This is a genomic window from Haloferax marisrubri, from assembly GCF_001469875.2.
Classification (GTDB): Archaea; Halobacteriota; Halobacteria; order Halobacteriales; family Haloferacaceae; genus Haloferax; species Haloferax marisrubri.
In genome coordinates, this window is record NZ_LOPW02000001.1 from 166313 (window position 1) to 214311 (window position 47999).

The 47999-nt window shown below is 68.8% G+C and carries 52 protein-coding genes, 1 tRNA gene and 1 pseudogene (1 of these 54 cut by a window edge); 26 read left to right on the forward strand and 28 right to left on the reverse strand.

Annotated features, from left to right (window positions below):
* On the reverse strand, window positions 1–712 hold the 5' portion of the coding sequence (dph5, locus tag AUR65_RS00820) for a diphthine synthase (protein ID WP_058565915.1). 95 nt of this gene lie to the left of the window's left edge; 712 of the gene's 807 nt are visible here — the first part of the coding sequence; it begins with the start codon at window positions 710–712; its stop codon lies off the left edge, out of view.
* Between the two features lie 150 nt (window positions 713–862).
* Here dph5 and AUR65_RS00825 point away from each other — a divergent pair, with 150 nt between their 5' ends.
* The 3 genes from AUR65_RS00825 to AUR65_RS00835 all read left to right on the forward strand — a co-directional run bounded on the left by AUR65_RS00825 (window position 863) and on the right by AUR65_RS00835 (window position 2448).
* Window positions 863–1405, forward strand: a complete 543-nt coding sequence (locus AUR65_RS00825) for a DoxX family protein (protein ID WP_084816375.1) — start codon at window positions 863–865, stop codon at window positions 1403–1405.
* 86 nt (window positions 1406–1491) lie between these two features.
* On the forward strand, window positions 1492–1701 hold the full coding sequence (locus AUR65_RS00830; protein ID WP_058565917.1) for a DUF7542 family protein: 210 nt from the start codon (window positions 1492–1494) through the stop codon (window positions 1699–1701).
* A 309-nt stretch (window positions 1702–2010) separates the two neighbouring features.
* Entirely contained in the window at window positions 2011–2448 is a 438-nt protein-coding gene (locus AUR65_RS00835; RefSeq protein WP_058565918.1) for a Rieske (2Fe-2S) protein, read from the forward strand.
* Between the two features lie 460 nt (window positions 2449–2908).
* On the opposite strand, the gene AUR65_RS00840 is transcribed toward AUR65_RS00835, so the two are convergent.
* Together AUR65_RS00840 and AUR65_RS00845 are read right to left on the reverse strand one after the other, a co-directional pair.
* Window positions 2909–2981, reverse strand: a tRNA-Thr gene (locus AUR65_RS00840).
* Between the two features lie 92 nt (window positions 2982–3073).
* Window positions 3074–4060, reverse strand: a complete 987-nt coding sequence (locus tag AUR65_RS00845) for a class I SAM-dependent methyltransferase (RefSeq protein WP_058565919.1) — start codon at window positions 4058–4060, stop codon at window positions 3074–3076.
* Between the two features lie 248 nt (window positions 4061–4308).
* On the opposite strand from AUR65_RS00845, the gene AUR65_RS00850 reads away from it, so the two are divergent.
* Window positions 4309–4971, forward strand: coding sequence for a helix-turn-helix domain-containing protein (locus tag AUR65_RS00850; protein ID WP_058565920.1), 663 nt, complete (start codon window positions 4309–4311; stop codon window positions 4969–4971).
* A gap of 43 nt (window positions 4972–5014) precedes the next feature.
* Here the strand turns inward: AUR65_RS00850 and AUR65_RS00855 are convergent, their stop codons facing one another.
* Window positions 5015–5485 carry an HTH domain-containing protein gene (locus tag AUR65_RS00855; protein WP_058565921.1) on the reverse strand — a complete coding sequence of 157 codons (471 nt, stop codon included), beginning with the start codon at window positions 5483–5485 and terminating at the stop codon, window positions 5015–5017.
* Window positions 5486–5709: 224 nt separating this feature from the next.
* Here AUR65_RS00855 and AUR65_RS00860 point away from each other — a divergent pair, with 224 nt between their 5' ends.
* On the forward strand, window positions 5710–6135 hold the full coding sequence (locus AUR65_RS00860) for a universal stress protein (RefSeq protein WP_058565922.1): 426 nt from the start codon (window positions 5710–5712) through the stop codon (window positions 6133–6135).
* Between the two features lie 55 nt (window positions 6136–6190).
* Here the strand turns inward: AUR65_RS00860 and AUR65_RS00865 are convergent, their stop codons facing one another.
* Entirely contained in the window at window positions 6191–6631 is a 441-nt protein-coding gene (locus AUR65_RS00865) for a universal stress protein (protein WP_084816376.1), read from the reverse strand.
* Window positions 6632–6709: 78 nt separating this feature from the next.
* Between AUR65_RS00865 and AUR65_RS00870 the strand changes: the two genes are divergently transcribed.
* Window positions 6710–7426: a TVP38/TMEM64 family protein gene (locus tag AUR65_RS00870; RefSeq protein WP_058565924.1), complete on the forward strand. Its 717-nt coding sequence runs from the start codon at window positions 6710–6712 to the stop codon at window positions 7424–7426.
* Here the strand turns inward: AUR65_RS00870 and AUR65_RS00875 are convergent.
* Window positions 7401–10214 carry a cation-translocating P-type ATPase gene (locus AUR65_RS00875; RefSeq protein ID WP_058565925.1) on the reverse strand — a complete coding sequence of 938 codons (2814 nt, stop codon included), beginning with the start codon at window positions 10212–10214 and terminating at the stop codon, window positions 7401–7403. The two genes, AUR65_RS00870 and AUR65_RS00875, sit on opposite strands and share 26 nt — an antisense overlap.
* An 83-nt stretch (window positions 10215–10297) precedes the next feature.
* Here AUR65_RS00875 and fdhF point away from each other — a divergent pair, with 83 nt between their 5' ends.
* Together fdhF and yqeC are read left to right on the forward strand one after the other, a co-directional pair.
* Complete coding sequence (gene fdhF / locus AUR65_RS00880; protein WP_058565926.1) at window positions 10298–12352, forward strand: formate dehydrogenase subunit alpha; 2055 nt, start codon at window positions 10298–10300, stop codon at window positions 12350–12352.
* Entirely contained in the window at window positions 12345–13091 is a 747-nt protein-coding gene (gene yqeC, locus AUR65_RS00885) for a selenium cofactor biosynthesis protein YqeC (RefSeq protein ID WP_058565927.1), read from the forward strand. The genes fdhF and yqeC overlap by 8 nt, the downstream gene beginning before the upstream one ends.
* Before the next feature lie 31 nt (window positions 13092–13122).
* Here the strand turns inward: yqeC and AUR65_RS00890 are convergent, their stop codons facing one another.
* The 6 genes from AUR65_RS00890 to AUR65_RS00915 all read right to left on the reverse strand — a co-directional run bounded on the left by AUR65_RS00890 (window position 13123) and on the right by AUR65_RS00915 (window position 17994).
* Window positions 13123–13563 (reverse strand): pyridoxamine 5'-phosphate oxidase family protein, encoded by a 441-nt coding sequence (locus AUR65_RS00890; protein ID WP_058565928.1) that lies wholly within the window; start codon window positions 13561–13563, stop codon window positions 13123–13125.
* A 69-nt stretch (window positions 13564–13632) separates the two neighbouring features.
* Window positions 13633–14109 (reverse strand): universal stress protein, encoded by a 477-nt coding sequence (locus AUR65_RS00895; protein WP_058565929.1) that lies wholly within the window; start codon window positions 14107–14109, stop codon window positions 13633–13635.
* 30 nt (window positions 14110–14139) lie between these two features.
* Window positions 14140–14460, reverse strand: coding sequence for a hypothetical protein (locus tag AUR65_RS00900; RefSeq protein WP_058565930.1), 321 nt, complete (start codon window positions 14458–14460; stop codon window positions 14140–14142).
* A gap of 66 nt (window positions 14461–14526) precedes the next feature.
* The gene (locus AUR65_RS00905; protein WP_199180543.1) at window positions 14527–16983 is read right to left on the reverse strand and encodes a heavy metal translocating P-type ATPase; all 2457 of its coding nucleotides are present in this window, start codon (window positions 16981–16983) and stop codon (window positions 14527–14529) included.
* Complete coding sequence (locus tag AUR65_RS00910) at window positions 16980–17774, reverse strand: sulfite exporter TauE/SafE family protein (RefSeq protein WP_058565932.1); 795 nt, start codon at window positions 17772–17774, stop codon at window positions 16980–16982. Before AUR65_RS00910 ends, AUR65_RS00905 begins: the two co-directional genes overlap by 4 nt.
* A 1-nt stretch (window position 17775) precedes the next feature.
* Window positions 17776–17994, reverse strand: a complete 219-nt coding sequence (locus tag AUR65_RS00915) for a hypothetical protein (protein WP_058565933.1) — start codon at window positions 17992–17994, stop codon at window positions 17776–17778.
* Between the two features lie 165 nt (window positions 17995–18159).
* Here AUR65_RS00915 and AUR65_RS00920 point away from each other — a divergent pair, with 165 nt between their 5' ends.
* The 6 genes from AUR65_RS00920 (at window position 18160) to AUR65_RS00945 (ending at window position 21858) form a co-directional block, all read left to right on the forward strand.
* A complete protein-coding gene (locus tag AUR65_RS00920) occupies window positions 18160–18387 on the forward strand; it encodes a hypothetical protein (protein ID WP_058565934.1) in 228 nt (75 codons plus the stop codon).
* Window positions 18388–18927, forward strand: a complete 540-nt coding sequence (locus AUR65_RS00925) for a cytochrome c oxidase subunit II (protein WP_058565935.1) — start codon at window positions 18388–18390, stop codon at window positions 18925–18927.
* The gene (locus tag AUR65_RS00930) at window positions 18927–20696 is read left to right on the forward strand and encodes a b(o/a)3-type cytochrome-c oxidase subunit 1 (protein WP_058565936.1); all 1770 of its coding nucleotides are present in this window, start codon (window positions 18927–18929) and stop codon (window positions 20694–20696) included. The genes AUR65_RS00925 and AUR65_RS00930 overlap by 1 nt, the downstream gene beginning before the upstream one ends.
* The gene (locus tag AUR65_RS00935) at window positions 20693–20887 is read left to right on the forward strand and encodes a hypothetical protein (protein ID WP_007274787.1); all 195 of its coding nucleotides are present in this window, start codon (window positions 20693–20695) and stop codon (window positions 20885–20887) included. Before AUR65_RS00930 ends, AUR65_RS00935 begins: the two co-directional genes overlap by 4 nt.
* A 184-nt stretch (window positions 20888–21071) precedes the next feature.
* Entirely contained in the window at window positions 21072–21293 is a 222-nt protein-coding gene (locus tag AUR65_RS00940; RefSeq protein ID WP_058565937.1) for a hypothetical protein, read from the forward strand.
* Window positions 21294–21426: 133 nt separating this feature from the next.
* Window positions 21427–21858, forward strand: a complete 432-nt coding sequence (locus tag AUR65_RS00945) for a universal stress protein (RefSeq protein WP_058565938.1) — start codon at window positions 21427–21429, stop codon at window positions 21856–21858.
* 29 nt (window positions 21859–21887) lie between these two features.
* Here AUR65_RS00945 and AUR65_RS00950 read toward each other — a convergent pair whose 3' ends face one another.
* The gene (locus tag AUR65_RS00950; protein WP_058565939.1) at window positions 21888–22289 is read right to left on the reverse strand and encodes a hypothetical protein; all 402 of its coding nucleotides are present in this window, start codon (window positions 22287–22289) and stop codon (window positions 21888–21890) included.
* 58 nt (window positions 22290–22347) lie between these two features.
* On the reverse strand, window positions 22348–23397 hold the full coding sequence (locus tag AUR65_RS00955; RefSeq protein ID WP_058565940.1) for a S1C family serine protease: 1050 nt from the start codon (window positions 23395–23397) through the stop codon (window positions 22348–22350).
* 204 nt (window positions 23398–23601) lie between these two features.
* Here AUR65_RS00955 and AUR65_RS00960 point away from each other — a divergent pair, with 204 nt between their 5' ends.
* Window positions 23602–24261, forward strand: coding sequence for a bifunctional 4-hydroxy-2-oxoglutarate aldolase/2-dehydro-3-deoxy-phosphogluconate aldolase (locus AUR65_RS00960; RefSeq protein ID WP_058565941.1), 660 nt, complete (start codon window positions 23602–23604; stop codon window positions 24259–24261).
* A 46-nt stretch (window positions 24262–24307) separates the two neighbouring features.
* Here AUR65_RS00960 and AUR65_RS00965 read toward each other — a convergent pair whose 3' ends face one another.
* The 8 genes from AUR65_RS00965 to AUR65_RS00995 all read right to left on the reverse strand — a co-directional run bounded on the left by AUR65_RS00965 (window position 24308) and on the right by AUR65_RS00995 (window position 30721).
* Entirely contained in the window at window positions 24308–25003 is a 696-nt protein-coding gene (locus AUR65_RS00965; protein ID WP_058565942.1) for a carbonic anhydrase, read from the reverse strand.
* A gap of 23 nt (window positions 25004–25026) precedes the next feature.
* Window positions 25027–26898: a PH domain-containing protein gene (locus AUR65_RS00970; RefSeq protein WP_058565943.1), complete on the reverse strand. Its 1872-nt coding sequence runs from the start codon at window positions 26896–26898 to the stop codon at window positions 25027–25029.
* Complete coding sequence (locus AUR65_RS00975; RefSeq protein WP_058565944.1) at window positions 26895–27359, reverse strand: PH domain-containing protein; 465 nt, start codon at window positions 27357–27359, stop codon at window positions 26895–26897. Before AUR65_RS00975 ends, AUR65_RS00970 begins: the two co-directional genes overlap by 4 nt.
* A gap of 81 nt (window positions 27360–27440) precedes the next feature.
* Window positions 27441–28217, reverse strand: coding sequence for a DUF7260 family protein (locus tag AUR65_RS00980; RefSeq protein ID WP_058565945.1), 777 nt, complete (start codon window positions 28215–28217; stop codon window positions 27441–27443).
* Window positions 28208–29245, reverse strand: coding sequence for a metallophosphoesterase family protein (locus tag AUR65_RS00985; protein WP_058565946.1), 1038 nt, complete (start codon window positions 29243–29245; stop codon window positions 28208–28210). The genes AUR65_RS00980 and AUR65_RS00985 overlap by 10 nt, the downstream gene beginning before the upstream one ends.
* A complete protein-coding gene (locus tag AUR65_RS20420) occupies window positions 29242–29367 on the reverse strand; it encodes a hypothetical protein (protein ID WP_269844084.1) in 126 nt (41 codons plus the stop codon). The genes AUR65_RS00985 and AUR65_RS20420 overlap by 4 nt, the downstream gene beginning before the upstream one ends.
* Window positions 29368–29473: 106 nt before the next feature.
* Window positions 29474–29920 carry a hypothetical protein gene (locus AUR65_RS00990; RefSeq protein WP_058565947.1) on the reverse strand — a complete coding sequence of 149 codons (447 nt, stop codon included), beginning with the start codon at window positions 29918–29920 and terminating at the stop codon, window positions 29474–29476.
* Between the two features lie 114 nt (window positions 29921–30034).
* A complete protein-coding gene (locus AUR65_RS00995; protein WP_058565948.1) occupies window positions 30035–30721 on the reverse strand; it encodes a YqjF family protein in 687 nt (228 codons plus the stop codon).
* Between the two features lie 113 nt (window positions 30722–30834).
* Here AUR65_RS00995 and AUR65_RS01000 point away from each other — a divergent pair, with 113 nt between their 5' ends.
* From AUR65_RS01000 to AUR65_RS01010, 3 genes are read left to right on the forward strand one after another with little or no spacing between them, the layout of a single operon-like run.
* Window positions 30835–31680, forward strand: a complete 846-nt coding sequence (locus AUR65_RS01000; protein WP_058565966.1) for an aldo/keto reductase — start codon at window positions 30835–30837, stop codon at window positions 31678–31680.
* Window position 31681: 1 nt separating this feature from the next.
* Window positions 31682–32206: a macro domain-containing protein gene (locus AUR65_RS01005; RefSeq protein ID WP_058565949.1), complete on the forward strand. Its 525-nt coding sequence runs from the start codon at window positions 31682–31684 to the stop codon at window positions 32204–32206.
* Complete coding sequence (locus tag AUR65_RS01010) at window positions 32203–32433, forward strand: hypothetical protein (protein ID WP_058565950.1); 231 nt, start codon at window positions 32203–32205, stop codon at window positions 32431–32433. Before AUR65_RS01005 ends, AUR65_RS01010 begins: the two co-directional genes overlap by 4 nt.
* Before the next feature lie 39 nt (window positions 32434–32472).
* Here the strand turns inward: AUR65_RS01010 and AUR65_RS01015 are convergent, their stop codons facing one another.
* A complete protein-coding gene (locus AUR65_RS01015) occupies window positions 32473–33501 on the reverse strand; it encodes a succinylglutamate desuccinylase/aspartoacylase family protein (protein WP_058565951.1) in 1029 nt (342 codons plus the stop codon).
* A 125-nt stretch (window positions 33502–33626) separates the two neighbouring features.
* On the opposite strand from AUR65_RS01015, the gene AUR65_RS19650 reads away from it, so the two are divergent.
* The 7 genes from AUR65_RS19650 to AUR65_RS01045 all read left to right on the forward strand — a co-directional run bounded on the left by AUR65_RS19650 (window position 33627) and on the right by AUR65_RS01045 (window position 39080).
* Window positions 33627–33779, forward strand: coding sequence for a hypothetical protein (locus AUR65_RS19650; RefSeq protein WP_158250814.1), 153 nt, complete (start codon window positions 33627–33629; stop codon window positions 33777–33779).
* Window positions 33780–33838: 59 nt separating this feature from the next.
* Window positions 33839–35185 (forward strand): oxidoreductase, encoded by a 1347-nt coding sequence (locus tag AUR65_RS01020; protein WP_058565952.1) that lies wholly within the window; start codon window positions 33839–33841, stop codon window positions 35183–35185.
* A 27-nt stretch (window positions 35186–35212) separates the two neighbouring features.
* Window positions 35213–35587, forward strand: coding sequence for a helix-turn-helix domain-containing protein (locus AUR65_RS01025; protein WP_004971053.1), 375 nt, complete (start codon window positions 35213–35215; stop codon window positions 35585–35587).
* Entirely contained in the window at window positions 35587–35880 is a 294-nt protein-coding gene (locus AUR65_RS01030) for a DUF7521 family protein (RefSeq protein ID WP_004064151.1), read from the forward strand. The genes AUR65_RS01025 and AUR65_RS01030 overlap by 1 nt, the downstream gene beginning before the upstream one ends.
* Window positions 35881–36112: 232 nt before the next feature.
* Window positions 36113–36538 (forward strand): thioredoxin, encoded by a 426-nt coding sequence (trxA, locus tag AUR65_RS01035; RefSeq protein WP_058565953.1) that lies wholly within the window; start codon window positions 36113–36115, stop codon window positions 36536–36538.
* 60 nt (window positions 36539–36598) lie between these two features.
* A complete protein-coding gene (locus AUR65_RS01040) occupies window positions 36599–38077 on the forward strand; it encodes an AMP phosphorylase (RefSeq protein WP_058565954.1) in 1479 nt (492 codons plus the stop codon).
* Window positions 38078–38126: 49 nt separating this feature from the next.
* Window positions 38127–39080 (forward strand): ribose 1,5-bisphosphate isomerase, encoded by a 954-nt coding sequence (locus AUR65_RS01045; RefSeq protein ID WP_058565955.1) that lies wholly within the window; start codon window positions 38127–38129, stop codon window positions 39078–39080.
* Here the strand turns inward: AUR65_RS01045 and AUR65_RS01050 are convergent, their stop codons facing one another.
* Window positions 39081–39743: a helix-turn-helix domain-containing protein gene (locus AUR65_RS01050; protein WP_058565956.1), complete on the reverse strand. Its 663-nt coding sequence runs from the start codon at window positions 39741–39743 to the stop codon at window positions 39081–39083.
* Between the two features lie 97 nt (window positions 39744–39840).
* On the opposite strand from AUR65_RS01050, the gene AUR65_RS01055 reads away from it, so the two are divergent.
* Window positions 39841–41535 (forward strand): NADH-quinone oxidoreductase subunit D, encoded by a 1695-nt coding sequence (locus AUR65_RS01055; protein ID WP_058565957.1) that lies wholly within the window; start codon window positions 39841–39843, stop codon window positions 41533–41535.
* A gap of 36 nt (window positions 41536–41571) precedes the next feature.
* Here the strand turns inward: AUR65_RS01055 and AUR65_RS20525 are convergent, their stop codons facing one another.
* The 4 genes and pseudogenes from AUR65_RS20525 to AUR65_RS01070 form a co-directional block, all read right to left on the reverse strand.
* Window positions 41572–42777 carry a methyl-accepting chemotaxis protein gene (locus tag AUR65_RS20525; RefSeq protein WP_394337332.1) on the reverse strand — a complete coding sequence of 402 codons (1206 nt, stop codon included), beginning with the start codon at window positions 42775–42777 and terminating at the stop codon, window positions 41572–41574.
* Window positions 42769–44502 (reverse strand): annotated as a pseudogene (locus tag AUR65_RS20530) (cache domain-containing protein); the annotation flags it as partial. The gene AUR65_RS20525 and the pseudogene AUR65_RS20530, both read right to left, overlap by 9 nt.
* A gap of 279 nt (window positions 44503–44781) precedes the next feature.
* Window positions 44782–46026, reverse strand: coding sequence for a type III ribulose-bisphosphate carboxylase (gene rbcL, locus AUR65_RS01065; protein ID WP_058565958.1), 1245 nt, complete (start codon window positions 46024–46026; stop codon window positions 44782–44784).
* 126 nt (window positions 46027–46152) lie between these two features.
* On the reverse strand, window positions 46153–47999 hold a 1847-nt coding region (locus AUR65_RS01070; protein ID WP_058565959.1), incomplete at its 5' end, for a DEAD/DEAH box helicase.

The window sequence follows — 47999 nt, forward strand, 5'->3', positions numbered from 1 at the left end:
GGAGCGGGTCGCCGAAGTCGCGCTCTGCGAGCGCCGACAGGCGGTCCGCGGCGACGACCGGGTCCGGACTGCCCGCCCGGCAGACTGCCACGCCGAGGGCGTCGCCGTCCCAGTGTTCGGCGAAGAGTTCCGCGGCGTAGTCGGCGGTCATGTACTGGTCGCCGTCGACCTCGACGCCGCGGCGACCCTCCCAGTCGACCTTGATGTCGAGGTAGACGAGCGTATGCAAGCCGAGTTCGCGGTTCGCTTCGAGGGAGTCCACGACGCTTTTCGGCACCGGGTCGCCGCCATGGACGTACGGAAACGGGAGCGTGACGGCCTTCCCGAAGCGGTAGTTCTGGAGTCCGGTCAGGCCGCTGGCCGCGGACTGAGCGGTCACGCCGTGGATGAGTCGCGTCTCGATACCGCGGTCTTCGGCGCGGAGACGAAGGTCGACGTGCGTGGTCGAAATCATCGTGTCGCCGGCGGTGAGGAACGCGACGTGTTCGTCTTCCGCGGCGTCGAGTATCGCCCCGGGGTCCTGTTCGACGCCGGCCCGGTCCCGGACCTCGATGTCGATGTCGTGGTAGGCTTCGAGCTCCTCGACGGTCGCGCCGACGAGGTGGCTCGTGTAGAACTCCGCGAAGGCACGGTCGGCGTCAGCGAGCGCCTCCCGGCCTTCGACGGTGACGGAGCGCTCGTCGTACAGACCGAGTCCGATGAAAGTGAGCATGTCCGTGTTCTGTCGCGGGCGGTGATAAGCGGTGTGACCTCCGGTGAGACGGCCGATACCCATTGTGTGGGATTACCCAGCACACTTTATTGTAGTGGAGGAAAATATTACCTCCGTATGTCAACCGATAGTCGTACGCTGGAGACGGAGATGTTCGGACGCGCGGTGCGGTTCGACTACTCAGAGCGGTGGGTCGGCTACTCGCTGTTCCTCCTCAGAGTGGTGATGGGATGGACGCTGTTCCAAGGCGGTATCACGAAGCTCGTAACCTATCTGGATTCGGACCCCTCCAACAACTGGACTGCGGCGGGCTACCTCGCTAACGCGATTCCCGAGGGCAACCCCCTCATGGGGCTGTGGAGTTCGATGGCGGGGAGCCCCCTCATCGACATGTTGAACATGTGGGGGTTGACGCTGGCCGGACTGGCGCTCATCCTCGGCGCGTTCGTTCGCTTCAGCGCCTTCTGGGGGGCGGTCATGATGCTGTTCTACTGGGCGGCGGCACTTGAGGGCGGCATCCTCGCGGGGCTTCCGCTGGCTCACGGCTGGGTCGTTGACGACCACATCGTCTACGCGGTGTTGCTGTTCGGCCTCGGCGCGTTCGGCGCGGGCCGCATCCTCGGCGTCGACGCCTACCTCGAAAACATGGAGTTCGTGCGGCGTAACCGGTGGATGAGCCTCGTTATGGGCTGACTTCCACACGGCGGCGACCGCTTTTTTGAACGTCTCTCGCGGCGGACCCGACGGAACTATCTCGACTGCCGTGTTCCCTTCGAGTGATGTCGACTCCTCGTGCGACGGTTTCCTGTCCGACGTGCGGACTCGAAGAGCGCTTCTCGAAGCTCGCTGACGCGCGTCTCCGAATCGAAGAACACCGCGCGGAGACCGGACACGACCCCACGTGGGAGTTGGGTCGGTTCGCGCCCGGCGTGGAGAAGATGGGTGACGAGGCGGGCGTCTGCGGCGTGAACCTCGACGAGAACCGCTGATCCGGCGGCCCGCCGACTCGAATTCCGTCTCCGAACCCGCCGAGCGTCGAGTCAGCGCCTATGAGCTTCATAACAATACGATATTCTCCCCAACGAGTGGGTATGTGGTGTGAACGATGCGGGCGAGATACGACGGTTCGGAGACACGCGGTAGACGAGTTCACGGGATTCCTCTGTAGCGACTGTCACGCGGTGTGGGACCGGCTCACCTCGGCGTGACCGGCAAGACTCGGTTCGGGCCTCTCCGCCCCATTCGAGGGCGTGGTGTCGCCGGTAGCTACTTTTCCGCTCGGTCGGTAGCTCTGTCCGATGGTCGACGGAACACGAGTCGCGGCCGTGGACGACGTCCCCGAAAACGGGTCGTACCTGTTCACCGCGGCGGACGCGTATTCGCGGACGAAAGAGCTCATCCTCGTTCGATGCGACGACGAGCCGGGTATCGAAGCCTGGCCGAACACCTGTACGCACGAGAACCAGCGGTTCGACCGGGGGTCCGGTGCGGCGATGCGCGACGGCGAGCTTATCTGCCCGAAGCACGGGTCGATGTTCGACGCCTGTTCCGGCGCGTGCGAAAACGGCGAGGCGGCGGGCACCACTCTCCCGGACGTGGATATCGCGGTCGCTGACGGCGGCGTCTTCCTGACCGACGACGAGTACACCTATCTCTACGAGGGCGCGGCGCGCGACGACGAGGACGACGACGAAGACGACGATATCCCGAGTTCGACGTCGCACATCGGATTTTGAGCCGCTCCCGGGACGGTCTGGTCGCCGCCGCACCGTCGCGAACGGCGGTATACTGGTCGCCTACTGGTCACCGTGATACGAGCAAACGAACTCGTCGCGGATGAGCTGTGTGTCGACGCGTGGAGACACAAGAGCGGTTGGTGAGGACGAAGAACGGGGTTTCGGCGGAAGCGTGGTACTCCAGACGTCAATGAGCATCCCGTCGAACACGCTGCAAAAGGGGTGACAAAGGGAACCTCTGCGACGGTGGCTCATCCATGGGAACCCCACCAATCGACGGTCACGCGAGACCACCCCCGAACCGGAGACCTTCGTCTCCGGGGTTGAGTTGTTGGATGGTGAAGGAATCAGTAGAAGCCGGTGGAGGGGATTGTGAACCTCACTCGCAACGCTTCGCGTTGCTCGCTGGCTCAAATCCCTCCACGCAGGGCTCTTCAATCGTACTGTGTTCGGTAGAAAGAGCCGGTGGAGGGATTTGAACCCTCGGCCTATTCCTTACGAAGGAATCGCTCTGCCAGCTGAGCTACACCGGCGCGGTGGGCTTTCGAACGCATTCTTCCGTACCCCGGTTACGTAATTAAGACTTGCGAATCAACCCGGTGTCTGCCGTTCGGCACCAGCCCCCTCACGCCCGCTTCGTCAGGCGAACGTCGAGACAGACGTTGTACTCGTGAGGGGCGTACGACCGGACGACGTGCTCGTTCACGACGTCGACCTCGTAGGTCGGTTCGGCGGCGGCACGGACGGCGGCGAGTCCCGGCCCGAACGGGTCGTCCTCGTGTTGGATGTCGTAGAGGTGAACCACGCACTCGTCGCTCGCGAGGCGGACCGCCGTGTCGAGGAAGTCGCCCGCGCTGTGCGGGAGGTTCATGATGAGTCGGTCGGCCCAGCCTTTGTAGTCGGCGGCGACCTCGCGCACGTCGCCGTGAATCGCGGTGATTCGGTCGGCCAGGTCGTTCCGCTCGGCGTTCTCGCGGAGATACGAAACGGCAACCTCGTTGAGGTCGCAGGCGACGACCTCCGCGCCCGCGGCGGCGGCCGGGACGGCGAAGGGGCCCACGCCGGCGAACATGTCGAACACGCGCTCGCCCTCGCGAACCGCCTCGACGACGCGGTGGCGCTCGGTCGCGAGGCGAGGGGAGAAGTAGACCGCGTCGATGTCGAGGCGGAACTCGTGGCCGTACTCGCGGTGGACCGTCTCGGTCGAGTCGCCGACGAGCACGTCCCAGTCGCGGACGCGGAGTTCGCCTTTGACCTTCGAGGCGCGGTTGACAACCGTCTCGGCCTTGAGGTCCGAGGCGACGATGGCGTCGGCGATTTCGCGGGCGCGGTCGGGGTCGTCCTCGTCGAGGATGACGATGTCGCCGAGGCGCTCGTAGGAGGGTTCGAAGCCGAGGAGGTCGGCGGGCGTGGTCTGCGTCTCGCGGGTCGGGGGTTCGAAGTCGACGACAGCCAAGTCGTCGGGGACGGCGTCGGCGTCGACGACGGGAATGTAGAGAGTCCCCTCGGCGACGGTAATCTCGTGGTCGTGGTCGAGCAGGCCGGCGTCGGCGAGGCGTCGGCGCGCCGCTTCGCCCGACTCGCGGGGCACGCGGACGCAGGGGACGTTCATATCCCCACCACTACACGGTCCCGAGTAAGCGTGACGCTTCGCGGCGGGTATATAATCCCCTGATGTGTCAGGGACCACGTATAGGTGGGTGGCGAGGAAACGATGATTCGCCCACACTCTCGACGACAATCGTCGTTCGAGTGGGCGTGCCTCTGACACATTGGGCCTTGCCCGGGCCCACTTTCGGTCCCCTGATTCGCGGGCTAATTAACGGGGTTTTACGACGCCGAAGCCGTAGCCGTCGGTGGATGAGTTGTATCGCTGAGTTCGTCGTTCGGAGTCCCGCCCTCCCGCTCACCCCGGCCATCGAACGCGTGCCTGCAATGCGACTCGACGTCGAACAGTCCGTGGCGACCGACCCCGACCGCCCGGTGTTCTTTCTGTGGGCCAGCGGCGGCGACTTCGACGCGTTCGAAGCCGCGATGCGAGACGACGACACCGTCGGCGACCCGACGCTGATGGAGGCGCTTTCGGACCGGCGGCTCTACAGAGTGCAGGTCTCGGCGGCTCCCGAAGTCGTCGTCGCCCCGAGCGGCGGCGAAGTCGGCGCGTCCCGGCTCGACGCCCGGTTCACCGTCGCCGGCCTCCACGCGCGGATGCGCTTTTCCGGTCGGGAGGGACTCCTCCGATACCGAGAGCTGTGTCGCCAGTCGGGGCTCGAAGTCACTGTCAGGCGACTCTCCCGCGGCGACGACCCGTCGGCGGAGCGCTACGGACTCAGCGAAAAACAGCGTCGCGCCCTCGAACTCGCCGCGGCCCGCGGCTACTTCGAGGTCCCCCGCGGGGTGGCCCTGTCGGACCTCGCCGACGAACTCGGAATCTCACCGCAATCGACCTCGGAGCGGCTTCGCCGGGGGCTCGGCCAACTCGTCTCGGCGACCGTGACCTCGGAGGAACCGAGCGGTCGCTGAGAGGCGGCGGGCGGCCGAAGGGCGGCGACCCCGACGCTCCGACTCACACTTCGACGTGCTCGTGGTCGATGCCGAGGAACGACTCCGCGGTCTCGACCCAGTCGGCGAGCGTTCGGCGCCCCTCGGTTCGCTCGTGGGGATAGACGGCCTCGATTTCGTCGTCGCGGAAGACGATTCCCAGCGTCGGCGGAAGGACGACCGCGTCGTGTTCGGGACCCATCCGGCCCGACCCGACGGTCGCCCGCTCGTCGAGCGTCGGGAGCGCGACCCCCTCGTTTCGCGCCCACAGCCGACACTCGGCCAGTCGCTCGCGGACGACCGCGTCGCGCTTCGTCGGCGCGGTGTCGGACTCAACGTCCACGTCGCGGTCCCACGTTCGGACGCACACGTCGTCGACGAGCCCCTCGTCAGCGAGCCGCTCCAGTCGGACGACAAGCGCCTGGTGTTCCTCGCCGAAGCCGTCCCGAATCGGACGAATCCACAGTTCTACCCGCCGTTCACTATCGGTCTGCATGCTCCTCACCACCAGTAACAGATACGCTCGGGGGGTGAATAAGCCGAACTCATCCTTCCCGCCGACCGGGAATCGGAAACGCGCGGGCGACGCGTGACGCGGTCGAATCCGAGGGCGTGGGTGTCCGGACGGTGCGGTTGGGGTCGTCCGGACGGTGTGGTCGGGGGCGTCCGGACGGCGCGGCCGGGTTCGGTTTTATTCGCTCGGCGCGCGTCTGTGAGGGCATGTTCGACCACATTCTCGTCCCCACCGATGGCAGCGACCACGCGGTCCGCGCCGCCGAGTACGCGGTCGACCTCGCGGCGACCTACGGGGCCGCCCTGCACGTCCTCTACGTCGTCGACGTCCGAACCGGCCACGCGGACGCGCCCGTCGACGACGATTCCCAGACGCGCGGAGAGGCGGCGGTCGGCGTCGTCGCCGACCGCGCGGCCGACCGCGACGTGCCCGTCGAGACGGAGATTCGGGTCGGCCTGCCGCACGAAACCATCATCGACTACGGCGAGGAACGCGACATCGACCTCGTGGTGATGGGCACCCACGGGACGAGCGGGCTGGAGCGATATCTGCTCGGAAGCGTCGCTGAGCGGGTCGTCAGGCTCTCTGACGTTCCGGTGCTGTGCGTGCCGCCGGCTGACGACGACGAGTGAGGTGCGTCGCTCGGGACCGACAGACGAGCCGTGAGACGAGCGCGAGTGGCGACCCTCAGCGGACGACCATCACGCTCATCGGCGCACGGCCGGAGACCAACTCGGCGACGCTGCCGAACAGCAGGTCCGTCTCGCCGGCGCGGCCGTGGCCGCCGAGGTAGACGGCGTCGACGCCCTCCCGGCGCGCGAAGTCGACGATAGTCCGTGCGGGGTCGCCGCGGAGGGTCTCGGTCCGGAGTTCCACGCCGCTCCCGTCGGCCAGCGCCGCGAGTTCGTCGAAGATATCCTCTGCGAGTTCGTCTGCGCGCTCGTACCACTCCTCGGAGCCGTGGAGCGGTTCCGTGCTGATATCTACGTCGAGCGGTGCGCTGTAGCCGGGGTCGGTCGGGTCGATGACGTGCAGGGCGACGACCGTCGATTCGGCGTGCGCGAGGGCCTGTTCGAACGCTCGCTTCGACAGCGGCGAGCCGTCGACGGCGACGAGAATCGTATCCATCATGATTATTACTACGTCGTCTCGACACAAAAGCGCTCCCGCGCCGGGTTTTTCTCCGCGGCGTGTGAGTAGCCACCCGTGTTATCCGTCCCCGAACTGTTCGAATCGCCGCGCGACCGGTGGCGGACGCTCGCGCTCGCAGTCGTCGTCGTCGCCGTCGTCGCCGTCGTCGGGACGACGCTCGTCGACCGCTTCCCGTTTCTCGCCAACCCGACGGCGTTGCGGGCGTGGCTCCTCGGGTTCGGCGCGCTCGCGCCTCTCGCGTTCGTCGGCGTGCAAGTCGCGCAGGTCCTCGTCGCACCCATCCCCGGACAGGCGCTCGGGTTCGCCAGCGGCTACCTGTTCGGCGCGCTCTGGGGAACGGTCTACAGCATGGTCGGCATCGTCCTCGGCACGGCGCTCGCGGTGGGTCTCGCGCGGGCGCTCGGCCGTCCATACGTCGAGCGTGTCGTCACCGCCGACGCACTCTCGGTGTTCGACGACGCGATGGAGACCCACGGTTTGGCCGTCCTCTTTCTCGTCTTCCTCGTACCGGGGCTCCCGGACGACGCCATCTGCTTCGCCGCCGGCCTCACCGACATCCCGGTTCGCAGGGTCGTCCTCGTCGCGGCGGTGGGTCGGCTCCCCGGCTTCCTGCTCGTGAACCTCGCGGGCGCGGCCGCCGCCGACGGCAACGCCGAACTCACCGCGGTCTTCGTCGGCGCGTTGCTCGCGGCGTCGGTCCTCGGCTACCTCTACCGCGACCGACTCATGGGCGCGCTCGGCTCGCTCACGAGTCGAACAGCCGGTCGTTGAGCCACACCAGACACAGGTTCGCGGCGAGGAACGGGACGAACGCGCCCGCGACCCAGCCCCACTCAGTAAGCCCCAGCGGGACGACGCCGAAGAGGTCCGCGGCCGGCGTGTAGAGCAACACGAGGTGGAGCGCGAGCGACAGGCCGACCGCGCCGAGGAGCCACGGGTTCGAAAGCGGCGACAGCCGGTAGCGGAGCCGAACCGACTGCGTGCGGACCAACTCGGCGGTGACGAGGAAGGTAAACAGCACCGTCTGGGCGACGACGAGGTCGCCGGAGCGAGACAGCGCGTAGAAGAACACGCCGAGTCCGGCCCCGGTGAGCGCGACGCCGATACCGAGAATCGAGGCGACGGTCCGGCGGTCGAGGACGCCCTCGTCGCGGGGACGCGGCGGCCTGCGCATCACGTCGTTCGACTTGGGGTCCGCGCCGAGCGCGAGCGCGGGGAAGCCGTCGGTGACGAGGTTGAGCCACAGGAGCGCGACGGGCGTGATGACGAGCGCCGACTCGGACGCGAACACCGCGGGGAACAGCGCCGCGCCGAGGAGCGTCCCGAGGAAGACGACGAACACCTCGCCGGCGTTCGCCGACAGCAGGTAGTTGACGAACTTGCGGATGTTGTCGAAGATGCCGCGGCCCTCCGCGATGGCGTCGCGGATGGTGACGAAGTTGTCGTCGCGGAGCACCACGTCCGACGCGCCCTGTGCGACCTGCGTCCCGCGGTCGCCCATGGCGATGCCCACGTCGGCATTACCGAGCGCCGGCGCGTCGTTGACGCCGTCGCCGGTCATCGCCACCGTGTAGCCCGCGTCCTGGAGCGCCCGGAGGATGCGGACCTTGTGTTCGGGCGCGACGCGGGCGAACACGTTGGTCTCCTCGACGACCTGGCCGAGTTCCTCGTCGTCCATGGCGGCCACCTCGGTGCCCGTGACGACCGAGTCGGCGTCGATGCCGACCTCGCGGGCGATGGCGCGGGCCGTCCGCGGGGTGTCGCCGGTCGCCATCGTCACCTGCACCCCGGCGTCGCGGCAGTCGGCGACCGCCTCGGCGACGCCCTCGCGCGCCGGGTCGGTCATGCCCTGTAATCCAAGGAAGACCAGTCCCGATTCGAGCGTCTCGTCGTCGGCGTCGGGGTCCGCCTCGGGGGCGTACGCGAATCCGAGCACGCGGAGCGCGTCGTCGGCGAAGGCGGTCACGGTCGCCTCGACGCGTTCGCGGCGCTCGTCGTCGAACGACTCGATTTCCCCGTCGACGAGGACGCGGTCGCACCGCGCGACGATTTCCTCGGGCGCGCCCTTCACGAGCGCGACGGGGCCGTCGCCGGGCGCGTCGAACGCGTCCACGACGACCGACATGCGCTTTCGCTCGGAGGTGAAGGGGACTTCGCGGAGCCTGTCGTCGGGGTCGCGCGAGCCGTCGAGGCCCGCGTCGGCGGCGGCGTTCACGAGCGCGACTTCGGTGGGGTCCCCGCGGTGGGCCCCGTCGTCGAGTTCCTTGGTGTCGTTACAGCGAGCCCCGCAGGACAGGAGCGCCGCGAGCGCCGGGTCCGGGTCCGACACGGCCCCTGCGTCGGGGGTCGCGTCGCCGTCTCCCGACGCGGCGGCAGTCGAGTCCGAACCACCGTCCAGTTCGACCGTCCGGTCGTCGGGGAGCCACGCGCGGGTGACGGTCATGCGGTTTTCGGTCAGCGTCCCCGTCTTGTCGGTGACGATGTAGTCCACCGCGCCGAGGCTCTCGACGACCGCGAGGTTGCGGACGAGCGCGTTGCGCTCCATGAGCGTCCGCGACCCGAGCGCGAGGGTGAGCGTGACGACCGCCGGAAGGCCCTCGGGGACGGCCGCGACGGCGAGCGTGACGGCGACGAGGAGCACGACCACCGGGTCGGTCGCGGTGAGGAACAGCTGGACCGCCGCGATGAGCAGGATGAGCGCGACGATGCCGACGCCGATGCGGCGGCCGAGGCGGTCGACCTCGATTTCGAACGGCGTCTCGCGCTGGCGGGCCTGTCCGAGTTGGTCGGCGATGGCCCCGAGTTCGGTGTCCATCGCGGTGGCGACGACGACGGCCTCCGCGCGACCTCTGACGACGGTGGTCCCGGCGTGGAGGACGCTTCTCCGGTCGGCCAGCGCCGCGTCGGCCTCGACGGAGTCGGCCGCCTTGTCTACCGGGGCGCTCTCGCCGGTCAGCGTCGACTCGTCGGCGCGGCAGTCGGCCGCCGTGAGAATACGGGCGTCGGCGGGGACGGCGTCGCCCGCTTCGAGGACGACCACGTCGCCCGGGACGACCTCGGTCGCCGGGACCGCCCGAATCGAGCCGTCGCGTCGGACCGTCGCGTCGGGGGTCGCCATCTCCCGGAGCGCCGCGAGCGCCTGCTCGGCGCGGTAGTTCTGCACGAACCCGAACAGGCCGTTTCCGAGCAGGATGAGCAGGATGAGCGCGGCGTCGGTGTAACCCGGGTCGCGGCCGGGTAGGAGGCCGACGACGAGCGAGAGGCCGGCGGCGAAGAAAAGCAGGAGGATGAGCGGCCCGGTGAACTGCGAGACGAGGAGCGAAAGCGTCGAGACGCCGTCTTCGTCGGCGAGTTCGTTCGGCCCCTCCTCGTCGAGTCGGCGGGCCGCGTCGTCGGCGTCGAGGCCGTCGCGGCTCGACTCGAGGCGCTCCAGCGCCGCCTCGCGTTCGAGCGCGTGCCACGGGACGTCTTCGCGTCCGCTCGCGTCCTCGGCCTCTCGATGCGCGGTTGCCTGCTCGTGCACAGTTCGACCGAACGACACGAGCGGACGTATGTCCACCGGCGATTTTTACCCCGCCGCAGCCGGCGGTACGATGAATATCGTTCGGGTCACACGTTCGACTATGTGTGTGGTGTGTCAGCGTGCCTGAGCGGGTAGCGGCATCGAGCGAGAGCGTCTGTCCGTACTGCGGCGTCGGCTGCGGCATCCGCTACGACGCCGGCCGCGGGAGCGCCGTCGGGTGGAACGGCCCGGTCAACACGCGGGGTGAACTCTGTCCCAAGGGGGCCGCGGCGTGGGACGTGGTCGAACACGACGAGCGCCTGACCACCCCGCTGGTGCGAGTGAACGGTCGGCTCGTCGAGGCGACGTGGGACGAGGCGTTCGACCGCATCGAACGCGAGTTCTCCCGAATCGTCGCCGACCACGGGCCGGACTCGGCGTTCTTCTTCTCGTCGTCGAACTGCACGAACGAGGAGAACTACCTGCTCCAGAAGACGGCGCGGGCGCTCGGGACGAACAACGTCGACAACTGCGCGCGGCTCTGTCACGCCTCGACGGTGGCGGCGATGGGCGACCGCTTCGGCGCGGGGGCGATGACGAACTCGCTTTCGGACCTCGGCGAGGCCGACGTGTTCCTCGTGACCGGCGCGAACCCCGCCGAACAGCATCCGGTCATCTTCCGGTCGTACCTGCTTCCGGCGCTCAAGTCGGGGACGACGATGATTCACGTCGACCCCCGCGAGAACCAGACGACGAAGGCGGCGGACATCCATCTCCCGGTCGAACCGGGCTTCGACATCCCGCTTCTCAACGCGATGGCCGCCGTCGTCGTCGAGGAGGGGCTGGTCGACGAGGCGTTCGTCGCCGAGCGGACCACGGGGTTCGAGGCGCTCCGCGAGCATCTCTCAGGGCTCGATATCGACGCGGAAGCCGAGCGCGCCGGCGTCGACCCCGCCGACCTCCGCGCCGCCGCGCGAGCCTACGGCGAGGCCGGCCGCGCGGCCATCTTCACCGGGATGGGAATGAGCCAGCACCACTACGGCACCGACAACGTGCAGGCGCTCATCAACCTCCCGCTCCTGACCGGCAACGTCGGGAAGGCGGGGACCGGGGTCAACCCCCTCCGCGGGCAGAACAACGTGCAGGGCGCGGGCGACGTGGGTGCGCTCCCGAACGTCCTGCCGGGATATCGACCCGTTACCGACGACGAGGCCCGCGCCGCCGTCGCCGACGTGTGGGGGTTCGAACCGCCCGCTCTCCCGGGACTCACGGAGGTCGAAGCGACCCACCGCTTCGGCGACGAGGTGCGGGCGGCCTACGTCTTCGGCGAGAACCCCGCCGTGACGGAGCCGAACGCGAACCGCGTCCGCGAGGCGTTCGAGGCGCTCGACTTCTGTGTCGTCCACGACGTGTTCCCGACCGAGACGGCCGAATTCGCGGACGTGGTGCTTCCCGGGAGCGTCTGGGCCGAGAAGTCGGGGACGGTGACGAACACCGACCGACAGGTCATCCGCATGAACCGGAACGTCGCGCCGCCCGGCGACGCCCGCGCCGACCTCGACATCCTCCGGGAGTTCGCCGCCCGCGTGGCCGGCCTCGACGCGCCCGCGACACCCGAGGGCGTCTTCGACGAACTCCGGCGAGTGACGCCTATCTACGCCGGCATGTCGTACGACGGCATCGGCACGGGAAGCCAGCGCTGGCCGTTCCCGGAGGGCGCGACCGAGGGGACGGCTATCCTCCACGCCGACGCGTTCGCATCGGGGTCGAAGACCGCTCCGTTCCGGGTTGTCGAACACGTCGACCCGGCGGACCACGTCGCCGACGGCGAACTCGTCCTCGTGACGGGGCGCGTCCTCCAGCACTTCAACAGCGGCGCGCTCACCCGCCGGTCGGGCGTGCTGATGCGGATGCGCGGCGAGGACAGCCTGCAGATTCACCCGGAGGACGCCGCCGCCCGCGGCATCGAAGACGGCGCGACCGTTCGCGTCGAAAACGACCGCGGCGAAATCACGGTCGCGGCCGAGGTGACGCCCGCCGTCCGTCGGGGGACCGCCTTCGCCACGTTCCACTACGCGGAGCCGCTCGTGAACCGGTTGACCGGCGACGCGCTGGACCCGACCGCGAAGATACCGGAGTACAAACACAGCGCCGTCCGCGTGACGGTCGAGTCGGGGGTGGCGGCCGATGACTGAGCAACCGGCGTCGCTGCCGACGCTCGCCGACGCCCTCGGCATCGGCCCGGACGACCTCGTCTGCGCCGTCGGAGCGGGCGGCAAGAAGTCGCTTCTCTACCGACTCGCCCGCGACCTCGACGGCGTGGTCACGAGCACCGTCCGCATCCCCATCTTCGACGACGAGGTGGCCGAGGTCGTCGTCACGGACGACCCCGAGACCACGGTCGCGGAGACGCCGACCCGCCCGCTCGGCGTCGTGCCGGAGCGCGAGCGGTCCGACCGCTACCGCGGCTACGACCCGGCGACGGTCGACCGAATCGCGCGCGCCACCGACGACGTGGTGCTCGTCAAGGCCGACGGGGCTCGGTCGCGCTGGCTGAAAGCGCCCGGCGAGGACGAACCGCAACTCCCCGACACGGCCGACCTCGTCTGCCCGGTCGCCAGCGTCCGGGTCGTCGGCGAACCGCTCTCCGACGAGCGCGTCCACCGGCCGGAACTCGTCTCCGACGTGTCGGGGACGGCGGTCGGCGACGCGATATCCGAGTGGGACGTGGCCGCCGTGCTGTCGAACGACTGCGGCGGGATGAAAGGCGTGCCCGAGACGGCGCGGGTCGTCCCGGTGCTCAACATGGTGGACGACGAGCGACTGGCGGAGACGGCCGAGGAAATCGCGCGGTGGCTCAGCGAACATCCCCGCGTCGACCGCGTGGTGGCGACGTCGCTCGCCGCCGACGAGCCGGTCGTCGGGCTCTACTGACTCCCTGCGAGGACGACGCCCGCGAGGCGACTCATCTGGCGGTTTCGCGCCCCGTCAACTCGTCGAGTTCGAGTTCGACGAGGTGGAATTCGAGGTCGTCGACCTCCTCGTCGAACACGCGGACGCCGCCGAACAGTTCGTTGATGGTCGTCGCGTTGGGGCGCTCGTCGTCCGGGAGGACGCGGATCGGCCCGCGGGCCATGATGCTCCACGAGTCCTTGCCCGCGTCCTCGTAGCAGACGAACGTCGCCTCCTCGGTCTCCTCGATGAACGCGAACTTCTCGCTTCGCCCGTCGTCGGTGAGGCGGAACAGGAGCCGGCCCTCCTCGGCGTCGTAGCTGACGTGGGCGGGAATCGCGTAGGAGCGTCCGCCGTCGGCCAACGACAGCACGCCCGACGAGGCGTTCGACAGCCGTTCGGCGACCGTCTCCGGGTCGGTTCCGACGGTGTAGACGTACCTGATATCTCGCATACTTGACGTTCGCGGCCGCGACACATGAAACGGTGGTTCGACGACGGCGGCCACCGACCCCGAGCGACCTCAGGGGAGATAGAAATGGGACTTCGGGAACCGCCGGTGAATCTCCGGGGGCGCGTGGCGGACGATATGTACGTCGTGGGCGTCGTCGCTCGCGACGTTCCCGCCGACGCTGACGAGCGGGACGACGACGCGACCCGCGTTCTCGCTCCCGACGAAGATGACGGTCGCGTCCGTCTCAGACGCGACCGTCCTGAGCTTCGAAACGATGTTTCCCGGCGCGGGGTTCTGACCGACCGAGACCGCCTGAAACGACGCCGGCGGCGCGATGTCGACCGCGGTCTCGTGGAGTTCTCCGACGACCGTCTCCCGGTCGAAATCCTCCCGCGACGGGACCCATCCCGCCTCGACGGCGTACGCGGAATCGTCGGGGACGACCGCGACCGTGAGCACGTCGCGGTCGGTGGCCGACGCGAACTGCGCGGCTCTGTCGAGCGCGGCTTTCGCCAGTCGAGAGCCGTCGTAGGCGACGAGGTACATGTATTCCGGTCGTGTAGCGACCGTGATAAATCAGTCGTCGGCTACCGACTCGATTCGCTCGCTGGACGACGCGAGTCGGTCGAGAGCGTCCTGCGCGGCGTCGCTCACCGCGCCCACGTCGCGGTAGGAGTCGCCGAGGCCCACCTCGCGGCGGTGCCACTCGCCGTCGGCGAAGGCGAAGATATCGACCCACCAGTAGAGCGTCAGCCCGCGCGCGAACTCGGTGATAGTGACGCGTCGGTCCGAGTCGGGCGACTCGTAGACGGTCTTAGCGCTCGCTTCGTCGGTGTCCACGTCGGTCTCGACGGTCCACCCCTCCGGAACGGCGAGCGAGAAGGGGTCGTCTGTCATTATCGTTCCCGACGGGGCGGAGCGACTTGATTGGTCCGCTTTCGGCGACCGTCTCGGGAAGGCGACTCAGTCGAGCGACCGCGCCGAGTTGGCGACGACGAGCAGGCTCGACGTACCCATGGCGACGGCGGCGAAAAGCGGGTTGAGCACGCCGAGGGCGGCCAGCGGGATGGCGACCGCGTTGTAGCCGAACGCCCATGTGAGGTTGCCGCGGATGCGACGGTTCACCCCGGTCGAAAGCGAGAACACCTCGGGAATCGCGTCGATGTCGCGGCCGACCAGCACCGCGTCGGCGGCGTCGCCCGCGATGTCCGTCCCCGTGCCGAGCGCGATACCGATGTCGGCGGCGGCGAGCGCGGGCGCGTCGTTGCTCCCGTCGCCGACCATCGCCACGGTGCCCCGGGCGCGGAGGCGCTCGACCGTCTCGGCTTTCGCCTCCGGCGGGACGCCCGCGAACACGTCTATCACGTCCGGGTGGTCGCGGAAGCGCCGCGCGGCGCGCTCGGAGTCGCCCGTGAGGACCACGACCTCGCGGCGACCGTCGTCGGCGACGGCGGCGACCACGTCGTCCCACGCGGCCCGCGGTTCGTCGCCGACGACGAGCACCGCCCGAGAGCGCCCGGCCCACCCGACGACGACCGGCACCGCGCCCTCGTCGCGGGCGGCCTCGACGGCGTCCTCGTGGGCCGGCGCGAGCGTCACGCCCTCGTCGCGGAGGAGCGAGGGATGGCCGACGACGACGTGCTCGCCGTCGACTCGGCCGGAGACGCCGCGGTCGTGGACGGTCACGTCGTCGGCCGAAACGTCGGGAATCGACGCGTTCGCGTCCGCCGCCTCGATTCGGTCTTCGGCCGCCTCCACGACGGCGGTCGCGAGCGGGTGCGCGGAGAAGCGTTCGAGCGCGGCGGCCGCGGCGAGGGCGGCGGTTCCGCTGTCGCCGACGACCCGGAGGACCGCCATGTCGCCGTCGGTGAGCGTCCCGGTCTTGTCGAAGACGACCACGTCCACGTCGGGGACGGCCTCGAAGACGGCCTCGGAGGCGACGACGATGCCACGGCTCGCGGCCTCCTTGATACCGGAGGCGACCGCCAGCGGCGTGGCGAGGCCGAGCGCACAGGGGCACGAGACGATGAGGACGGTGAGGCCGATGAGGAGCGCGTCGGTCGGCGTGCCGCCGCGGACGAGCGTCCAGCCGAAGGCGACGGCGGCGAGGACGAGCACCGTCGGGACGAAGATGGTCGCCAGTTTGTCGGCGAGGCGCTGGACCCCCGAGCGGGCGCTCTGGATGTCCCAGAGCAGTTCGACCAGTCGGTCGAGCGTGCTCGTCGCGTCCTCGCCGACCGCGACGACGAGCGGGCGGTCGGTGACGACGGTCCCGCCGAGCACGTCGTCGCCGGGGCGCTTCGTCCGCGGCATCGACTCGCCGGTCACGAGCGCCTCGTCGACCGCGGCGGCCCCCTCGCGGACGGTGCCGTCGACCGGGACGCGTTCGCCCGGCCGAACCTCGACGAGGTCGCCCGGTTCGAGCGCGTCGAGCGCGACCATCTCGACTGCGGTGTCGCCGGAGCCGCCAGCGTCGTCGGCGACTCTCCGACGGGCTTCCGAGACGCGGGAGGCCGCGAGGTCCGAGAGCATCCCGGCGGCCTTCCGCTTGATGCGGTCCTCGTAGTAGTTGCCGAGCGTGACGACGAGGATGATGGCGACGGTCACGTCGAAGTAGACGTGGGTCTCGCCGACGAGGACGGCCGCCGTCGAGTAGACGTAGGCGCTGGTCGCCGCCAGCGAGACGAGCAGGTCCATGTTCGGCTGGCCGGCGCGGAGGCTGACGAGCGCCCCGCGGAGGATGGGAAAGCCGGTGTAAAACAGGACGATGGAGGTCATCACCCAGATGTTGCCGAGGATGTAGATGCCGTCGAACACGCCGAGTTCGACGACCGACTGGAAGCCGACGTAGGTCGGGTACAGAAACAGGACGTACCACAGCATCACCATCATGCCGAAGACGCCGCCGCCGATGACGAACCGGGCGACCTGATTGTCGGACCGCTCGGCAGCCTCGCGTTCCTCGGGGTCGCGCGTGCCGTAGCCGTAGCGGGCCAGCGTCCCCGACAGTCCGTCCAAGTCGGCGGCCTCCGGGTCGTAAGTGACGCGGACCATGTCGTTGGCGTAACTCGCCTCGGCGGCGTAGACGCCCTCGCAGGTCCGCGCGGTCCCCGAGACGAACGCCTCGCAGGTGGCGCAGTGCATCCCGTCGACGGCCATGTAGGTCCGCTCGGCGTCGTCGGGCACCTCGTCGGCCTCGCCCGCGAGTTCGCGCTCGACCGTCTCGGGGTCGGCGCTCGCGGCGTCGCCGAGCGCGCGGGTGATTTCGAGACAGCCGCGACAGCAGAACTCGCCGTCCACCTCGTCGCCGGTGACGGGCGGCGTCGGCGTCGGCAGGCCACAGAGGTCACAGCCCTCGGCGTCACCGCCGTCGCTTCCGCCGCCGGCAGACCCGCGGGACCGCGTCGTAGACATCGTCACAACGGTTGGTAGAAGGGCACGTGAAGGTGCGGGACAGACACGCCCAGAAGCATCAGCCCGTGGGACAGCGGGATGTAGCCGAGGACGAGGAACGCCGCCCCGAGCGCCCGGTGGAGCGTCGCCCGCCGGCGCGCCGAGACGCGGCCCAGAAGCGTCCCGTAGAGGAACAGCGTCGGTATCGTCCCGAGGCCGAGCAGGCCGAGCAGGGCGGCGGCCCGGAGCGGTTCGCCCGTCGAGAAGGCGTAGAGGTACGCCGGGTAGATGATGGGACACGGGAGCAGGCCGTGAATCGCTCCGAGGCCGAGGATTCGCGGCCCGCCGACGAGCCTATCGACGCGGGCGGTCGCCCACCCGCTGACGCGGCCGAACAGGCGCGTGACCGCGGTCGGGGTGAACCGGTCGATGGCGGCGGACTGGCCGACGAGGTAGCCGACACCCGTGAGAATGATGGCGGCCCCGACGAGCAGACCGGTCGTCGCGCGGACGCCGCTCCCGACGGCGGCTACCGAGTCGAACGCGTCGAAAAACAGGCCGCCGACGAGGGCGAAGCCCGCGCCGATGGCCGCGTAACTCAGCGCCCGCCCGACGTTGAACAGCGCGTGTTGGCGGACCTGTCGGAGCGTGAGCGACCGGCTATCGACGCCCTCGCGGTCGGCGAGGCGGTCGGCGTAGACGCTGACGAGCGGGCCGCACATCCCGAGGCAGTGCGCCCCGCCGAAGAGGCCGACGAGGAGGAACGCGACGGCCTCGGGCGTCGCGGCCGGCAGTCCGAGCGAGATGCCGCCGTCCATCTCACGCGGCGTGTTCGGCGTCGTTCTCGGGGTCGGCGTCGCCGTCGTGGCCGTGTCCGCCCTCGGTCGGGCTCATGAGGAAGTAGATGACCGCGGAGATGAGAAGCACGTTGACGGCCGTGACGACGCCCGCGAGGGGGTTTTTCGTCACGCCGAAGATGACCGCTGGCAGGAGCGCGAGCAGTGCGACGGTTCCGGCGCGTCGAGGCGTGAGTTCCATACCGGTCCATTCGCGACCACGGTGTTTCTGATTTCGCCTATTCCCACCGCGTTGGAATGGGGTGTTGCGTTAAAGTCCCGTTATTCCTCATGACCGGGTATGGCCGTTGATTCGACAGCAGAGGGAGCCGCGTCCTCTGCCGCGCGCACTTCCACCGACGGAGGCGTGCCAGCAAACGCGGATTCCCAAGGTGATTCCGGGCAGGCAGACCCCCCGGTCGACTCCATCGTCGGGACGGCCGACGACGGCATCGTTCGCGAACTCGAACACGACGACTTCGACCCGGTCGGGACGCTCGTGCTCGTTCTCATCTACATGGCGATTCTCATCGGCATGTGGGTGTTCATGTACTTCGTCGAGTTCCTCGGACGGGGTCTCACGGTGGTGGGATAGATGGAGATACACGCCTACGAGAAACTCTGGTTGGCGCTGGCGCTCGTCCTCATCGTCGGGTTCATCGGGACGATTACCTACGGGGCCGCGGGCGCGGGTATCGACATGATAGACGACAAGGGCGGCACGGTCGACCCGGCGACGCTCGACCAGCATCCGAAGTTCGGCGACCCGGGTATCGAACAGAACGGTGAGAACAGCTACGACGTGTACGTCGTCGCTCGCCAGTTCGTCTTCGAACCCGGCACGACCGAACCGCTCCGCGTTCCCGCCGGTAGCACGGTCACGTTCCACGTGACCGCCGCCGACGTCATCCACGGCTTCGAGGTCGTCGGGACGAACGCGAACACGATGGCCATCCCCGGGCAGGTCGCGGAGTTCACCGTCCAGTTCGAAGAGCCCGGCGAGTACGGGATGCTCTGCAACGAGTACTGTGGCTCCGGGCACCACGTGATGGAAGGGAAGATTGTGGTTATGGAACAGGAAGAATTCGACAGTTGGTACGAACAACAGCAGGCGCAAGGGGAGGCTGAGAACTGATGGCGACCGCATCCGGCGGCAGCGAGTTCGTCGATAAGTTCCCCGACGAGGCGGCAATCGTCAAGGCGAGTTTCCTCATCGCGTTCGTCTCGCTCGGTATCGGCGCCTTCTTCGGACTCATTCAGGCGCTCCACCGGACGGACGTGCTCCGCGTCATCGACTCCGCGGACTACTACACGGTGCTGACGGGCCACGGCGTGTTGCTCGCCATCGTCTTCACCATCTTCTTCCTCTGTGGGGTGTTCCACTGGGCAATCGCCAGGAGTCTCGACCGCCCCGCCGAGAGCGCGCTGTTCTCGTGGGCGTGGGTCGGCCTGATGACGACGGGCACGGTTCTCGCCACGGTCGCCATCCTCGGCGGCTTCGTCCCCAACCTCGGCATGAGCGCGGACGTGCTGTTCACGTTCTACGCGCCCCTGCAGGCTCACCCGATATTCTACATCGGGCTTGCGATGTTCATCGTCGGGACGTGGCTCTCCGGCGCGGACTGGTTCCTCTCCTACCGCGCGTGGCGGCAGGACCACCCCGACGAGCGCATCCCGCTGCAGACGTTCATGGTCCTCACGACCATGATTATGTGGTACATCTCCACCCTCGGCGTCGCCGTCTCGGTGGTGTTCTTCCTCATCCCGTGGTCGCTCGGCCTCATCGAGAGCGTCAACCCGCTTCTGACGCGGACGCTCTTTTGGTACTTCGGCCACCCCATCGTCTACTTCTGGCTGATGCCGGCGTACCTGCTTTGGTACACTGTGCTCCCCAAACTCGCGGGCGGACGGCTGTTCAGCGACCCGCTCGCACGCGTGGTGTTCCTCCTGTTCCTCCTGCTTTCGACCCCAGTCGGGATTCACCACCAGTACCTCGACCCGGGTATCGCGGAGGGCTTCAAGTTCATCGCCATGACGAACACGATGTTCCTGCTCCTCCCGTCGCTGCTCACGGCGTTCACCGTCGTCGCCAGCGTGGAACACGGCGCGCGCCAGCGCGGCGGTAAGGGCTACCTCCGCTGGCTCGGTGCGCTCCCGTGGCGCGACCCCGCCTTCACCGGCATGGCGCTCGCGGGTGCGATGTTCGCCGCCGGCGGCTTCTCCGGCATGATCAACGCCGGGATGAACATCAACTACCTCATCCACAACACGCTGTGGGTTCCGGGCCACTTCCACCTCACCGTCGGCACGGCCGTCGCGCTGACGATGATGGCCGGGTCGTACTGGCTCGTCCCGCAGGTCACGGGCACGAAGCTCTACAGCCGCCCCATCGGCCTCCTGCAGGTCATCATGTGGTTCGTCGGCATGGTGTTCATGTCGAACGCGATGCACCGCGCCGGCCTCGCCGGCATCCCGCGGCGCACCGCCGAACCGCAGTACCAGAACTTCGAGTTCCTGACGCCCATCGGGAGCATCTTCGAGCTTCGGGTGCAGATTGCCCTCGGCGGGACGCTCCTGTTCCTGTCGGTGGTGCTGTTCCTGTTCAACATCCTCCTGACCTCGCTCGGCGAGGAGTCCGACCGGCCGGTCGACTCCTACCTCCCCGAGCCGCTTTCGGGGCCCGAAGGGAGTCCGCGCATCCTCGACAACCTCGCGATGTGGACCGGTATCGCGGCGGTGCTCGTCGTGCTCGCGTACACGCTCCCGCTGGCCGGCATCATCCAGAACGGCGGCGGACTGTTCGGTGGCGGTCTCCCCGTCCCGGCGACCGTCTCAGCCGGCTTCGACCTCGTGATGACGACGGTCACGAGCGCGTTCAACACCCTCTGGGGGGTGGTCGCGTGAAGCTCACGAAGGCACGGGCGCTCATCCTCATCGCGTTCAGCGTCCCCATCGCCATCGAACTGCGCACGGTGGCGGGCTTCTTCAACGTGGAGCTCCCGCTCATCGCCGTGGCGGTCATCGAGTTCCTCTTTCTCGCCCTGCTGTTCGTGCTGTACGGACTCTACGGCGAGGGGTCGGAGTCGGCGGCGTAGCCGACGACTCGGACGCCGTTTCGACGCCTGATTTTCCGCATCGTCGCCGCGAAACCCGCCACGCGACGACCCGCGTATCGGCATAAAACCCCCACGATAGCGTGGGAGACGCCCGGTCAGTTTCCCGGGCGCTGGGAAGCAGTCTCCGTTTATATTCGATAGTCTCGCGTAGGCTCAAGCGACCATGAGCAACCTCGACTTGATGAAGGCCGGCATCGGCCTCGCGGTCGTCATCGGCATCGCCCTCACGGCGGTCGCCGGCTACGCGCTGTTCGCAACGTTCGGCGGCATCGAAGGCCTGACCGTCGCGCCGGAACTCTTCGTGTCCGTCCTCTTCGGCGGTCTGCTCGTCGCGGCCGCCGCGGGCGTCCGGCGGGTCGTCCCCAAGCCGCGCACCCGCGTCTGAGCGTTCGCACCGACCACACGACCGGCTCCGCTGACCTCCATTCTCCGTTTCCCGACCCGCTGAGCGACCGCACCGCCCGATTGCCCCGACGCGAAGGCGAAAAGCGATATCGACTGAACACCAATAGAATGACATGTACGACACCGTTCTCGTCCCCACCGACGGCAGCGCCCGCTCCCGTGCGGCGGCCCGTCGTGCTATCGACCTGGCGAGCGCCTACGGTGCATCGATTCACGCCCTCTCGGTCATCGACGTCGGCGACCTCGGACTGTGGACGGCCGCCGACGTACCAGTCGAGCGAGTGCGCGCGAGCCTCCGCGACGCCGCCGAGATGGCGGTCGAAGAGGTCGCGTCGCTCGCCGCGGACGCGGGCGTCCCCTGCGAGACGACGGTCCGAATTGGCGTGCCGTACCGGGAGATTCTCGACGCGGTCGGCGAGAGCGACGCCGACCTCGTGGTGATGGCGACGCACGGCCGGACCGGGCTCGAACACGCGATTCTCGGGAGCACGACGGAGCGAGTCATCAGAGTCGCGGACGTGCCCGTGTTGACCGTCAGGGAGTGAGGCCCGGACTCGGCCCGGTCCGACCCGATTCAGACCAGCGCCCTGAGTCCGTCGCGGAACGCCCGCCGGCCGTAGACCGCGAGACCGACGGCCCCGGCCGCGCCCAAGAGGAGCGGAATCACGTCGAAGCCGTCGACCGCAAGCCGGAGCACGCCCCAGACGAGGAACGCCGCGGCCTGCGCGACGTAGAACGCGAGGGTCCCGTTGAACGGGACGAAGCCGCCCGCGAGGAAGACGACACAGAGGAGCGCGATGCCGATTACGTCGGCGCTCATCGGCGGGAGCCAGCCGAAGGCGACCGCGGCGACGGCGAAGGCGCAGAAGACGACGCCGACGGCCAGCCGGAACGGGGCGATTTCGGCGAACAGCGACTTGTCCGGCGGGACGACGTTCGAGCCGCCGTCGGTCAGCATCGTCGGTGTCGGTGGCACAGTCGCATGTTCGTCCCGAACTGTCAAAATTCTATTCTCTCGTGCGGCCGCGGTCCGCTTACTCCACGGGGATACGACTGCCGCCGTCCCCCTCGCTTCGGTCGTCACGGTCGACGACGGGGCGCTCGTCGAGTTCGACGACGAGCGTCAGCGGGTCGCCCTCGCGGACGATGCCGACGGCGACGGGTTCCCCGGGTCGGGTCTCGGTGATGAGGTAGCGCATCAGTTCCTCGTGGGTGCGGACCGGATTGCCCTCGATGGCGACGAGCACGTCGCCGCCGACGGGGACTTCCGTGCCGCGGTAGTCGGTCGTCCCGCGACAGCCGTGCAGAAAGCCCTCGTCGCCGTCGGGACCCACGGCGTCGACGATGAGGACGCCGTGGGGCGCGTCGAGGTCGTTCGCCTCGGCGACGGTCGGCGTCACGTCGAGGGTGCGCGCCCGGAGGTACGAGTGGCGGTAGTGACCGTCGGCGACGAGCGCCGGGAGGATGCGGCTGGCGATGACCGGCGAGACGGCGAAGCCGATGTTGTCGCCCTGTTTGGCGCGGTTGACGCCGACGACCTCGTAGGCGAACTCGGCGTCGTCGCCGTCGGGATCCTCGGCGGCGAACCCCACGAGCGGCCCGCCCGAGTTCCCGGGGTTGATGGGTGCGTCCGTCTGGACCACGTCCGGGATGGCAAAGCCGTTCGAGGTGGGAAGCGACCGGTTCGACCCGGAGACGATACCCGCCGAGATAGAGCCGTCGAGGCCCAGCGGGTTGCCAAGCGCGGCGACCGACCGCCCCGGAGTGGGGTTCTCGGTCGCAAGCGGGAGCGCCACGGCGTCTTCGGGCAGGTCGTCGACGGCGACGACGGCGAGGTCGGTGTAGGCGTCGGCACCGACGACCTCGCCGACACGCCACGACCCGTCGGCGAAGCGGAGTTCGACCCGGCCGGCGTCGCTGGCGTCGGCGAGCCGCGAGACGTGCTCGTTGGTGACGAGATGCCGGTCGTCGTAGACGAAGGCGCTCCCCGCTCCGCCGAGTCGGCGGCGGCCGCCGACGTAGACGGAGACGACAGAGGGGATGACGTCGCGGTACAGCGCTTCGAAATCGGGATGCGTTGGCATGGTGGTGCGACGGGGCGGCACATACCGCTCGGGCGTCGCTTACCTCGGGTTAGTGCCCAGCGGATTTGAGCGTGTCGTGTGGTGACAACGAACACGACTGTCACCCGCGGCGACCCGGACGAAGGCGGTGGCCGTGGGCGGCGAGCGAAGCGATGCCGCGAGGCCCCCAATTTAATACTATCTGTAGTAAACGTCGAGACAGCAATGGTCGCACTCGACGTACACGAGGACATGCAACGACTCGCCGACAGCGGCGTCGTCGCGGTGATGCGCGGCGCGGACGCGGACACCATCATCGACGTGGCCGACGCGCTCCACGAGGGCGGCGTCACCGCCTACGAAATCACGGCCGACAACCCCGACGCGATGGACCTCATCCGCGAGGTATCGGCGTCCTTCTCGGACAACGAGGCCATCGTCGGCGCAGGGACCGTCCTCGACGCGCCGACCGCCAATGCGGCCATCCAGGCCGGCGCGGAGTTCGTCGTCGGACCGAACTTCGACGAGGGCGTCGTCGAGACCTGCAACCGCTACGGGACGCTCGTCGCGCCGGGCATCATGACGCCGACCGAGGCGACCGACGCGTACTCCGCGGGCGCGGACCTCGTGAAGGTGTTCCCCGCCTCCTCGCTCGGTCCCGGCCACCTCAAGAGCATGAAGGGGCCGCTCCCGCAGATTCCGATGATGCCGACCGGCGGCGTCGGTCTCGACAACGCCGCGGACTACATCGAGGCCGGTGCGGTCGTCGTCGGCGCGGGCGGCGCGCTCATGGACGACGAGGCAATCGAAAACGGCGACTTCGAGGCCATCACCGAGACGGCCCGCGAGTTCTCGACCGTCATCGACGACGCTCGGGACGACTAAATCCGAAGCCGAACCGAACCCGAACCGAACCGCCCGCCAACCTCTTTTATCGAATCGACCGTACGCGCTCTTCGAACCCCTCGGGAACCAGGTCGGCGAGCGCCTCGGGGTCAGACTCGCCGTTGGCCGCGACGAGGTAGGCCGCGCCGTCGTCGTCGCCGTAGACGCGCTGGAAGTCGTAGACGAACCCCCAGCAGTCGGTCGCCTCTGGTACCTCGTCGCTCTCGGTGAGGTACTCCACCTGCCGGACGACCGCGTACTCGACGAGTCGGTTGACCGCCTCGCCGCCCGGCGTGTCCGCGTCGAACACGCCGAGTTCGCGGGCCTCCTCGGCGAGCGGGACGAGCCGCGAGACGGCGGCTTCGACCGCCGGAGGCACGTTCTTGACGCCCTCGCCGGTGGCCGTCTCGTAGGCCGCCGTCACCGCGCCACAGCCCGTGTGACCGAGGACGGCCACGTCGGTCGTCCTGAGCGCCGAGAGCGCGTAGCCGACGGCGTCGTTGACGACGAGCCGCCCGTCGACTTCGGTCCACACCTGGTTGCCGACGTTGACCGACGTGAACAGCTCGCCGGCTTTGTCGGCGCTCCAGACCGCGTCGGCGGGGACGCGGGAGTCCGAACAGCTGACCGAGACGACCGCCGGCGACTGCGCCTCGCGGACGCCCTCGAAGTGGTCGACGCCGAGGCTCTCGACGTGTCGCGCGTTTCCGGCCAAGAGCGATTCCAGCACTGTTCGCGTCATTGGTGTCAGTTGCGTCTCCGCGTCTATATAGCTCCCCGCTCGTCGCTCGATTCCTCGGGGTCGTCCGCGTTTTCGTCGCCCTCCTCGCTCCCGGACTCGACCGACTCGCCCCAGATGAAGGGGTCGCCCGTCTCCTCCGTTTCGTCTTCGTCGTCCTCAGCGCCGTCGGCGTCGGTGTCGGTGTCGGTGCCGGCGTCGTCGGTATCGTCAGCGTCGTCAGCGTCGTCAGTATCCTCGACCACGTCCTCGGCCTCGGCGGCCTCGGCGGCCGCTGGTTCGGCCTCCTCGACGAACTCGGGCGTTTCGCTCACGTCGTTTTCGGCGTCGGCGACGGACTCCGCGCCGTACTCGTCGGCGTCGCGGTCCGGTTCCGCGGCGCGGATGCCGAGTGCGGCCTGTCGGGACTGCTGTCTGGCCTCGCGGCGCGCCGAAAGCGCCTCGCGAAGACGGCCGTTCAGCGTCTCCCGAAGCTCCGCCGCGTCGGCGACTTCGATGTCCACGGCGGTCGCGTCGCCGCCGACGAGGGAGATGCTCCCGGCCGTGTCCGCCGTGACCGTCGAGACGCGCCAGCGGCGCTGGAAAATCGTCCGGCGCTCGATGACCGTCTGTACCCGGTAGTAGGGGACAAAGCGCATCTCGCGCTTCCAGAAGCCGTTTCGAGTGACGAAGTGGTCCTCGGCGAGCGCGTAGCCGCGGTGCCGCCACTGGAGCGCGCCGGCGACGACGGCAACCGGGACGAGCGCCAGCGGGACGAACCACGGAATCTCCTGCGGGAGGAACCGGTTCGCCCCGTAGAGCGCAAGCGTCGCCGCCCCGAGGACGAGCGAGTAGCGGACGGCGTAGCGCCGGCGGATGCGCGTCGGCGGCCCCTCGAACGTCGGTTCCTCGACGCCTTCGAGGTCGGCGACGAGACCGAGCACGCGGTCGCGGGTCGCGAGCGGGATGGCCGCCTCGGAGCCGCGGCCGGCGCGGCCCGACCCGTTGGACCCGTCGGAGCCGGGCGCGTAGCCCGCCGTCTCAACGAGGAGCGTCGCGTAGCCGAACCGGCGCTTCAGGGGGTTGTCCTCGATGGTGAGCGTCTGAAGTTTGTCGAGCGGAATCGACCCGTTGTAGCGCTGGAGGAGGCCGCGCTCGTACTGGAGTTCGTCGCCGACGCGGGTCAGTCGGAAGCCGTAGTAGTTCACCACCGCTGAGGCGAAGCCGGCGGCCCACGAGACGAGCGCCACGAGGAGGACCAGCGCGACGATGCCGGCCCCCGCAGCCGCGGCGCTCCCGGCGGGGAGTGGCACGTCCACGTACGAGGCGACGACGGGGAAGACGGTCGACCCGAACACGAAGACGAGCCCGGGCAGTCGGGGGTCGAACGACAGCGCGCCGACGATGGCCAGCTCTCGCGGCGTCAGTTCGAACAGCAGTTCCTGTTCGGGCTCGGGCGCGTCGCCGTCTGTACCGCCGCGTTTCAGGCGGGCGACCTCCGACTGGATGCGCCGGGCCTCCTCGTAGCTGACGAAGCGGAGACTGCCTTCCGTCTCGCCGCCGCCCGCCGTTTCGAGGTTCACGGCGGCGATGCCGACCAGTCGCTGGGCGACGTTGCGGGAGATGTCGACGTTCTGGATGCGCCGGTAGGGAATCTCGCGGTTGCGTCGGGAGAACACGCCCGAGCGGATGTCCAGGGTGTCCGGCGTGAGTTCGTACTCGAACCGGCGGAAGTAGGCGAGTTCGTAGCCGGCGATGGCGATGACCACGACGCCGACGAGTGCGACGGAGCCGAGGCCGCCGAGGAACCCGCCGAAGGCGGTCCCGCCGGTGAACGCGAAGAAGGCGAGCGCGAAGACGATGCTGGCGCTGCGCTGGACCGCCCGGTAGGGCACCGAGAGCGGCGACAGCCGGGTCATACCGCGTCGTCGCCCTCGGACGCGATTGCGAGGCGCTTCAGTCGGTCTTGGAGGTCTTCTGCGCCCTCCGGCGTCAACCCGGGAATCGACACGTCAGCGCCGCGGGAACCGGCGGTGTAGACGACGGTGGACGCGAGGCCGACGAGCCGTTCGAGCGGGCCGCGGGTCGAATCGACGTGTTGGACCCGGACGAACGGGACGACGGTGTTGACCTTGGTGAGGACGCCGCGCTGGAGATACAGCGAGTCGTCGCGGACCTCGTAACCCCACGCTCGATACCGGAGCAGGGCCATTGCGACGCCGCCGACGAGGAAGACGCCGCCGACCACGACGGGGACGAACGAAGGTATCGAGACGGGCGCGAACAGCGTCGCCGCGGTCGCCACGCCGCCGACGACGAGCGCGAACACGACCGCTCGGGCGACCCAGAGAAGACGGATACGGGGGTGGAGGCGATTCACGGGAATCCCTCCGAGCGCGTGAACATCGTATACTCCGGCGTCTCCTTGAACGGATAAATAACTGTGGCCGCGGGAATCGGCCTACGGTGTGGCGGCGAGGTGGCGTTCGACCCGGCGAGTCGCGGTGTCGAGCGTCGCGCCGACCTCCGCGAGCGTCGCGAGCACCGGGTACCGCACCGACAGGGCGGCGTAGAAGAACTCCGTCACGTCCGGCACCAGCGCCGAGAGCGCCCGTCGGTGGTGGGAAATCGTCTCCTGTCGCGCCGCGACGAGTTCTTCGAGCCGCTCGCGGAGCGCCGAGAGGTCCTCGTAGAGCGCCAACAGCGCGTCGAACCCGCGTTCGGAAAGCGGCGTCCGGTCGAGGTCGTCGAGTCGCCCGAGGAGGGCTTCGACCTCGCCGCGCATCGACGCCACCGACTCGGCCTCCTCGTCGACGACCTCGATGAACTGCTCGCGCTCGTCCAGCGACGACGCGGCCGCCGCCGCGACCGTGCGCCGGAGCGGCGGCGAGAGGACGCTCGCCGACCGGAACGCGGTCGCCACGTCCGGGCCGAACTCGGCGGCGAGGCTGTCTTCGAAGGCGTCGCCGTACTCCTCGTCGTAGTGCGGGACGGACATTACTGTCCGCTCGTAGCTCCGGCGCAGGCCGGAGAGCGCGGCGTCGGTTCCACCTCGTCCACCCCGCTGGCCCACGAGCGTCGCGGCCGCGGGGGCCTGATTCGGAGTCGATACCGTCGCCTGCGACGCGGCGACCTCGCGGCGGAACGCCCGGAACGCCTCGCGTTCGTCCACGCAGCGCCGGCGCTCGGCACGGAGGGCGCTATGGGCGTCGGCGAGGCGGTCGAGACTCACCGCCATCGAACCGCCCCCGGAACGTCCGAGCCGACGACCCGCCGCGGCGGCGTCCGCTCGTCGACGAGCGGGAGCGCCGACAGCTGTCCGCGGTCGGCGTGCGCGGCGATGCCCTGTCCGTGGGCGGCCCCGCTGGCGGCGAGAGTGTAGGCCTCGGCCATGCCCTTCGGCCCCGCGAGCGGGACGAGTCGGACGGTCGTCCCGCGGCGGTCGATATCGACCACGACGAACGACTGCGGGAACGAGCAGGTCGCCGGGGCGATGAGTTCGCGGACGCCGGCTCTCACGGCCGTCGCGGGCCAGTGGATGTGCCCGGAGAGCACGAGCGGCACGTCGTGGCGCGCGAGGACCGCGGCGAGTTCGTCGGCGTTGCGGAGTTGGTAGAAGTCGGCGTCGGGGAACTGCCCGGTGTGGCGGCGGGGGTGGAAGACGTTGTGGTGGAGGACGACGACCGGTGTCGTCGCGTCAGCGAGGACGGTGTCGAGCCAGCGGAGTTGGGAGTCGGGAACGGCCCCCTCGTGGGTGTCGGTGAGGGCGAGGTCCGGGCCGCCGCTGGCGGAGTCGAGACCGATGATATCGACGCCGCCGACCCGACGGACGAACGGGAGGGCGTCGTCGGCGTAGCGCGCCGCGAACTCGGCCGGCGTCGGGGCGTCGTAGTCGTCCCAGCGCTTCGGCACGTCGTGGTTGCCGGGGACCGCGACCCGCGGCCCCGGCAGGTCGCGGAGGATTTCGTCCACCACGTCGTACTCCACGGGGCGGCCGTCGCGGGTCAGATCGCCGAGGAGGACCGTCGCGTCGACGTCGAGGTCGGCGATGGTCGAGACGGCGGTCCGAAGCCGCGTCTCGCTCCGGTGGTAGACTTTCCACGTGCCGGACCCTGTCGGCGTGACGTGCGGGTCGGCGACGACCGCGAGCCGGGTCGGCGTCTCCGAGACCGGTCGTGCGAGGCGCGCGAGCACGGGACCGGGACCTCGCTCGGCCGACTTTCCGACCGGCGTCTCCCCGATGGTCGGCGGGGCGTCCGGACTCATCGGTCGATGGTCCGCGTGAACGTCCCCAGCGCGGTCTCCCGGTGGACGCGTATCCGCCCGGTGTCGGGACACAACTCGATTCGAAGCGGCGACTCGGTGGCGCTCGTCTCGTCCCCGTGCATACACGTGGACCCACCCGGACCGAGATGATAAACATATCGTACAAAATATATATTTTTGAATATAGATATAGATACTCTACGGAGCCCTCGGGAGTCGGGGCCGGCGTCAGTTGAGGAGCAGGCCGGCGTCGACGAGGAGGAGAACGGCGACGAGCGCGGCACCGAGGTAGAACGGTGCGGCCTTCTCGGCGGGCGTGCGGACCTTCTTCTCCGCGAGGCCGTCCTTCGCGCGGGAGCGGCCGACTTCGACGAGGCCGGTCAGGACGAACCAGAGCGCGAGCATCCCGAGGACGAGGTGGCCGCGGCCGGTGCCGAGCAGGCTCTCGGCGGTGTAGCGCGTGCCGGCGAGGTGGCCGCCGGTCGCGAACATCACGAGGGAGGCCCCGCGGGACCACATCGTCAGGCGCGAGACGACCGATTCGAACGCGGCGGCGCGGATGTTCCCGGCGCGGGCGGTCGGCAACACGGCGAGCGCGAAAAAGAGGACGCTCCCCGTCCAGAGACCGCCGACGACGAGGTGGAGCGTTGCCATCACGGTGTCGATGAGTGCCATGTCCGTCGGGTTAGTTCAGCGATGCTTGAAGGTTTCACCTTCGCTCGGGCGAGAGAGATGTCCCAGCCGCGCCCGTCGCGTTCGTGTGAGCGGTTTCTCCCGAGGCGAACGAAGTCAGCGAAGCATCGCGGGCGGCTTCGCCGTCACGTCGAGGTCGGCCGCGTAGTGGAGTATCGGGTCGCCGCCGGGGTGGTCGAAGCCGCAGGCCTCGAACATCGTGTTCGCGCGAATCTCCGCTTCCACGTCCTGTATCGGCCACGGGTCGTGGTCGATGTCGCCGATGACGACGGGCCAGTCGTCCGTGTAGAAGCGGTAGTTCTCGACGAGGAACGCGTCGAGCGACCCGGGGTCGAGGGTTCGGACCTCGCCGGTCGGTCGGTAGGTCGCCTCGAACCGCGCGTCCGGCGTCTCGGCCGTCGCGGGCCGGTAGCTCTCGTAGTCGACCGTGCCGTCTCGCTCCTCGACCGAGATGTTCGCGTAGTGGTACGGGAGCCGGTAGCCCAGTCGGGCCATCGCCACGCCGAGGCGGTCCGCGGCGTCGAGGGTGAAGAAGTAGACGCCGCGGGGGCCGCCGTCGGCGGGTTCGACGTAGGTCCGGAGGTTCACCTCGGGGAACCCCAGTCCGATGGGCGACCCGCGCGGGCGGATGTCCGTCATGTCGAACGAGACGACGCCGAGCCACGCCCGCCCGTCGTAGGTGGCCACCGAGAGCCGGTCGGGGAGTCGCGGCTCCACGAGTTCGGGGTCGACCGGCCAGTGGGCGAACAGCGTGTGTCGCCAGCGCATCGACAGGAGGTTCATAGCGGCCGTTAGGACCGGCGATGCGTGTGAGTTTCGGCAGTCGGCGGGAGCCGCGCTCTGCGGCAGGTTTCCCCCAACGAAACGCACAGGTGTCTGGCGACGAACTGTCACTCATGGGACTCGAAAATGCAAGCGGCACGTTCGATATCGGCGGCGACCTCACGGTTCACCGACTCGGCTTCGGCGCGATGCGTATCACCGGCGACGACATCATCGGCGAGCCGGACGACGTGGAGAACGCGCGGAAGGTCCTCCACGAGTCGCTCGTCCACGGTATCGACCTCATCGACACGGCGGACTCCTACGGCCCCGCCGTCTCCGAGCGCCTCATCGGCGAGGCGCTCGCGCCCTACCCCGATGACCTCGTGGTCGCCACCAAGGGCGGCCTGCTTCGCAACACCGACGGCGACTGGAAGCCCAACGGCGACCCCGACTACCTCCGAAACGCCGTCCTCGGGAGCCTCGACCGCCTCCGGGTGGACACCATCGACCTCTATCAGCTCCACCGCCCCGACCCGCACGTCCCCTTCGAGGACTCGGTCCACGCGCTCGCGGAGATGAAAGACGAGGGGCTGATTCGACACGTCGGTCTCTCGAACGTCTCGGTCGAACAGCTCGACGAGGCGCGCGACATCGTCGATATCGCCACGGTCCAGAACCGCTTCAACGTCGGCGACCGCGAGTTCGAGGCCAGCCTCGACGCCTGCGAGAAGTACGGCGTCGGCTTCATCCCGTGGTACCCGCTCGGCGCGGGCGACCTCGGCGACCGGGCCGACGCCGTCTCCGCGGTCGCGGCGAAACACGACGCGACGACCCAACAAATCGCCCTCGCGTGGCTTCTGCACCGCGCCGACGTGATGCTCCCCATCCCCGGCACGTCCAGCGTCTCGCACCTCCGCGACAACGTGGCGGCCTCGCACATCGACCTCGACGACGAGGACATGGACCGACTCGCCTGACATGAACTTCACCGTCGTGCAGGGCGACATCGCCGCTCAGTCGGCCGACGCGCTGGTGAACGCTGCGGGGACGAGCCTTCGGATGGGCTCGGGCGTCGCGGGCGCGCTCCGTCGCGGCGGCGGTCCCGAACTGAACGACGCGGCGATGGCGAAGGGACCGATAGACCTCGGCGCGGTCGCCGTCACCGACGCCTTCGACCTCGACGCCGAGGTCGTAATTCACGCCGCGGCGATGCCTCACTACGGGGACGGGCAGGCGACCGCCGAGAGCATCCGCGACGCCACGCGAAACGCCCTTCGGGCCGCGGACGAGCGCGGCTGTGAATCGCTCGTGATTCCGGCGCTCGGCTGTGGCGTCGCCGGGTTCGACCTCGCCGACGGCGCGCGACTCATCTGCGAGGAACTCGCAGCGTTCGAGCCAATCTCGCTCCGCGACGTTCGGTTCATCGCCTACGCGGACGACGAGTTCGAGACGATTTCGCGGGTCGCCGATGCGGTCGGGACGGAGACGGGGGAGCGAAAATGAGCGACGCGATCGACCCGGACCCGCCGGGGGGCGACGCCGACCCGGAACTGTGCCCCGTCTGTTCGACGCCCTCCGACTCTGTTTCGCTCCACGACCGCGGTCTGCTGGTCAATCTCCTCGACAACGAGCGGTACCGGCGCGTCTGCTTCGAACCGGTCGAACGCGACGGGCGGCCGCACGTCCGGTTTTTCCACCACACTCACGAGCAGGTCGGCGCGGACGACTGACCGAGCGGCGTCCTCGGCGACGCGTTCACCACGTTCGCCCTAACTCCACGGGCGTTCCGTGAACTCGCCGGCCTCGATTTCGCGCTCTATCTCGCGGAGCGTCGCGTCGTCGACGCTGACGAGGTGGCACAGCGGGTGGCCGGGCGCAGCGACCGGGTTCTGGAGGACACCGGCGACGAGGCCGGTGAAGGGGGCCGAGACGCGCTTTTCTCTCGTCTTGAAGTGGTCCGAGATGGTGCAGATGGTGTCGCCCTCGTGGACCAGCGGCACGTCGCCGTACTGCATCTCGACGAGGCCGCCCACGTCGGCGCGGAGCCACGTCTTGTCCGTCGCGGAGTCGATGACGCGCGTCCAGCCCGGCCAGCTGACCGCCTCGTCCGGGAGGACGCCGTACTCGGCGAGGACGCTCTCGACGCCTTCGAGCGCGCGGTCGACCATCGCCGGCTGGAAGCGGTGGGCGCGGCCCATCTCGACGGTGATGGTCGGAATCCCGTCGTTCGTGGCGACGGTGCGGAGCGAACTCGCCTCGGCCTCGCCCGAGAGGATGAGGTTCGCGCCGAACGACCGCGCGAGGCGGGCGACCTCGGGGCGGCTCATATCGGCGCGGACGTGGTACATCGTCGTCCGGTTGCGCGTCGAGGTGTGGAAGTCGATGCCGAGGTCGCAGGGCTCGACGAACCGGCGGTAAATCTGGTTCGCCATGCGCTCGGCCGTGTTCGCGCCGTCGCGGCCGGGGAACGACCGGTTCAGGTCGAGGTCGTAGATGGGGATGTAGCGCTGTTGGGCGAGGTAGCCCGGAACGTTCGCAACGTGGATGCAGACGATAGTGCCGTGGATGTCGGCTGGGTTGTACCGGCTCGCGACCTCCTGCATCACCTTCACGCCGTTGAGTTCGTCGCCGTGGAGCGCCGCGGTCATGAAGACCGACGGCCCGCCCTGCTCGCCGTTGATGACGGTGACGGGAATCTCGACGGGGTCGCCGAGGTACGTCTCGCTGATTTCGTACCTGAGGTGTCGCACCTCGCCCGGCGGCACCTCCGAGTCGTACCTGAACGGTTCGGGGTCCATGGGACGGTCATCGGAGCCGACGGGTAAGAAGGTTGACCGGCTTCGGGCCCCGTCCGGACAGACGCGGGACAACACGGCTATCTCCGCCGCAGTCGTCTGTCTCCCCGAGAGATGTGTATCCACAGATGACGGCGAAACGCCCGGTCTGCAAGCGGTGCGGTTCCCCCGCGGGTCCCGGTGACGTGGTCGTCCGACACGCCGGCTCGGACCCCCTGCAGGTCTCGGAGTGCGGGCGCTGCGGCGCGATTATCGATATCGGCGGCGGGACCAGTTGGTGAACTGACGCGGCGACCGACCGCCGCGTCGATTTACGTCGCTCGCGCGCCATGTCGTCCTCATGGCGACTCCTCGGCTCGACGACCCGCTCGAAATCGGCGGGCTCACGCTCCGAAACCGGCTCTACCGCGCGCCGGTGCTCGAATGCGCGGGCACCGGTCCCGACGCGCCCGAGCGCCTCGCGGCGGAACTCGAACCCGCGGCGCGGGCCGGCGCGGGCCTCATCTGTCAGGGCGCGACCATCGTCCGCGAGACGGGCGGCTGTGCCGCGCCGGGGATGACGCGAATCGCCGACCCCGAGTTCGCGGCGTCGCTGTCGGCGGTGACGGAGCGAATCCACGACCACGGCGCGGCTGTCGCGGTCCAGTTGGAGTACGGCGGCCTGCGCAGTATGGAGACGTGGCACGCCGCGTACCGGCGCGACCACCCCGACCTGCGACAGCTCGCCGTCTCCCGGCCGCCGCGACTCCTCAGACTCCTCGACAGCCTCGGCTTCCTCGACTACGACGCCCACGTCATGACGACCGACGAGGTGTACGACCTCGCGGCCGACTTCGGCCGGTCCGCGGCGATGGCCGTCGACGCCGGCTACGACGTGGTCCACGTCGCCGGCGCGAACATGGGCATCGTCCACCAGTTCCTCTCGCCGTTCTACAACCGCCGGGACGACGAGTTCGGCGACGGCGTCCGGTTTCTGGAAGTCGTCGCCGACGAGGTCCGCACACGGGCGGGCGACGTGCCGCTCATGACCAAAGTGCCGGCCGAGACGGCCGCGCCGCCCGGCATCCGCAAACGTCTGACCGAGGACGACGCGGTCGACATCTGCCGCCGCCTCGACGACGCCGGCTACGACGCGCTCGTCCCCGTTTCGGGGTCGGTGTTCTGGGACGCGAGCATCGTCCGGGGGTCGTTTCCGGCCCGCGCGTGGCGCGACGACCGCTACCGCGACGGCTACGACGCGGCCTTCGGCGGCCCGCTTCGCGCGCGACTCGTCGAACTCGGCAACCGAATCGAGGCCGCGTGGTACGACTTCGACCCGGCGTGGAACGCGGACCTGTGCCGCCGCGTCCGCGACGCCGTCTCGGTGCCCGTGCTCTGCGAGGGAGGCATCCGCGAGCGCGGCGAAATCGACCGACTGCTCGGCGACGCCTGCGACGCCGTCGGGATGGCCCGGCCGTTCTACGCCGAACCGGAACTCCCGGCGCGACTGCTCGGTCGCGAGGTCTCGGCCGACACGCGGGTCGTCTGCGAGAACTGCAACAACTGCGCGGTGCCGCAGGCGACGGGCGCGCCGGGCGTCTGTCGAACGCCCGAGGTGTTGGCCCGCGCGGGAACCCTCAGAATGGAGGGCGCATACGACAGAGCCCCCGAGACGGCGGATGGAGACGGGCCCGACCCGGAGGGTTAATAAGGCTCTCGTCGGTGAGTCTGGGTAATGGCGCGCGACCGGTCCGCGATGGAGTCGGCCGAACTGACGGCGGTGCTCGACGCGCTCGACGACGCGGACGCACGAGCCATCATCAGAGGACTCGAAGAACCCATGACGGCAAGTGAAATTTCAGACACGTGTGACATCCCGCTTTCGACGACGTACAGGAAGCTGGACCTGCTCACCGACGCGGCGCTCCTCGCCGAGGGGACCCAGATTCGCGCGGACGGTCACCACGCGACGACCTACGAGGTCGCCTTCGACGAGGTTCGAATCGCCCTCAACGAGGACCGCGACTTCGACGTCGCGGTCGGCCGCCCGGAGCAGACGCCCGACGAACGCCTCGCGGACATCTGGTCGCGGGTCCGGAGGGAGACCTGATGGGGCACCTCAGCGCCTCGCCGACGATTACGACGATGATTATCGTCGTCAAGACGGGCATCCTCGTCCTCGGCGGGCTCATCACCTACTTCAGCTACAAGGCGTACCGGAACACGGGGGCGGCGTCGCTCCGCGCGCTCGCGCTCGGTTTCGGCGTCGTCACCCTCGGTGCGATGCTCGGCGGCGCGCTCGACGTGATTCTCAACGTCGACCTCGCCACCGGACTGCTCATCGACTCGGTGCTGACGCTCATCGGCTTCGCGGTCATCACCTACTCGCTGTACGTCGACTGACCGCGCGCTCCGACCCGCCTCGACGCTCAGAGTCGCTTTCGAATCATCCCGACCGCGGTCGTGCCCGCCACGGTTCTCCACCGCCGTTTTCCGTCGTTTCCCCGCCGGACACTCATCGTGAGTCACAGCGTCGCGCCGCTCGATGCACACCGTTATCACGACGCAGAGGTTGTCGATATTATTGCTCGAATTGTGCAAAACCGTTATTAGGTCGCGGCCGGTATCGGTAGGTATGTCCGACGAAGAACTGAACGACATCCGGAAGCAGAAACGCGAACAACTCGAATCCAAGCTCCGTAGTGACGGCGGAAGTTCGGCGAAGGAAGCCGCCTCGTCCCCGGCAGAGCCGATTCACGTCGGCGGCGTGGACGAGCTGGAAGACGCCGTCGCCTCCAACGACGTGGTCCTCGTGGACTTCTACGCGGACTGGTGCGGACCGTGCAAGATGCTCGAACCCACGGTGAAGAAGCTCGCGGAGAACACCGACGCCGCGGTCGCCAAGGTCGACGTGGACGCGAACCAGGAACTCGCCGCCCAGTACCAGGTTCGGGGCGTCCCGACCATGGTGCTGTTCGCCGACGGCGAGGCGGTCGAACAGCTCGTCGGCGTCCGCGGCTACGACGACCTGAAGAACCTCGTCGAAGCCCACCTCGCGTAAGCGTTCTCCCTCCCCGAGATTCGGGGTCGGTTTATTGGCGTTCTCGTCCGACCTTCGGGTATGCAACTCGTCGCCGAACCCATCGACATCGGCACCCGGTCGCCGACGGTCCTCCTGAACGAGAGCGACGCGGCCGAACTCGGGGTCCACGCGCTCGAACGCGTCCAACTGCGCCGAGACGGGCGGACGACCATCGGCATCGTGGAGCTGACGGACGAACTCGTCTCCGAGGGGACGCTCGGCGTGACGCGCCGGCTCGGCCACATCGAGGGCGACGTGGAGGTGTCGGTCGCGCCGCAACCCGACTCGGTGTACTACATCCGCAAGAAGCTCGACGACATCGAACTCGAAGCCGACGAACTGTCCCAAATCGTCCGCGACATCTACGAGGAGCGTCTCGCCGACGTGGAACTCGGGGCGTACGTCTCCGCGACCTACACGAACGGGCTGTCGATGGAGGAGACGATGCACCTCACGGAGTCGATGGCGGACGTGGGCGAGACCATCGCGTGGGAGGAGCCGGTCATCGCCGACAAACACTCCATCGGGGGCGTCGCGGGCAACCGCGTCACGCCGATTCTCGTCCCCATCGTCGCCGCGGCGGGGCTGAAGATTCCGAAGACCTCCTCGCGGGCCGTCACCTCGGCCGCGGGCACCGCCGACACGATGGAGGTCCTCTGCGACGTGGAGTTCTCCGTCGCGGAGATACGCGACATCGTCGGGGAGACCGGCGGCTGTCTCGTCTGGGGCGGCGCGGTGAACCTCTCGCCGGTCGACGACCGCATCATCCGCGCCGAGACGCCGCTTTCCATCGACCCGAAGGGCCAACTCATCGCCTCCGTCCTCTCGAAGAAACAGAGCGCCGGCTCGACCAACGTCGTCGTCGACATCCCCTACGGCGAGGGCGCGAAAGTCGAGAGCCTCGCCGAGGCGCGCGAACTCGCGGAGGACTTCAACCGCGTCGGCGACCACCTCGGGATGGCCATCGAGTGCGCCATCACGAACGGGGCCGCGCCGGTCGGCCGCGGCGTCGGTCCCGTGCTCGAAGCCCGCGAGGTCCTCGCCACGCTCGCCGGCGGCGGTCCGAACGACCTGCGGGTGAAAGCGATTCGCCTCGCCGACCTGCTGTTCGAGTCCACCGGCGTCGACGCCGACGCCGCCGATATCCTCGACTCCGGGCGGGCCGAGGAGACCTTCCGCGAGATACTCGCCGCGCAGAACGGCGACCCCGACGTTGAGGCCGCGGACCTCTCGCCCGGCCGGCACACCGTCGCGGTCCGCGCCGACCGCGACGGCGTGGTCACGCACGTCAACAACCGCCTCGTCAACGAGGTCGCTCGCCGGGCCGGCGCGCCGAGGGACCCCGGCGCGGGCCTCGAACTCCACCGCCGCGTCGGCGAGATGGCCGCCAGCGGCGAGACGCTCTTTACCGTCCACGCCGAGTCCGAGGACAAACTCGCCGACGCGAAGGCGCTCTCGGAGCGCGTCGAGACCGTCCGGGTGCGACACCCCGACGAGGCGCTCGTCGACCGAGTCTGACCGCCGCCCCCGCGGCGACCTTTTTCCATTCGACGCCCGTAGTTCTCGCATGGACGACCGCGTACATCCCGAGGTCCGACGCACCGCGACGGAAATCGACACGATGGAGATTCGCGGCGCGGCGACCATTGCCGACGCGGCCGCGCGGGCGCTCCGGACGCAGGCCACGGAGAGCGACGCCGCCGACGCCGAGGCGTTCCGGGGCGAACTCCGCGCGGCCGCCCGGACGCTCTACGAGACGCGGCCGACCGCCGTGAGCCTCCCCAACGCCCTCCGGTACGTCCTCCGCGGCATGTCGAGTACGACCGTCGAGGGAGCCCGGCAGAACGTCGTCGAGTCGGCAGACGAGTTCTGCGCCCGCCTCGAACGGGCCCAAGCCGACCTCGGCGAGGTCGGCGCGAACCGCCTCCGCGACGGCGACACCATCATGACCCACTGCCACTCGACAGACGCGCTGGCGTGCGTCGAGGCGGCCGTCGAACAGGGAAAGCACATCGAGGCCGTCGTCAAGGAGACGCGGCCCAGAAATCAGGGACACATCACCGCGAAGCGGCTCGACGAACTGGGCGTGCCCGTCACGCTCATCGTCGACTCGGCGGCCCGCCGCTACCTCAACGACGTGGACCACGTGCTCGTCGGCGCGGACGCCGTCGCGGCCGACGGGAGCGTCATCAACAAAATCGGGACGAGCGGCCTCGCGGTCAACGCCCGCGACCGGGGGACGCCCATCATGGTCGCCGCGCAGACGCTCAAACTCCACCCGGGGACGATGACCGGCCACACCGTCGATATCGAGATGCGCGACACCGCGGAGGTCATCGACGACGAGACGCTCGCGGAGCTCGGCAACCCGACCGTCAAGAACCCCGCGTTCGACGTGACGCCGCCGCGCTACGTGGACGCCATCGTCACCGAGCGAGGGCAGTTCCCACCGGAGAGCATCGTCATCCTGATGCGGGAGCTGTTCGGCGAGGGCACCTCGGAGCCGTGGGTCGAACCCTAGTCACGGCCCGCCGACGAGGTCGCCCATGACCTTCATTTCCGCCTTGCGCAGGTGCTCCGCCGCGGTGCTCGTCGAGCAGTCGAGCCGAGCGGCCACGTCGGCGACCGACCCGGTCCGCGGCTCGCGGTAGTAGCCGCAGTCGACGGCGACCTCGACGGCCTCGCGCTGGCGGGGCGACAGCGACCCGGCCGAGACGCTTCCCGGACCAGTGTACTCTCGCACCTGCACGATTTCGAGACCGCGCCCCTCGGGTAGCTCCTCGACCGCCGACTGGAGGGCGTCGTCGGTGCCGACGAGCGTCACCGACACCGTACCGTCGCCGTCGAAGACGACCGGCGGGACGACGATGAGGTCGCCCCGCGTGACGGCCGCCGTCTGTCTCGCGCCCGCCGCGTCGAGCCGCTCGTTCACCACGATGAAAAAGGAGTCGCCGGGGAGCTGTGAGACCTCGTACGACCGGATGCGTTCGGTCTCCGCGAGCGCCGCCTCGTAGGCCTCGATGTCGGAGCCGAAGACCTCGAAGACGATGGTGTTCCTGTCGGTCACCGTCGGGTTCCAATGGTGGAGTTCGGTCCGCTCGAACGCCTCGTGGTCGACGACGAACTCGTGCATCGGGTGAATCTGCTCGTTCCCGGGCGTGAAGCGAAGCCTGACCGATTTCATGCCAGCGGATTGATTCGACCGCAGTATAAAAACTGGCCGCACTCGTGAGGCAGAACGCCGAACGGCCGACCGGACGAACGAACGGGTGTCAGCCGCCATGTCACTCGAACGCCCGCGACAGACCCCCGAGTCCGACGACGACCCCGCCGCGCTCGCCGACGACGCCTCCGGTCCCCTCGACGCCGACGCGCTCCGGCGGGCGTTGGGCGACGCCGTCCTCGCCACCGAGGAGCACGTCCACGCGCCCGCGGTCCAGATTCGCCCCGACGCGGTGCAGTCGTCGCTTTCGGCCCTCCGCGAGGACCTCGGCCTCGACCACCTCTCGTGTGTGACCGCACAGGAGTACGAGGACCGCTACGAGTCCGTCTATCACCTGAAGTCGTACGACGACCCGACCCGAGAGGCGAGCGTCGTCGTCCCGACGCCCCGCACCGACCCCGTCAGCGAGTCCGCCGCGCCGGTGTTTCGGACGGCCGAGTGGCACGAGCGGGAGGCGTACGACCTCGTCGGTATCGAATACGAGGACCACCCTGACCTGCGTCGCATCCTCCTGCCGGAGACGTGGCAGGGTCATCCGCTCGGATTGGACTACGACCAGACGCGTCCGCAGGTCGTCCGCTACGACGAGAACGCGAACCCGCTTGCCGAAGACGGCCGCGCCGACACGAACACGATGCTCCTCAACATCGGGCCGCACCACCCGGCGACCCACGGCGTGATGCACCTGCAGGTCACGCTGGACGGCGAGCAGGTCGCGGACGTGGAACCCGACATCGGCTACATCCACCGCTGCGAGGAGCAGATGTGCCAGCGGGGCACCTACCGACACCAGATTATGCCGTACCCCGACCGCTGGGACTGGGGCGGCGGCGGTCTCCTGAACGAGTGGGCCTACGCCCGCACCGCAGAGGCGCTGGCGGACATCGACGTGCCCGACTACGCGCAGGTGCTCCGGACGCTGGCGGCCGAACTGAGTCGCATCCTCTCGCACATGCTCGCGGTCGGCGCGTACGCCCTCGACGTCATCGGCGACTTCACCGCGACGTTTCAGTACGCGCTTCGGGACCGCGAACTCGTCCAGAACATCCTCGAAGACCTCACGGGCCAGCGGCTGATGTTCAACTACTTCCGGCTCGGCGGGGTCGTCTGGGACCTCCCCGAACCCCGCGAAGAGTTCTTCGAGAAGACTCGGACGTTCGTCGACGGCCTCCCCGAGAAACTGCGGGAGTACCACGACCTCCTGACGGCGAACGAGATTCTGCAGGCCCGCACGGTCGAGACCGGAATCCTCCCGCCCGAGGTGGCGAAGGACTACGGCGTGACGGGGCCGGTCGCTCGCGGCTCCGGCATCGACTACGACCTCCGCCGCGACGACCCCTACGGCTACTACGACGAACTCGACTGGGACGTCGCCGTCGAGGACGACTGCGACAACTTCGCGCGCCTGCTCGTCCGCCTCCGCGAAGTCGAGGAGTCGGCCAAAATCGTCGCCCAGTGCGTCGACCTGCTCGAAGACTGGCCCGACGACGAGCGGACCATCCAGTCGAACGTCCCGCGCACCATCAAACCGGACGACGACACCGAGGTCTACCGCGCCGTCGAGGCCGCGAAAGGGGAGTTGGGTATCTACATCCGCGCCGACGGCACCGACACCCCGGCGCGGTTCAAGATTCGCGGCCCCTCGTTTTCGAACCTGCAGGCGCTTCCCGAGATGGCCGAAGGCGAGTACATCCCGGACCTCATCGCGGCGCTCGGGAGCCTCGACACGATAATGGGAGAAGTAGACCGGTAGTCGGCGGCGGGACGGCCGCCGCCGGTCGTCGCCGGCTCAGTCGTCCGACGGCGAGGGGCCGGTCCCCTCACCCGACCCGTCGGCGACGGCCTGCGGTCCCGACTGCGACTGCGCGGCGGGAGTCGCCTCGGGCGGCGCGTCGCCGCCGCGGCCGCCCTGACCGACGTCGAACCGACCGACGAGGTCGTTGAGCGACTCGGCGGACTCCGACACCTGCTGGATGTTCCGCGTCACCTCGTTTATCGCGGCGGTCTGTTCTTCGGTCGCCGCGGAGACGGTCGCCGTCTCCGAGGTCGTCTCCTCGCTCACGCTCGACACGTCGTCGACCATCGAGACGACCTCCTCGGTCGAGACGGCCTGGTTCTCGGTCGCCTGCGAAATCTCCTCGACGCCGTGTTCGGCCTCGCGAATCGCTCCGGAGATGTGGTCGAACATCTCGATGGCGTCGCCGATGGTCTCGGACCCGCTCTCGACGCTCTCCTGCATGGACTGCATGTCGTCGACCGTGTCGTCGGCGCGGTCGCGCACCTCGTCGATTTGCGCTTCCACCTCGTCGGTTGCCTGACTGGCCTCCTTCGCCAGCGCCTTGATTTCGTTGGCGACGACGGCGAAGCCCTCGCCGGCCTCGCCCGCGCGGGCGGCCTCGATGGAGGCGTTGAGCGCGAGCAGGTCCGTCTGCTCCGCGATGTCGTTGATGAGTTGGACGATTTCGTTGATTTCGCCGACCTGCTCGCCGAGGGCTTCGACCCGCTCGACGGCCTCGTCGGCCTCGCTCTCGATGGTGGATATCTCGTCGGTCGCCTCCGCGGCGTGCTCGCGCCCCTCGTCGGCGAGCGACACGGCCTGGTTCGCCGACTGGACAACCCCGTCGGCGGAGGCCGCGACCTCCTCGATGGTCGCAGAGAGGTCGTTCATCTCGTTTGCGACCGTCTGGAGCCGTTCGGTCTGCTGTTCCGCGCCGTGGGCGATTTCCTCGACCGACCGCGCGGTCTCCTGGCTCGCGGACTCGATTTCCTTCGCGCTCGACACCGTCTCGTTGCTCACCGCCGCGAACTCGTCGGCGACGGACTGCACCTCGACGAAGCCGTCTTGGAGCTTCTGAATCCCGGTGTCGAGGTCGGTCATGATGGCACCGAACTCGCCGGGGAGGTCGGTCCGGAGGTTCTGGTCGAGGTTGCCGTCTCCGAGTTCCGTCCCGGCGGTTCGAAGCGCCGAGACCTGCTGTTGGAGGTTCCCCTGCATGTCGTCGAACGCCTCGACGAGTTCGCCGAGTTCGTCGTCGTTGGCGTCGATGTCGCCGTCGTCGTCGAACCGGCCGCGGGCGAGCGACTGGGCGCGGTCCCGAAGCGCCTCTATCGGCTCCGAGAAGTACCGCGCGGCGACGTAGCCGACGCCGACGACGACCACGATGAGGCCGACGATCAACAGGAGCATGATGTTCCGGGCGGTGTCTGCTCGGTCGTTCATCGCCTGACCGAGCTGTTCGATCGGGCCCGTCACGTCGGACTCGGGGACGGTGGCGACGAGTTCGTACTGACCGTTCCCGAAGTGGAGCGGCGCGTAGCCGACGAAGTAGCGGGCCGATTCGCCGCCTTGGCCGGTCGTCTCGTGGGTGGTTAGTCCGCTCTGGCCGACGATTGCCGTCACGTTCTCGGCGATTTCGGACTCGGCGGAGCCGAGCGACTCCTCCGAGTCGGTCAGGAGGCTCCCATCCTCGCTCACGATGGTCAGGTGACCGGACTCACCGACCTGGATGTCGTCGATGAGCGTGTTGAGGAGCTCGAAGTTGAACTGGAGCGTGATAGTCCCCGCGAGTTCTCCCCCGCGGTAGACCGGGGCGGTGACGTAGACGGCGGACTCGCCGTCGACGGTCATCACCTCGCTGACTTGGATTTCGCCCTCCTGAAGCTCGGTCGCGGTCTGGAACCAGTCCTCGTCCGCGAACGAGGTGCCGGACACCGACTCGGTGGCGATACCGCCGTCCGTGCGCGTCGCTTGGACGATGCCCTGTCCGTTCTCGTCGGTGAACAGAATCTCGTCGTAGGCGGGGTGTTCCTCGCCGTCGATGGTCACGGCGCGGGTTTCGAGGTAGCTCCGGAACGAGTCGTTAATCTGGTTGCGGGCGTCGGAGACGGCGGCCGTCTGCAGTTCGTAGTAGTAGACGCTCGGCGCGAGCACCCAGTCGAAGTCCTCGTGGTAGGCGTACGAGACGAACTTCTCCTCGACGGGGTTGCCCTCCTGTGTGGTGTCTTCCCACTCGTACTCGACGCTGCCCCAGTCCTCGCCGTTGCGGACGGCGGCGTTCGACTCGATTTCGGCGGGCACCTGATTGAACGCCGCTATCCCGGCGTCGTCGACGGCGTTGACCCCGTCTTCGAGGCTGTGGTGGACGACGAAGTCGAGGTCGCTGTCGAGGATGAACGCGTAGCCGGTCGAGCCGACGTAGCCGGGGTAGAACGAGTCGGAAAGCGTCCCGCTCTGTTGGACGCCGTCTCCGGCGGTTCCGGCGATTCGCGCTTCGACCCGGTCTTTCACCTGCTGTTGCTCCGTCGGTGTGAGTTCGTCCCAGTCCTGTCCGCCGTACTGGTTCGCAAGAACGGTCTCTTTCGTGGTCTCGACGGTGGCGCGCATCTGAAGCGCCATGTAGCCCAACTGCGCTTGGCTCTGTTCTTGGACGAGTTCCATCTCCCCGTCGCGGGCGGCCTCGTAGTTCTGCACCGGTGCCGAGTCAGCCAGCGCGAGGGCGTCGATTCGGCGGGCGTCGAGGAGGTTCTGTATCTCTTCTTGCCGGGCGGCGACGGTGTGGTTCAGGTCGGTGGTGATCTGCCCTTCCAGCGTGGCCTCGCTTTGGTCTTGGGCGTAATTTCCAATGCTATTCATTCCTTGGACGCCCGCGACGCCAACGACTGCTACGGGAATCAGCGAGATGGCGAGACAGAGCGCGATGAGTTTCGTTCGTATTTTCATGGTGTGGTTGATATCGGCGAATTCCGGCGTCCCCCAATACGCGCCGAACAGCCGGTTCGTGGCCGAATTGCTCTGAGTGTAGCTCTGCGAAAACAACCGTATAAAACTCACTCGCCAATTATCATCGGCGGTATTCGAACGTCGAACTACTTCGAGTCCCCGTCAAATAGCGGGTCGATTCCTCACTCGATATTGCAGTAATCACTCAACACGTTTCGAACCATTGTCACGAAACAGCAACAATTGCGACGGTGGGAGAGCCACACCGCCCGTCGGACCCTACCGCGGCGTCTCCGTCCCCCACTTGTCGAGGGCGACGGCGAGTTCCGGCGTCTCCTCGGCGGCCTCGGTGATAGGCCGCCCTTCCACGTAGGCGTCGATGGCCGAGCGAAGCGCGACCGCACCCGCGCGGGTACCGTCGGGGTGACCGTGGATGCCGCCGCCGAGTTGGACGCAGACGTTCGTCCCCGTGGCGTCGAGCAGGTCGGGGAGCAAACCGGGGTGGAGACCGCCCGAGGCGACCGGCAGCACGTCGGTCGTTCCGTACAGGTCGCCCGTGAGCCAGTCGTTGATGCCCACGGTGTCCTCGTTTGCGAGTTTGCCGAGGCCGGCGGTGCCGGTGTGGAGTTGGTCGACGCCGCAGAGGCGACTTATCTGCGCGAGCACCCGCATCGAGACGCCGTGGGACGGGAGCCGGTCGAAGGCGGCGTGCATGGCCCGGTGGGCGTGAATCGCCAGCCCGTGTTTCTCGGTGCGCTCGCGGACGGTCTGGAGGCCCGCCCAGCCAGCGGTGATGATGTCCACCATGACGTACTCGCCGCCCTGCGCGGCCACCTCGTCGACGCGGTCGAGCATCGTCTGGGTGTCGGCGGTGACGTTGATGAGGTACGATTTCTTCTCGCCCGTCTCGTCCTCGGCGTCGTCGCGGAGCGACAGCGACTCGGTCAGGCGGTCTGAGAAGGGGTTGAACGCCTGGTCGGTCAGGTTCTCGTCGTCCTTCAGGAGGTCGACGCCGCCGACCCACGCGTCGTAGCCGACCTGCGCGTGCGCGGCGGTCGAGAGGCCGACTTTCGGCTTGGGGACCGTCGCCGTGATGGGGCGGTCGGTGACGCCGAATATCTCCTCGCGGACCGACGACCCGTACAGCGGGCCGGGGTACGCCGAGACGACCGACTCGGGCCACTCGCAGTCGAGGAGGCGAATCGTGTCGACCGCCTTCATCCCCATGATGTTGCCGGCGATGCACGACAGCACCTGCGGCATGTTTCCGGGTTCGAACAGGCCGGCGGGGTAGGCGACTCGAATCAGGTCGCCGTCGATGTCGAACGTCGTCGCGCCCATGTCGGTGAAGTCCGCGCCGGTCTGGAGGGCTGCCCACGTGCCGTTGGAGGACTCCGAGGCCACGCGACTCGCCGCCGCCTCCGTCGACATCCCCGTCGCGGGGTCGATGCGGAAGGTGCAGACGAGGTCCTCGTCGGTCGGTTCGTACTCGAGGTCGAGGAAGTCTTCGTACGTGATACCCATAGCTTCGCCTACGCCCCCGCGAAGCTTAAAACGGCATCCCGAAGCGCCTTTGGCCCCTCGATGCGAAGGAAGACGGTTCGACGCGTAGCGGAGTCATCACGGGTGTCTCACGTGGTCGGCCCCGCGTCAGGGCGACAGCAGCGCCCGGACCTCGCGGAACTCGGGCACGTCCGCGTCGAGGGCGGTACAGAGGGCGTCGGCCGCGCCCAGCAACCACTCGGCGCGCTCCACGCGGGACTCCACGTCGCCCGGCCCGATTCGGTAGCGCTCGACGAGTTCCTCGATGTCCGAGCCCTCGGTCCACTCGTGGAGGATGCGGGCGGTCTTGACCGCCGTCAGCCACTCCTCGAAGGGGTCGGCGTCGTGCATCGCGGTGGTGAACTCCGCGGCGTGGCTCCGGGCGTACTGGTACATGAGCGCCCGCTCTCGGTTGCCGAGGTAGGTGTCGTGCATGTCCGGCGTGTCGCAGACGACTTCGAGGACGGTCCGGGCGGTGACGTGTTCGTCTGCCATCTCCTCGATGGTGCGGATGCCCGAGACGATGCGCGCCCCGGTCGTCGGTGAGATGTACTGCCTGGACGTCTGTGCGCCCAGCGTCGTCGCCGACAGCGTTCCCTTCGTCACGTCGAGCAACTCCATCGCTTCGAGGTCGGAGACCACGTCGGCGACGAGTTCCGCGAGGTCCACGCTCGGGTTCTGGTGGGCGTAGTAGGTCGCCGAGAACACGTCGGCGACGCCGTCGAGGCTGTCGGCGAACCCGGAGGCGACGACCGAGAGGACGTGCGTCCGGAGCGCCTCGGGGTCGGCGAACTGCGAGTCCACGGCCTCGGCGTCGGCGGTGACGTAGCGGTCGAACAGTTCGGTTTTCGTGTCCGCGTCGCCGACGAGGACCGCCTCGCCGAACGGGTCGAGGTGCGGGCGGCCGGCGCGGCCGCACATCTGGTGCACGTCGAGGACGGGAATCCATTCCATCGCGTCGCCCGTGTAGCGCTTCTGGTCGCGGATGACGACCCGGCGAGCGGGGACGTTCACCCCGGCGGCGAGCGTCGGCGTCGCGCAGATGACCGCGAGCCGGCGGTCCCGAAAGGCGTTCTCGACCGCGACCCGGTGGGCGCTCCGCAACCCGGCGTGGTGGAAGCCGACGCCGGTGCGGGCGCACTCCGAGAGCTGGCGGCCGGTCGCGGTGCCGCCGAGTTCGTCGAGTTCGTCGCCGAGGGCGGGCGCGGGCGAGAGGTCCTCGTCGGCGAGGCGGTCGGCGAGCGCCTCGGCCTCGCGGCGCGACCGGACGAACGCGAGACACTGCCCGCCGGTCTCGACCGCGTCTTCGACGAGCGCGACGGTCGCCTCCGTGGCCTCGTCGTCGTTCGGGCCGGTCGGGGGGACGGCCACGTCGAGGTCCGTGCCGTCGTCGAACGCGACGGTCTCGTCGGCGTAGACGCCGGTGCGGAGCGAGACGGGTCGCCACGTGCTCTCGACTAACGCCGCGTCGAGCCAGTCGGCGATGGCCTCGGGGTTGTCCACGGTCGCCGAGAGGGCGACGAGTTGGAGGTCGGGGACGCGGCGCTGGAGCGTCGAAAGCGTCACTTCGAGCGTCGGTCCGCGCCCCGGCGCGCCGAGGAGGTGGACCTCGTCGACGACGACGCAGGCGAGGCGTTCGACCCACGGCGCGCCGTTTCGAATCGCGGAGTCGACCTTCTCGCTCGTGGCGACGACGATGTCGTGGTCGCCGAGTTCCTCCTCGGCCGCGTCGAAGTCGCCGGTGGAGATGCCGACGCTCACGCCGGGGAGTTGGTCGAACGTCTCGTACTTCTCGCGGGCGAGCGCGCGAAGCGGGACGATGTAGAGCGCCGGTCCGTCGGCGGTGAGCATGGCGAGTTCCGCGATGAACGTCTTGCCGCTGGCGGTCGGAATGGCGGCGACGACGCGGCCGCCCTCCGCGACGCCGGCCTCGGCGGCGGCGACCTGCGGCGGGG

Bases quoted from the DNA above. Each gene is read 5' to 3' on its own strand.
- AUR65_RS01010 (WP_058565950.1), top strand. From the start codon at position 32,203: ATGAGCGACGCGATCGACCCGGACCCGCCGGGGGGCGACGCCGACCCG.
- AUR65_RS00990 (WP_058565947.1), bottom strand. From the start codon at position 29,920: ATGGCACTCATCGACACCGTGATGGCAACGCTCCACCTCGTCGTCGGC.
- AUR65_RS00830 (WP_058565917.1), top strand. From the start codon at position 1,492: ATGTCGACTCCTCGTGCGACGGTTTCCTGTCCGACGTGCGGACTCGAA.
- AUR65_RS00955 (WP_058565940.1), bottom strand. From the start codon at position 23,397: ATGCCAACGCATCCCGATTTCGAAGCGCTGTACCGCGACGTCATCCCC.
- AUR65_RS00925 (WP_058565935.1), top strand. From the start codon at position 18,388: ATGGAGATACACGCCTACGAGAAACTCTGGTTGGCGCTGGCGCTCGTC.
- AUR65_RS00945 (WP_058565938.1), top strand. From the start codon at position 21,427: ATGTACGACACCGTTCTCGTCCCCACCGACGGCAGCGCCCGCTCCCGT.
- AUR65_RS00970 (WP_058565943.1), bottom strand. From the start codon at position 26,898: ATGACCCGGCTGTCGCCGCTCTCGGTGCCCTACCGGGCGGTCCAGCGC.
- AUR65_RS00930 (WP_058565936.1), top strand. From the start codon at position 18,927: ATGGCGACCGCATCCGGCGGCAGCGAGTTCGTCGATAAGTTCCCCGAC.
- AUR65_RS00890 (WP_058565928.1), bottom strand. From the start codon at position 13,563: ATGCGAGATATCAGGTACGTCTACACCGTCGGAACCGACCCGGAGACG.
- AUR65_RS01040 (WP_058565954.1), top strand. From the start codon at position 36,599: ATGCAACTCGTCGCCGAACCCATCGACATCGGCACCCGGTCGCCGACG.
- AUR65_RS00835 (WP_058565918.1), top strand. From the start codon at position 2,011: ATGGTCGACGGAACACGAGTCGCGGCCGTGGACGACGTCCCCGAAAAC.
- AUR65_RS01020 (WP_058565952.1), top strand. From the start codon at position 33,839: ATGGCGACTCCTCGGCTCGACGACCCGCTCGAAATCGGCGGGCTCACG.
- AUR65_RS19650 (WP_158250814.1), top strand. From the start codon at position 33,627: ATGACGGCGAAACGCCCGGTCTGCAAGCGGTGCGGTTCCCCCGCGGGT.
- AUR65_RS01000 (WP_058565966.1), top strand. From the start codon at position 30,835: ATGGGACTCGAAAATGCAAGCGGCACGTTCGATATCGGCGGCGACCTC.
- AUR65_RS00855 (WP_058565921.1), bottom strand. From the start codon at position 5,485: ATGCAGACCGATAGTGAACGGCGGGTAGAACTGTGGATTCGTCCGATT.
- AUR65_RS00940 (WP_058565937.1), top strand. From the start codon at position 21,072: ATGAGCAACCTCGACTTGATGAAGGCCGGCATCGGCCTCGCGGTCGTC.
- AUR65_RS01015 (WP_058565951.1), bottom strand. From the start codon at position 33,501: ATGGACCCCGAACCGTTCAGGTACGACTCGGAGGTGCCGCCGGGCGAG.
- AUR65_RS01050 (WP_058565956.1), bottom strand. From the start codon at position 39,743: ATGAAATCGGTCAGGCTTCGCTTCACGCCCGGGAACGAGCAGATTCAC.
- rbcL (WP_058565958.1), bottom strand. From the start codon at position 46,026: ATGGGTATCACGTACGAAGACTTCCTCGACCTCGAGTACGAACCGACC.
- trxA (WP_058565953.1), top strand. From the start codon at position 36,113: ATGTCCGACGAAGAACTGAACGACATCCGGAAGCAGAAACGCGAACAA.
- AUR65_RS01045 (WP_058565955.1), top strand. From the start codon at position 38,127: ATGGACGACCGCGTACATCCCGAGGTCCGACGCACCGCGACGGAAATC.
- AUR65_RS00895 (WP_058565929.1), bottom strand. From the start codon at position 14,109: ATGTACCTCGTCGCCTACGACGGCTCTCGACTGGCGAAAGCCGCGCTC.
- AUR65_RS00825 (WP_084816375.1), top strand. From the start codon at position 863: ATGTTCGGACGCGCGGTGCGGTTCGACTACTCAGAGCGGTGGGTCGGC.
- AUR65_RS01005 (WP_058565949.1), top strand. From the start codon at position 31,682: ATGAACTTCACCGTCGTGCAGGGCGACATCGCCGCTCAGTCGGCCGAC.
- AUR65_RS01030 (WP_004064151.1), top strand. From the start codon at position 35,587: ATGGGGCACCTCAGCGCCTCGCCGACGATTACGACGATGATTATCGTC.
- AUR65_RS00865 (WP_084816376.1), bottom strand. From the start codon at position 6,631: ATGGATACGATTCTCGTCGCCGTCGACGGCTCGCCGCTGTCGAAGCGA.
- AUR65_RS01025 (WP_004971053.1), top strand. From the start codon at position 35,213: ATGGCGCGCGACCGGTCCGCGATGGAGTCGGCCGAACTGACGGCGGTG.
- AUR65_RS00980 (WP_058565945.1), bottom strand. From the start codon at position 28,217: ATGGCGGTGAGTCTCGACCGCCTCGCCGACGCCCATAGCGCCCTCCGT.
- AUR65_RS00910 (WP_058565932.1), bottom strand. From the start codon at position 17,774: ATGGACGGCGGCATCTCGCTCGGACTGCCGGCCGCGACGCCCGAGGCC.
- AUR65_RS01055 (WP_058565957.1), top strand. From the start codon at position 39,841: ATGTCACTCGAACGCCCGCGACAGACCCCCGAGTCCGACGACGACCCC.
- AUR65_RS20420 (WP_269844084.1), bottom strand. From the start codon at position 29,367: ATGCACGGGGACGAGACGAGCGCCACCGAGTCGCCGCTTCGAATCGAG.
- AUR65_RS00900 (WP_058565930.1), bottom strand. From the start codon at position 14,460: ATGACAGACGACCCCTTCTCGCTCGCCGTTCCGGAGGGGTGGACCGTC.
- yqeC (WP_058565927.1), top strand. From the start codon at position 12,345: ATGACTGAGCAACCGGCGTCGCTGCCGACGCTCGCCGACGCCCTCGGC.
- AUR65_RS00985 (WP_058565946.1), bottom strand. From the start codon at position 29,245: ATGAGTCCGGACGCCCCGCCGACCATCGGGGAGACGCCGGTCGGAAAG.
- AUR65_RS00960 (WP_058565941.1), top strand. From the start codon at position 23,602: ATGGTCGCACTCGACGTACACGAGGACATGCAACGACTCGCCGACAGC.
- AUR65_RS00915 (WP_058565933.1), bottom strand. From the start codon at position 17,994: ATGGAACTCACGCCTCGACGCGCCGGAACCGTCGCACTGCTCGCGCTC.
- AUR65_RS00845 (WP_058565919.1), bottom strand. From the start codon at position 4,060: ATGAACGTCCCCTGCGTCCGCGTGCCCCGCGAGTCGGGCGAAGCGGCG.
- AUR65_RS00995 (WP_058565948.1), bottom strand. From the start codon at position 30,721: ATGAACCTCCTGTCGATGCGCTGGCGACACACGCTGTTCGCCCACTGG.
- AUR65_RS20525 (WP_394337332.1), bottom strand. From the start codon at position 42,777: ATGCAGGGGAACCTCCAACAGCAGGTCTCGGCGCTTCGAACCGCCGGG.
- AUR65_RS00860 (WP_058565922.1), top strand. From the start codon at position 5,710: ATGTTCGACCACATTCTCGTCCCCACCGATGGCAGCGACCACGCGGTC.
- AUR65_RS00850 (WP_058565920.1), top strand. From the start codon at position 4,309: ATGAGTTGTATCGCTGAGTTCGTCGTTCGGAGTCCCGCCCTCCCGCTC.
- AUR65_RS00965 (WP_058565942.1), bottom strand. From the start codon at position 25,003: ATGACGCGAACAGTGCTGGAATCGCTCTTGGCCGGAAACGCGCGACAC.